Here is a 53,681-nt window from a genome sequence, read left to right as displayed (position 1 = left end):
CCGACGCCGAGACGCTGATGCTGATCGGCACCTCCCATTACGAACTGGACGAGCGGGGCTACACCACGCTGCTCGCCAAGGTCCGCACGCTCAACGAAGAGCACCAGGCAAAGATCGCGATCGGGCACGCCGCCAGCATGGGCTGCCACCTGCGCTTCGGGTTCGAGGCGCAATGCGGCCGCGACACGGTGGCGCTGCGCGACGACAACGTCGCCGACTATCCATGGCTGTGCTTTGCCCTGGCCGCGACCATGCGCGCGTATGATCGGCTGTCGTCCACCGGCCTCGAAGACCGGGATCGCGCCGTGATCGAAGAGGCCCTGCTGAACGGGCTGACCCCGGACGCGCGCGCTTTTGTCGGCGTGCCGCCGGCGTCGTTGTCGCAGTCCGAAGCCGACCGCGCCCAGTTCCTCGAGTTGTTCGCGAAGCACAAGGACGCACTGATGGCCGCGTTCGAGCGTCACCGGCCGACCGAAACCGCCTACTCACCCTTGTCCTTCTTTTTCAACTTCTCCCACAACGTGTTGAAGGGCACCGTGGTGGACGCGTTGCTGTGGGGCGAGGCGTGGGACCTGTCGCTGAACGACCTGCTGACCGGCGTGCCCCGTGCCGGGATCGAGGAAGGGTCGCAGCAGCTGCTGGCCGCGACGCTGATGGGTTACGCGCGCTCGAACCCGGATCGCATTCGCGGCCGCCTGATGCCGGTCATCGTCTACGACCCGCAGGCCGGACGGCGCGCCTTCACGATCGCGATGGAAAAGCTCGCGCAGTAAACGCCTAGCGTGTTGCCTTCCAGGGGATGGCACCCGCGGGCGCCGTGATCGTCCCCTCAATCTGGTTGCCGCTGACCTTGCCCCTGTAGGCCTGCCCGCCGGCAATGAAGGTGAGGTCGTCGCCCCGCAGCTTCTGGTTGGCGATCGGGTGCGTGGCGCCGTCGATGGTCACCGCGCCCTGGATCAACTGGTGATCCTGCGTCAGGGTGAGGCTGCCGTCGCTCATCCGCCAGGTCCCGGCCACCGGCGCCGGCACAATCCACAGCAGGACCTCGCACCAGCTCGAGCAGTCGGTGTCCTGGTCGAGCGTGAAGCTCTCGTCGGGATCCCAGCCACTCATGCCGAACGTGTTGGCGGCGATGCGCGTCCCCGGCGTGAGGGCCAGGAATGCCGGGGCGAGGCGATCCAGGTTGACCGGCAGCAGGAACAGCGCGAGCACTGTCGCCTTCGAGATGTCGGCCTGGTACATGTCGCCTTCGACGAACTGCGCCTTGTCGCCGACCCCGGCTTCGGCCGCCAGCTTGCGCGACAGCGCCACCATCTCGGGGTTGAACTCCACGCCCAGGCCGCGCGCGCCGAGCCTGGCCGCGGCGATGATGTTGCGGCCGTCGCCGGATCCGAGGTCCATCACGAAGTCGTCCGCTGTGACCTTGGCCATCTCGAGCATCTTGCTCACCATGGCCGGCGGCGACGGCACCCACACCACGTCCTTGCCGGCCTGGCCGCTCCTGGGCTCGAACGGCTGCTGCGGCTCCTGGGCGTGCGTAATGCCGCCGAGCGCCAATGCAATTACCAGACAGAGACTCTTCATGCGCATGCCCTCATAATCTGCCACAGAGTCACAGAGGCGCAGAGACCCGACGGCAAGTTCGCTGGCGGCGCTACGCGCCGGGTCTGATGGCGAACCGCGAAAAATGAGTCAGTGTGCAACCCGGGGACCGTGGCGCCGAGTATATTCCCGCGACTCATCCCACGGTTCACGGAAAAGCGCTGTCGAACCGGGGAACAATCGTGCACAATGTCGCGTCAACGTGCGGCCGGGGTAGTCGTCTGGACGCGTTGGAGACGCCACTTGTGTTCACGACGGAGGAGAGGCATGACGATGGTAAGGCGGATGTGCGTACTCGTTTGCATGGCGGTGTTGTCGAGCGTTCCGCTCGCACACGCCCAGACGACCGGCTCGATCACGGGCACGGTGACCGACGCCAGTGGCGCGGTCCTGCCAGGGGTGACGATCATCCTTAGCGGCGAGCGCTTGATTGGCGGCCCCCAATCGCAGGTGAGCGATACGACCGGCACTTACCGGTTCGACCGCCTCGCGCCTGGCACCTACGGCGTGAAGTTCGAACTGCAGGGCTTCCGCACCATTGACCGCCCGGACGTGCGCATCAGCGCCGCGTTCGTCGCCACCATCAACGGCAAGATGGAAGTGGGCGCGCTGTCCGAGACCATCACGGTGACCGGTGAATCGCCCACCGTGGACGTTCGCTCCAACGTGCAGCAGACGGTCATGAACCAGGAGATCCTGGAAGGCATTCCCACCGGCCGCGACCCGTGGTCGCTGGCCAAGCTGATCCCCGGCGTGCAGGTGGCGACCTACGACGTCGGCGGCACGCAGTCGATGCAGCAGAGCAGCATGTCGGCGCACGGCTCGAACACCAACGACGTCAGCTACAACATCGACGGCGCCACGGTGAACTGGCCCGGCGGCGGCGGCGGCGCGACCATGATGTATTACGACCAGGGCATGTTCGAGGAGGTCAACTACATGACCTCGGCGATCCCGGCGGAAACGCTCGCCGGCGGCGTCTCGATCAACATGGTCACCAAGGACGGCGGCAACCGCTGGAAGGGCAACGCCCGCTACAACTTTGCCAACGACGACCTGCAGGGCGAAAACTGGGCCGAGACGCAGAAGCTCAACCCGACCTTCCTGGGTAACCCGACACTCAAGACCTACGATTTCAACCTGTCGGGCGGCGGCGCGCTGGTCCAGAACCGGTTGTGGGTCAACGGCACCATCCGCAAGTGGGTGGTCAACAAGCTGGTGAGCGCTCGAAACGACGATGGCTCGCAGGCTCTCGACGACAACGACCTGAAGAACTACTCCGGCAAGCTGGTCGGCCAGCTCACCACCAACAACAAGCTGTCGGTGTCGTACCTGTGGAACGACAAAATCCGCGGCCACCGCCGCGACAGCGCCGACCTGATTCCGGACATCGCCTCGGTGGTGCAGACCAATCCCGTGCAGACCACGCAGGCCAAGTACACCGGCATTCGCGGCAGCCTGGTGTTCGAGTCGAACTTCAGCGTGATGGACGGCCAGACCAACTACACCTACCAGCCCGATACCGCCGCCGACGCGATCCGCCGCATCGACACCGGCAACACCCGCGTCTGCTGCGCCTCGACGCGCGAGGAGCACCAGCCCAACTCGCGCCATCAGTTCGACAACGTCCTCACCTTCGGCAAGAGCGGCCTGGGCGGGGAGCACCTGTTCAAGGCCGGCGTGCAGTGGGGCCGCCTCTTCTACGGCTCGGATTACTCGGTGAAGGGCGACCACTGGACGGTTTACAACAACGGTGTGCCGACCTCGGTCCGCCAGTTCAACTCGCCGGCGTTCTCGAAGAACAAAGCGATCGTGACCGGCTTCTTCATCCAGGATTCCTGGTCGATGAACCGGTTGACGCTGAACATCGGCGGCCGCTTCGATAAGTACGTGGGCACGTTGCCCGAGCAGTCGAGCCCGGGTGGCGCGTTCGCCGCCGCGCGCACGGTGGCGGAAACCGAAGCGCTCAACCAGAGCATCGCGGTGTGGCGGGCCGGCGCGTCGTACGACCTGACGGGTAGTGGCCGCACGGCGGTCAAGGCCAGCTACAGCCGCTACGGCCTGCAGGTCGGCATCGACCGCGTGACCAACGTCAACCCGCTCACCGTCGGCAACCGCGACTGCGTGTGGACCGACCCGAATGGCGACGGCAAGGTGCAGGCCTCGGAGATTGGCACCTGCCCGGCGTCGTTCAGCGGCGGCGTCCTGACCAACTACGCGCCGGGCGTGGACTGGCCGTACTCGGATGAAGCCACCGTGGGCATCGAGACCCAGCTTCCCGGCGCCGTGCGCGTCGGTGCGATGTTCTACTACCGCACCAATCGCAAGCAGATCGGCCAGGTCAACACCCTGCAGCCGGCCAGCGCCTACACCGCGCACACCATCACCATCCCCAACGGCCCCGGCGGCACGCTGGCGAGCCCGAAGCCGACCACGGCCACGGTCTACAACATCTCGGCGGCCGCCAACGCGGTGACGCTGAACGTGCGTGACAACGTCGACTACCTCGATACCACCTACAAGGGCGTCGAGTTCACCGCCACCAAGCGCTTCTCGCAGAAGTGGCAGATGCAGGCGGGCTTCACCATCGGCAAGAACGAGGGCGGCGTCTCGGGCGGCACCGACCTCAACGACCCGAACAACACGCAGTTCCCGACCGGCATCATCGGCAACGACTCCGAGACCGCGCTGCGCGTCTCGGGCAGCTACGAGCTGCCGGGCCGCATCAACCTCGCCGGATCGATGATCGCCAACAACGGCTACCCCTACGTCTCGACTTATTCGTTGAGCCGTGCCGTCGCCGCGACCCAGGGCGTCACCCTGACCCGCGCCACCCAGACCATCCAGCTGAGCGAGCGTGGCACCGAGCGCTACGACAACGTGATGATGTTCGACATTCGCCTGTCGCGCTCGTTCCGGTTCGGCAGCCGCAGCTTCCAGCCGCAGGTGGACTTCTTCAACATCGGCAACTCCGACACGGCCGTCGGCCGCACGGTCGCCGTTGGCGGCAGCTACCTCCGGCCGACCGAGATCCTGGCGCCGCGCATCATCCGCGTCGGCTTCAGCCTCAACTTCTAGAAATAGAACGGGCGCGGTGCTTTTCGGCATCGCGCCCGTGTTACGTACGGCGTCGGCCTCAATTTAGCGCAACGCCCCGATCACTTCCTGGGCTCCGACGATCGCAAAGAGGAGCAAGATCGCCCCGAGCAGCAGGTTGGTGTACCAGGCGTTGTGCGGCACTGGTTCGGTCCACTTCACCTTGTTATTGAGGTAAAGCAGCGTCGCCGCCAGGAACGGCACGAACAGGCTGCCGACGATGGTGTAGGTCACGATGATGGCGATGGGGCGGCCGGTGAAGGCGAAGGGCAGCGGCACCAGCGTGATGAACGCCAGCGCCAGGCGATACGGCGTGCTGGTCACCTTGACCACGTCGAGGCGGTCCGCCGGCGACATCTTCTTGAGGATGCCGTAGAAGTCGGCGTAGAGATACGGCACGCTCTGCCACACGCCCAGCAGCGACGCGAACACCGCGGCCCAGAAGCCGGCCGAAAACGCGAAGCGGCCGAAGTTCCCCAACAGCGCGCCCAGCGCCGCCGCCATCTTCGGCACCGCCTCGGCGTCGCGCAGCGGCACGCCGGGGACGAAGAAGGCGTCGCTGGCGATCAACATGATCGAGATGCCGAAGAGCGCCGTGAAGATGTAGGCGACGGCAATGTCGCCGCGGACGTAGCCGAGGAAGCCCGCGCCCCGCATCTTCTCCTCGCGCATCCAGTAATTGTAGGAGAGCATCGTGATCGAGCCGCCGACGCCGCCGATCAGCGACAGCACGTAGGTGCCGCTGCCGGCCGGGATGATCGGCAGCACCAGGCCCTGCACCGCGGGCAGCGGATCGTGCAGCGTCAGCGCCGCGCAGATCAGGATGCTGAAGCCCATGATGCCGACCAGCAGCTTCATCAGCTTCTCGAAGTTGCCGTAGCCGCCGAGCCACACGAAGGCGAAGCCGATCAGGCTGTGGATGACGGCGCCCCACGACTGCGGCACCGCGCCCCCGGTCAGGTTGGCAATGCCGAGGCCGGTCGCGTTGGTGAGGGCGGCGCTGACGGCGACGGTCCAGATGATCAGGTAGGCGCCGAAGTACCACTTCACCCACGGCGGGAGGTGGTCGGCCCAGCCCTCGAGCGCGGTCTTGCCGGTGGCCAGCTGCCAGCGCGCAATCCCCTCGCTCAGCACGAACTTGAAGAACGCGCCGGCCAGGATCGCCCACAGCAGCACGACGCCGTAGCGGGCGCCGCCGACCGTGGCCGAGACGACGTCGCCAGACCCGATGCCGGTGGCCGCGACCACGAGCCCGGGCCCGGCGAGTTTCAGGAAGCTGAAGGAGGCGGGCTTCGACGATTCAGACACGCCGCAGATTATGACGCAGATGGCCCATCGGAGCCGCAGATGACACAGATGACGCAGACTTTCTTATTCTGGTTCTCTGTCATCTGTGGCCCCTGATGAGGCCCATCTGCGTTATTCATCGAGATCGGGCTTGGTCGTCCTTCTGAGTTTGATCTTGGCGAGGTGATGCTTGCCGGCGAGGCGCCGCTCCTTGGCCGCTTTGGTCAGCGCCGTGGGCGTGCGCTTCTTCGGCGGGATCGAGGCGCGCTGGATCAGGTCGATCAACCGCTCGCGCGCGGCGGCGCGGTTGCGGCCCTGCGTGCGGTGAACCCGGCTGTCGATCATGAGGACGCCGTCGGTGAGGGCCTTGCGGCCCGCCAGCGCCTTGAGCCGCGACTTCATGTCGGGTGGCAGCGACGAGCTGTCGATGTCGAACCGCAACTCGACCGCGGTGGCGACCTTGTTGACGTTCTGTCCGCCGGGCCCCGACGCCCGCACGAATCGTTCGTCAACGTTCAGGGGAATGCGTAGCGGGGAGGTAAAGAGGGTAGCCATGTCTGCATTTTAGCCACAGAGGACACAGGGGACGCAGAGAAACTCTTTTTGAAATTCCCTGTGTCCGCTGTGGCCAACCTGATCAGGCGAAGGGCTTATCGATGGCCGGGCTGGGCTGCGAGAAGTACTGCGCGCCCGTCTCGGTCACGTGGAGGCAGTCCTCCAACCGGATGCCGAACTCCCCGTAGATCGCGATCATCGGCTCGTCGCTGAAGCACATGCCGGGCGCGAGCGGCGTCTTGTTGCCGCGCACGAAGTTGGTCCACTCGTGGCCGTCGAGGCCGATGCCGTGGCCGGTGCGGTGGGGGAGGCCGGGCACCTTGTAGTCGGGGCCGAAGCCGGCGTCGGTGATGACCTTGCGCGCGGCCGCGTCCACCGCTTCACACGGCACGCCAGGCTTGACCACGGCGAACGCCGCCGCCTGGGCCTTCTTCTCGAGTTCCCAGATCTCGATCTGGCGCGGGCTGGCCTTGCCGAACACCGTCGTCCGGGTGATGTCCGACTGGTAGCCGTCGATGGCGCACCCGCCGTCCACCTGGATCACGTCGCCCTCGACGAGCTGCTGCGGCTCGATGCTGCCGTGGGGGAACGCGGTGAACTTGCCGAAGCTGACCGAGGCGCTGCCGCCGGGGGCGCCGAGCGCGCGATGGGCGGCGGCGATGTTGGCGCGGAGGTCGTCCTGGGTCATGCCGGCGCGGAAGGTCGCAAACGCCGCCCGGAACGCCTCGATGGTGATGTCGCTGGCCTTCTGCATCAGCGCCAGTTCGGTGGCCGACTTGATCATCCGGCAGCCCGCGGTCACCGGTTCGGCATCCACGAAATCGGCGCCGGCCAGTTCCTTCTTCACGCCGCTGTAGATGAAGTGGCGCAGGCGCTCTTCCACGCCGACGCGCCCGGTGGCGCCGCGGTCCTTGAGGATGCCGGCAACCTGCCGGTACGGGCTCTCGTCTTCCTGCCAGACCCTCACGTCGGCCGCGCCCTTGACCAGCTCGCGCGCGCGCTGCTCTTCGAAGGCGGGGCATACCCACGCCAGGTCGCCCTTCGCCGGGATGACGCACACGAACGGCCGCTCGCTGAGGCCCCAGCGCACGCCGGTGTAATAGAACATGCTCGAGCCGCCCTCGAGGTAGATGGCGCTGATCTTGTTGTCGGTCATCAGCCGGCGCGCTCGTTCGATGCGCGCGGCGCGCTCGTCGGCGGTGATCGGCTTGACGTCGGCCGTCATCGGCTTCAACGCGGCGATCGCGGGATGAGGGCCGGCGGCGGCAGGCGCGAGCCCCGGGGCTTCCGCGATCTTAGGGGTGCTGTTGCAGCCGGTGAGCCCGACACCGAGGCCGGCGGCGGCCCCGGTTTGCAGGAATGTGCGACGTGAGCGGTTCATGCGGATCCCCTTCAAGGCGGGACCACGGGCCCGCAGGATTAGCGATGCTTGATGAAGGTCCCATTCTGCAGCTCGGCATAGGCCTGCTGCAACTCCGATCGCGAGTTCATCACGATGGGGCCGTACCACGCGACCGGCTCTTCGAGTGGCCGCCCCGACACCAGCAGGAAGCGGATGCCCTCGTCGCCGGCGGTCACGGTGATCTCGTCACCGCTGTCGAACAGGACCAGCGAGCGGTTGCCGAGCATCGACGGCCTGTCCTGAGCGAGCATGCGGTCGAATTCGACCGCTTGCGAGTCGAAGGGCGTGGCGTCGTCCGAGACGCCCACCAGCTCCGTCTGCACGGGGAGCGGCTTCGAGGCATCGCGGAACGCACCCGACCCGGCGAAGACGTAGGCAAACGCATGGCGCGAGGCTTCGACCGCGAGCCGCTTGGTGCGGCCGGGCGCCACCGAGATATCGAGGTAGCGCGGGTCCGCCGCGACGCCTTCGACCGGCCCCTTTTTCCCCCAGAACTCACCGCACACCACGCGCACGTGCGTGCCGTCATCGTCGGTGATCTCGGGGATGTCTTTCGCGGCCACGTCCTGGTAGCGCGGGTCGGTCATCTTGAGCGACTTCGGCAGGTTGGCCCACAGCTGGAAGCCGTGCATGCGCCCCTGCGGGTCGCCTTGCGGCATTTCCTGGTGGAGGATGCCGCTGCCGGCGGTCATCCACTGCACGTCGCCGGCGCCGAGCGAGCCGCGGTTGCCCAGGCTGTCGCCGTGCGCGACGGTGCCGGCGAGCACGTAGGTGATGGTCTCGATGCCGCGATGGGGATGCCACGGGAACCCGGCGAGGTAGTCGTCGGGGCGCTCGCTGCGGAAGTCATCGAAGAGGAGGAACGGGTCGAAGTCTGTGGTCTTGCCGAAGCCGAAGCCGCGGTGCAGCTTGACGCCGGCGCCTTCCATGGTGGGCTGCGCCGTGATGACCTGCTTGACGGGGCGAATAGACATGAGAAATCCTTGGTCTTACCGAGGGAGCTTTGCCAGCCACTCGGCGGGAACGTCGACGTATGAGCCGTCGAGATCTTTGATGCTCCCGCACCCAAGCAGTTTCATCGTCCGCACCACGTCCGTCCGCAGGATGTCGATGGCGCGCGCCACGCCCGGCTCGCCCGCGGCGCCCAAGCCATAGGCGTAGGCCCGGCCGATCAGCACGGCCCGGGCGCCCATGCACAGGGCCTTCACGATGTCGCTGCCGCGACGAATGCCGCCGTCCAGCAGGATTTCGGTCTGGCCGGTCACCGCGGCGACCACTTCCGGCAGCACGCGCAACGTCGGCGCCACGCCATCGAGCTGGCGGGCGCCGTGATTCGAGACCACGATCGCCTCGGCCCCTTCCCCAACCGCCCGCCGCGCATCGTCCGCGGTGTGCACACCCTTGACGACCACCGGCCCCTTCCAGGCCTCGCGGATCCAGCGGAAGTCATCCCACGAGACCATCGACTGCTCGAGCGCGGCGCCGACGTCGGCATAGCCCATGGGCGCGCCGTTGATGACGATGTTCGGGAAGCTCATGAGGCCGCCGTCGCTGAAGAAGCCGTACAGCCAGGACGGCCGGGAGATCATCTGTCCCAGGTAAGGGATCGTGGACAGGTTGCGGGCGATCAGTTCCTTGACGCCGTTCCGCGGGTCGCGCTCGCGCATGCCGGCCACCGGCGTGTCGATGGTGACGATCAGCGCCTGGTATCCCGCGGCCCTGGCGCGGTCGATCGCGCCCATTGCCACGTCCCGTCCGCCCACGAGGTAGAGCTGGTACCACGCCGGTCCGCTGGTGGCGGCCTTGACGTCTTCGAGGCGGCAGCCCGACAGCGTCGAGAGCGAATAGATCGTGCCCGCCTTGCCGGCCGCGCGCGCCGCCTGCTCTTCGCCGCGCGGGTAGAACATCCGGCTGCTGCCGACCGGGGCGAGGACGAAGGGGAGGTCGATCGCGGTGCCGAGCACCGTGGTCTTCAATTCGCAACTGGCCGTGGCCACGGCCGAGCGCGGCCGGAACAGCACGTCCTCAAAGGCGCGGCAGTTCTCGCGCAGCGTCCACTCGCGCTCGGCGCCGCCGTCGATGTAGTCGAAGGCCATGCGGGGCAGCCGCCGCCTGGCCTTGCGCCGGAGGTCCTCGATGGTGACGACGTGCGGGGAGGCAACGCTGGACATGGGCGCCGATTGTACCCCCAGCTATACTGCCTGCATGAACCGAGTCATTCGCGCACTGGTGGCGGCAGCCGTGGTCCTCGGTGGCGCGGCGCTGGCCGCCGCGCCCACGCCGGCGGTGGTCCGGGTCCGCGAATGGCGCGCCGCCCACGAGCGCCAGATTCTCGCCGAGCTGATCCAGCTCGTGTCATTGCCCAACATCGCCTCCAACAAGGCCGACATCCTCAAGAACGCCGACGCGCTGACCGTGATGTTCGAGAAACGCGGGTTCGCCGTCAGCCGGATTGCGACGCCCGGTTCCCCCGCGCTGGTCGCGCGGCGCGACACGCCGAATGCGGTCGGCACCTTGACGTTCTACATGCACTACGACGGCCAGCCCACCGAGGCGAAAGACTGGACCATGGGCGCGCCGTTCGCGCCGAAGGCGTTCCGTGGGCCGGCGCCGTTCGACGTGGCCGCGTCCACCGGTCCGATCGATCCGGACGTCCGCATCTATGCCCGCGCGGTCGCCGACGACAAGGGGCCGATCGTGGCGTTCCTGGCGGCGATGGACGGGCTGATCGAGACGCGCGCGACGCTGCCGTGGTCGTTGCGGGTGGTGCTGGATGGCGAGGAAGAAGCCGGCTCGCCGAACTTCACCGCTGCCATGACCGCGAATGCCGCCGCCGTGCGCAGCGACCTCGCCATTGTCGTTGACAGCCCGCGCCACCCCAGCGGACTGCCGACCGTGTTCTACGGCTCGCGCGGCGTCACCGGCGCTGAGATCACGATCTACGGCGCCACCGGCGACCTGCACAGCGGCAACTACGGCAATTTCGTCACCGATCCGGCGATGGCGCTGGCGAAGCTGATGGCGTCGATGAAAGACGACGCCGGCAACGTCATCATCAAGGACTTCTACGACGGCGTGGTGCCGCTGACGGCAACCGAGCGCCGCGCCATCGACGAGATTCCCAATGTCGACCAGAAGCTGCTCGAGCAGTTCGGCCTCGCGCGGGCCGAGCATCCCGACAGCCGCATCGAGCTGCAGCACAATCGCCCGACGCTGACGGTGGCCGGGCTGCAGTCAGGCACCTTGGGCGCGAACGCACGCAACGCCGTCTCGGGCTCGGCGGCCGGCCGCGTCGAGATGCGGCTGGTGAAGGGCCTGGATGAGAAGACCCAGTTCGACCGGCTGGTCGCCCACATTCGCGACCAGGGCTACTTCATCGTTGACGGGCCGCCCGATGCCGCCACCCGCCGCAAGTACCCGCGGATGGCGCGGGTCACGCAAACCGGCAAGGGCTTTCCGATTGGCAAGGGATCGATGGACGACCCGCGGACGGCGATGGCCGCCGACGCCATTCGCGCCCTCGATCAGCGGCTGGTGCAGATGCCGACCATCGGCGGCAGCCTGCCGTTCTCGACGTTTCACGATGATTTGAAGATGCCGACCATCGGCCTGGCGGTCGTCAACTTCGACAACAATCAGCACGCGGTCAACGAAAATCTCCGGGTCGGCCACCTCTGGGAGGCCGTCGATATATTCGCGGCGCTTGTGACAATGGGCCGCAGGTAGGAACAGCCACAGATTGGACGCAGATTAGCCACCGACAAAAAAGCAGAGAAAACAAGATCAGTGTTTAATCTGCGGCGTAATCTGCGGCTGTCTTTAGTGTGCGTCTAATCTGCGGCTGTCATTAGTCTGCGGCTGAGAAGGCGGCCAGCGTGTGCTCGATCACGTTGACGGCTTTCCAATACTCATCGAGTGGCAGGTGCTCCTTCGGTGTGTGATCGAGGGCGCTGTCTCCCGGCCCATAGGCGACGATCGGGCACTTCCACACCGGCGCCACCACGTTCATGTCGCTGGTGCCGGTCTTCAGCACGAATCCCAATTGCGCGGCCGGATCTTCGGTGCGGACGCCCGCCAGGAAGCTGCGGACCAGCGCGTTGTTGCGGTCGCCGCGCCACGGCCGTTCCCATCCCCGGAACCGGAAGTCGAAGGTGGTCGGCGTGCCGTGGAGGTTGCCGGTGGCCCAGGCGCGCAGCTCGTTCATGAACGGCTCGGCATCAAAGCCCACCGGCAACCGCCACGCGAACTGCGCATCCACGAGGTCGTGCATCGCGTCGTTGGTGGAGGTGATGAAGCGGCGGAGGCTGGGGCTGAGCTGATCGAAGGCCTTGGCCTTGCCCTCGTTGTGGCGCGCGGCGTGGGCGGTGACCCAGTTCCACAGATCCACCACGACGGCGGCCACGCTCGCGTCCGGCCCGGCGGTGTGGGCCATCGGCTGGTCCGCGCTCAAGTCGAGCAGCAAGCGTCCCTTGTAGCCCAGCGTCACGCGGTTCCAGTGGCTCGGCTCGCCGATGATGCAGGCCGCCGGGATCGGTTCCTTCGTGCCGTCGAAGCGTGACGCGATGAAGCGCGCGCCCTTGCTGGTGGCCGCCTCTTCCTCCACGGCGCCGGCCACCACCACCCGCAGTCCGGCTTCACGCGCGCGGGCGGCGCCGAACCTCGCCGCGCCGGCGACGAAGGTGGCGAGCGGCCCCTTGGCGTCGACGCTGCCGCGGCCGTAGAGGATGTCGCCGTCCGCGGACGGCTCGATGCGGACGGGGATGTGGCCCGGCACGGTGTCGATGTGGCCGAGCAGGACGATGGTGCGCGGCGCCAACGGGTCGCCGAGCTCGCCGACGGCATTGCCCGCGTCATCGACAAATGCGCGATCGTAGCCGAGCGCGCGCATCTGCTCGACCAGCCATGCCGCCGCCGGCGCTTCCTGCCGCGACAGCGAGGGAATGGCGACCAGGCCGCGAATCAACTCGACGGCGGCGGCGCGGTCGATCACGCCGTGAGCTCCTTGATCGCCTTGGCGATGGCCTGCACGCCGAAATCGATCTCGCTTTCCGTGATCACCAGCGGCGGCAACAGCCGCAGCACGGTGGGGCCGGCCGGCAACGCGATCACGCCGTGCTTGAGCATGAGGCTCTTGAGCACGGGCGCCACCTTGGTGCGCAGCTCGACGGCGATCATCAGGCCGAGGCCGCGGATGTCGCGCACCGCCGCCACGCCCTCGAGGGCGCTGCGCAGGGTGTTGCGCATGTGCGCGCCGAGCGTGGCGCTGCGCTTGATCAGCCCTTCGTCCTGGTAGGCCTGGATCGCGGCGAGGCCCGCCGCGCACGCGAGCGGAGAGCCGCCGAAGGTGCTGCCGTGCGCGCCCTGCGTGAGCACGTCGCGGATGGCCTTGGTGTAGGCGAAGGCGCCCATCGGGAACCCGCCGCCGAGGCCCTTGGCCAGGCACATGATGTCGGGCTCGATGCCCGCGTGCTCGACCGCGAACCACTTGCCGGTGCGGCCGAATCCGGTCTGGATCTCGTCCACGATCAGCAGGGCGCCGCGCTCACGGCATAGCCGCTGGGCCGACTGCAGGAAGTCCGGCGTGCCGACGTTGACGCCGCTTTCGCCCTGGACCACTTCGAGGATCACCGCGGCGGTCTGGTCGGTGATGGCCCGGTCGAGCGCCGCCGCGTCGTTGAACTGCACGTGCGTGGTGTCCAGCAAGGGCAGGAAGCCTTCGCGATACTTCGGCTCCCACGTCACCGAGAGCGCGCCGATGGTGCGGCCGTGGAAGCCCTTGGTGGTGGCGACAAAGGCCGGGCGCCTGGTGAAGAGGCGCGCGAACTTCAGCGCGCCGTCCACCGCTTCCGCGCCGCTGTTGGCGAGAAAGACGTGCGGCAGGTGCTTCGGCAGCACGTTCACCAGCGCCTGCGCGAACTCCGCGCGGGTGTCGTTGTAGAGATAGTTAGGGCACAGCGTCAGCGTCTCCGCCTGCCGGCAGATGGCCTCGACCACGCGGGGATGGCAATGGCCGAGCATGGCGACGCCCTGCGCCGAACCCAGGTCGAGGTACTTCTTGCCGGTCTCGTCGTAGACCCACGAGCCTGCGCCACGGGTGATGACGACATCACCACGACGGGCGGTGGTGCCGCCGAGAATGCGTTCTTCGACTTCTGCGTAGTTCATGTGTTCGAATCCAGGGCCACAGATGACACAGATGACACAGATGCAGACGAGAGACCGACCGGCGGCCGGCCGCGAAGCGGCCGGGCATGGCGCGATGAAGGCCACGGGACATGAGCCTTCGGTCGTCGGGGTTGGCTCATGTCCCGTGGCCCTCGTCGCGCCGTCGGCGCGGCTACGCCGCGCTCGCCGGTCGTGGGTCTCTGCGTCATCTGCGTCATCTGCGGCTCTGATTTAACTGATGTGCGTCCCCGCGCCGGCCAGCGCGCGCGAGATGGGTTCATCCACGCGGCCGTCGGCGAAGATCACCTTGCCGACGCCCTCGGCGATCGCCTCGACCGCGCCCATCACCTTCTTCTTCATCCGCCCCTCGGCAAACTCCATGAAGCGATCGGCCTGGGCCTTCGGGATCTCGGTGATGAGCGTGGACTCGTCCGGAAACGTCCGCAACAGCCCGACCTGGTCGGTGAGGATGACGAGGGCATCGGCGTTGAATGCGCCCGCCACCATGGCGGCGGCGCGATCGCCGTCGACGTTGATCGCCTCGCCGGCCGTTGACGAGCCCGGCGGGGTGAGGACGGGGAAGTAGCCGGCGCCGATCAGCGTCTTCAGCAGCCCGGCATTGACCTTCTCGACCGTGCCCGTCCAGTCGTCTCGCAACACCATGCGGCGGCCGTCCACGCGGATGCGCAAGGTGTCTTTGCGCGTGCCTTCGAAGATGCGGCCGTCCAGGCCCGACAGGCCGACGGCGTTGACGCCCTTCTGCTGAAGCTTCTCGACCCACATCTTGTTGAGCTGCCCGCAATAGACCATCTCGAAAATCTCGAGGGTGCGGCGATCGGTGCGCCGGCTGACGTGACCGGTCTCGCTGGTCACGAACTGCGCGGGGTGCCCCAGCGCCTCGGCCACCGCATTGGTCGTCTGCGCGCCGCCGTGCACCAACAGCAGGTCGGTGCCCTTCGCACGCAAGGCCACGATGTCGGCGACCACCGCATCGATATTGAGCGACGTCCCGCCGCCCACCTTCACAACGATCATGTTCACCTGCGAAGGGGTCAGACCCCTTCTGAAACAGCCCTCGCGGGGTCAGACCCCTAGATCGGGTGAAGGCCGGGGAAGTCGAGGCCGAGCGTCTCGTCCCACCCCATCATGATGTTGGCGCACTGCAGGGCCGTGCCTGCCGCACCCTTCATCAGGTTGTCGATCGCGCACAGTGCCACCACGCGGCCGGTGGCCGGATCCATCTCGAACCCGACATCCGCGTAATTGCTCCCCGACAGGATCTTCGGCTCGGGATACCGGTACAGCCCCGTGCGCTCCTTGACGATGCGCACGAACGGCTCGGCGTGGTAGGCCTCGCGATACGCCTTCCACACGTCTTTCTCGACCGTGCCGGGCTTCACGAACACATGCGCGGTGGCCAGCACGCCGCGGACGTTGTCCACGGCGGTGGCGCTCAGGTGCACGCCGGTGACGACGTCCTTGAGCGCGAGGGCCTGCAGCACTTCCGCGGTGTGGCGATGGCCGGTGGGCGCGAAGCTGCGCATCACGCCGGCGCGCTCGGGATGGTGCGTGGAATCGGCCGACGCGGCGCCGCCTTCGCTGCTGCCGACCTTCACCTCGCAAATGATGCCGCGCGCGGTGTCGATCAGGCCGGCCGCCGCCAACGGCCACACCGCGAGCGTCGTCGCTGTGGCGTTGCAGCCGACGCCGCTGACGTAGTGCGCCGCCTTCAACTCTTCGCGGTGCAGTTCCGGCAGGCCGTAGACGAACTTCTTCAGCCACCCCGGGTTGGTGTGCGGCTTGCCGTACCACTGGTCGTAGCTGGAGGCGTCGCGCAGGCGGAAGTCGGCGCTGAGATCGACAATGCGATCGGCCAGCGTCGACAGATGCTCGATCCGGCTCATCGCGCTGCCATGCGGGAGCCCGAGAAACAACAGGTCGCACTTCTCGACCGCCTCGGCCCGCACGAACTTCAATTGCGTGCGTCGTCTCAGGTTAGGATGCGTGAAGTGGACGAACTGCCCATCGAGCCGTTCGCTCGTGACCTGCTTGACCTCGATGTTCGGATGCGCCAGCGCGAGCCGCAGCAGTTCACCGCCGGTATAACCGGACGCGCCGATGATGGAAACCGTGAGCGGAGTAGTCACAATTACGCTGATGCGCCGTCGGCGAGGGAGATCGACGCCAGTTGCGGGCCGCCGTTCTTCCAGCCATTCGCGGCATTCCAACCATCCTTGGCGACCTGGAGGCAGAAGTCCACCATCCGCTCCGGGATGTTCACGTTGGTCGGCGCAATGCTGTTGCGGAACTCCATGGTGTAGTTCACTTCATTGACCAGCAGGCCGCGGTCCGGGTCTTCGAACAGGTCGAGAGCGACCATGCCGCCGCCGCAGGCGCGGGCCGCGCGCGTGCAGATGTCCGCCAGCTCCGGCGTAATCGGGCAGTTGCTGGATGAGCCGCCGCGGGCGGTGTTGGTGATCCAGTTCGGCGACGTGCGATAGATCGCGCAGATCGTCTCCGGCCCCACCTGGAAGGCGCGGATGTCGCGTCCCGGCTTCTTCACGTATTCCTGGATGTAGAAGATGCTGTGGTGATAGCTGCCGAGCGTTTCCTTGTGCTCGAGGATGGTTTCGGCGGCATCGCGGTCGTTGACCTTGCTCAGCAGCCGGCCCCACGAGCCCACCGTCGGCTTCAGCACGACCGGGTACCCCAGCCGCTCGATCGCCTCGATGGCGCTTTCCGCGGTGTAGGCGACCAGCGCCTTCGGCTGCGCCACGCCGGCGGCCGCCAGGGCGCTGGTGGTCATCAGCTTGTTGCCGCAAATGTCGGCGCACATCGCGGTGTTCACCGTCTTCACGCCCTGGTCGTTCAGGATCTTCAGGCTGTAAAGGGCGCGGCTGTGGTTGATGCAGCGCTCGACGATGACGTCGTAGTCCTTGAAGGGGTGATTGGTGACGTCGGTGATGTCGAAGATCAGCTTCTGATCGTCGATCAGGTCGAGCGCGATGCCGCGCCGTTCGAACGCCTCGAACAGCAGCTTCTCTTCGACCCGCACGCGGCTGTAGAGCACGCCGACCTTGACGTTACTCACCCCAGTCCTCTTCCTCCTGCGGCGCCAGCGCCAGCGTGAGGGGCTCGAGCGAGACGATCTCGAGCTCGGCTCCGCAACCGGGGCACTGGGTGATTTCGTTCTGCATCACCTTGGTCAGGGTGACGTCGGCCAAACACTCTGGGCACTGCGCCGTGCCCGTAGCAGTCTGTATCGCCATCTGTCTGTGGGTCCTTTGAAGCCGCGCCTCAATCGGTCGATCGGCAAGAAATCACTAGATCTAATCGTTGTGGTGCAATTCGTACTCGCGCTGCACCCGCGCGTTGTGGTTGGCCTGCTTCGAGTCGCGCTTCTTCGCCGCGCCCAGCGCCAGGGCGTGCGTGGACTCGGACTTCACCGCCGGAATCGACAGCAGCTTCTCCAGCTCGGTGCCCTGGCAGGCCGGGCACGCCGGCGCGCCGGAGCCGGGGCGGACCAGCGTTTCAAATTCTTTCCCGCACTTCTTGCAGGCGTATTCGAAGATCGGCATTGATGTTCTCCGTGGTCCGGCTAAAGCCGGACGCTACTTTGCGCGTCCCCTGTATCCCTCGGCCAGCAACCGGACCTTGAAGGCGGCGCCGCGCCCGACGATGAACAGCGTCTTCTTGTCGGCGCCGGCAAAGGCGATGTTCTGGCCCTGCAGCGACAGCGGAATGGTGCCGAGCAGCTCGCCCTTCGCGTTGAACACGTGGACGCCGCCGAGCGACACCACGTAGAGGCGGCCGGCCGCGTCGATGGCCAGGCCATCGGCGCCGCTGTTGAACGCGCCGGCTGGGGTCTTGTTGACGGTGGGGTACTTCGCGAAGTTGCGGCGGTTGCCGACCGTGCCGTCGGCCTTGATGTCGAACGCCAGCACGTACTCGCCGCTGGTGTCGTTGACGTAGAGCGTCTTCTCGTCCGGGCTCAACTGGATGCCGTTCGGGCGGCCAATGCCGTCGGCGATTCGCATCGACTTGCCGCCGGCGGGCACGTAGTACACCGCCGGAGTCAGGGGCGGCGCGGGCGCCGCCTGTCCCGGTGTGGCGTTGGGACCAGGCTCCGAGAAGTAGACGCCGCCCTTCTTGTCCACCACCAGGTCGTTGGGGCGGCCGTACGGCTTGCCGTCGAAGTTGTCAGACAGCGTCGCTTCCTGGCCCTTCGGGTAGATCACGCCGATCAGCGTCTTGCCGGGCGTGGTTTGCACCGAGATCAGGCGGCCCTTGCTGTCGAACGCCAGGCCGTTGGAGCCGTTGGTGTTCTCGAGGAAGGCCGTGATGTTGTTGTCGTTGTCGATCTTCGTGATGCGGTTGGCCTGGGTCTCGGTGAAGATCAGGCTGCCGTCGGGCAGGCCAATGGGGCCTTCGGTGCCGGTGAACCCGCTCTTGATTACCTCGACCCTGGTGCCCGCGGCGATCACGCCGGGAATGGCGGTGGCCGTGGTTTCCGCGGCCACCGGGGGCGCGGGCGCCTGGGCCTGGGCCGGGGTCGCAAGCAGGGACGTGAGGATGGCGACGGTCAAAGCGCGCATGCAATTACCTCTTCCGGGCTGAGCCAGAAGGACAATCTTATCCCGGGAACCGTGTAATATCTCCTGCTCAAGGGGAGGCATCTGATGGGACGTGTACTTCGAGTGGGTCTACTGATAGCGGCCGGGGTCGTGGCGGTCGGAGCACTGGGCAATGGGTTGGTCGCGCAAGCGCCGGCGGCGCAAGCGCCCTCAGGGCCGTGGGTGGCGGTGACGCCGGTCAACGATTTGCCGAACCCCTACAACACGATTGAGGGCTTTGCGAAGCTGCCCGAGGGCCGCACGTGGGGCTCGACCAGCGCCGTCGACATCGACAAGGACGGCAAGAGCTTCTGGGTCGCCGAGCGCTGCCAGGTCAACTCGTGCTGGGACGCCGCGAAGGGCGAGATGTCGCCGCTCAACACCGTGTTCAAGTTCGACTCGACCGGCAAGATGGTGGCGAGCTTCGGACAGGGCATGTTCGTCTTCCCGCACGGCATCCACGTGGACCGCGACGGCAACATCTGGGTGACCGACGGCAACGACAACCTGCCGCGCCGCCGCCCGGGCCAGCCGGCGGATGCGCCGCTGCCACCCGCGCCGGCGAAGGTCGTCGGCCACCAGGTGGTCAAGTTCAGCCCCGCGGGCAAGGTGCTGCTCACCCTCGGCAAGCCGGGCGGCAACCCGCCGGGCGCCGACGCCGCGGACCCCGCGTCGTTCTACCAGCCGAATGACGTGATCGTCTACCCCAACGGCGACATCCTCGTGGCCGAAGGGCACGGCGGCGCCAACTCGCGCCTGATCAGGTTCGACAAGACCGGCAAGTTCCTGGCGCAGTACGGCAAGAAGGGCACCGCCCTCGAAGGCGAGTTCGACCAGCCCCACAGCCTGGCGTTCGACGCCAAGGGCCGCCTGTTCGTGGCCGATCGCGCGAACAACCGCGTGCAGATCCTGGACGCGCAGACCTTCAAGACGCTCGACACCTGGTACCAGTTCAGCCGGTTGAGCGGCATCTTCATCGACAAGAACGACATGGTCTACGGCGCCGATTCGGAGTCGGGATCGGTCAACCCCGCGCACGGCAAGTGGCTGCGCGGCATCCGCATCGGCAGCGCCAAGGACGGCAAGGTGCTGTACTTCATTCCTGATCCGAGCAATACCGACGCAACTGCCAAGGGCACGCTCGCCGCGGAAGGCGTCGCGGCCGCCGCCAACGGCGTGATCTACGGCGCCGAAGTGGGCCCGCGCAAGGTTCAGCGCTACGTCAAGAAATAGAAGTTAAAAGTTAGAAGTCAAAAGGGCGGTGGCGCGACGAGCGCTGCCGCCCTTTTCTATTTGATCTCGACGGACCAGCCGGCCCCGATTTTCAACTGCGGCACGTAGCTGCCGCCGCCGACACGGAACTCGGCGAAGAAGCCGTTGTCGTTCTGGAAGCCGAACAGGTAACTGCCGCCGGCGTGGATCTCTTGCGCGGCGTCGCTGGACTCGCCCGTGAACTTCGAGATGGTGATGGTGGGGCCGCCGCCCTGGATAAGGGACCACCCGGTCTGCCCGAGCGGAAACTTGACGATGAGATCGATGTTGATGGTGCCGAGGCGGCGGCCGTCCCCGAATCCGCCGTCGATGCCGGGACGCAAGCGGAAGCGGCCACCGATGTCGGGCGACTCCCAGGCCACGCCGGCGTAGACCTGTTTCGGATCGATCGAGGCGCCGCCGCTGAAGCTTATTGAGGACTGTGCCTGTGCCGCGCCGGGCGCCAGTGCGGCGAAACACGCAACAAGCAACGCCGCCCGCACAAACCCCTGTCCTCTTGTGGTGACCATTGGTTCCCTTTCAGGGGGTGCAATCAAGTTCCATGCCTACGCTCGCTCAGTTTGCCTGCGAGCTACGGCATGGTCCCGCCGAAGCGGCCCCTGGCCGCGAAGGCGGATGCCGCTTCTTCGATCAACACCGCCGCCCGCGCCGGGCCGTCATCGTCTTTCATACGGGCGGCGAATGCCGCCGCCCTTGCCCGCAGGCCCGGGTTTGCCAACACTTCGGTGAGGCGCCGCGCCAGTTTCGCCGCCGTCAAGGTCCGGCGGGTCACCGCCGGCGGGGCGACGCCGAGCCGTTGCAGCTCCCCGGCCCACGCGAATTGATCGGAGACGTGCGGCACGGCCACCGACGGAACGCCCGCCTTCAGGGTCGTGTGCGTGGTGCCGGCGCCGCAGTGGTGCACCACCGCCGCGCATCGCGGGAAGAGCTGCGCGTGGGGCGTCCGGCTGACCACCATCAGGCGATCGCCGCGCTCGGGCGGCACCTCGGCCTGGATGATCGCGCGGCACCCGGCCATCCGCACCGCCTCTTTCATCACGGCCACCGTGTCGGTGAGGTATGACGAGCTGACCGGCATGAGGCTGCCGAACCCCATGAACACCGGCGGCGGGCCGGCGTTGATGAACGCCTCGAGCTCCGGCGCGATCTGCTCGTGGGTCGTTGACGGCAGCGCGAGGAAGCCGCACACGCGATTCCAGGCCGGCCAGTCCGGCGGCTCGGGACAGAGCGCCGGGCTGACGGCGATCAGGTTGAGCAGGTGCGAGGCCCAGCCATCGAGCAGCAGGTCCTTGACCGGCGGCACGCCGACGCGGCGGCGGAAGTCGTTCACCGGCCCGCGCATGACGCGGTTCAGCACGAAGCGCGCGAGGGCCCAGCCTATGGCGTTGGCGGTCTGGCCCAGGTGGGGCAGGCCCTGCGGATGAATGTGGCGCGAGGGCACCAGGTTGTGCGCGAAGGTCACGCTGACAGCCGGCTTGCCGGCCAGCTCCGCGGCGGCGCGCGCCTGGTTGAGCAACAAGTGGGTCACCAGTAAATCGCATCGCCCGACGAGATCGACGGCGGCATCGAAGACCGCGCCTTCGACCGGCTTGAGCAGCCGATCGAAGATGATCTTGCCCTGCGTGAGGGGATTGCGGGTGAAGATCGCCTGCAGGCCGATCTCGTAGAGCTCGGTTTCGTCGGCGATCACCGGCGTCGCCACCGCGCGCGCCGTCATCCCGAGCGACGCGGCCACCGCTTCGTAGCTCCGGTTGGCGATGTCGGTGTAGACCAGTTCGACGAGGTGCCCCCGTTGGACCAGGCCGGCGCCAATCGCGATCAGCGGACGGATGTCGCCTTCGCTGCCCCAGGCCTGAACCCCGATTCTCATTACGCTGATCCTACGGGATTACGCCGATCTCACGGCCAGGGCCGCAGATGACGCAGACGACGCGGATGGCCAAGGCCGCGTCCGGCTCCTCGATCCGACGAGCCCGGAGGAGATCGGCGCGTCCTGCCGTTGCGCCGGGTATAATCAGCGCGCCTCACATCAATGGCGCTTTCCCCGGGCTCGCGTGTCGGCACATATGAAGTGATTTCCCTCGTCGGCGCGGGTGGCATGGGAGAGGTCTACCGCGCGCGCGACATGAAGCTCCAGCGCGAGGTCGCGTTGAAGGTGCTGCCTGTCGCGCTGGCCGGCGATGCGGAGCGGCTCGCCCGGTTTCGGCGAGAGGCGCAGACGCTGGCGGCCCTCAACCACCCCCACATCGCTCAGGTTCACGGTCTCGAGTCGGCCGATGACACGCTGGCCCTCGTGATGGAGTTCGTGGAAGGCGAGGACCTGGCACAGGTCGTGTCACGCGGCCCCGTGCCGGTCGATGAAGCCCTCGCGATTGCCGACCAGATCGCCGATGGACTCGACGCCGCCCACGCGATTGGCATTGTGCATCGCGACCTCAAGCCCGCGAACCTCAAGGTGAAAGCAGACGGCACCGTGAAAGTGCTCGACTTCGGTCTCGCGAAGGCGTTCGAGACGAATCCAATGAGCACGACGGCGGATAATTCCCCCACCATCACCACACCGGCAATGACGCGCGCCGGCGTCATTCTGGGAACGGCCGCTTACATGAGCCCCGAGCAGGCACGTGTCAAGGCGGTGGACCGCCGCACCGACGTGTGGTCCTTTGGTTGCGTGCTATTCGAATTGCTCACCGGCCGGCGTGCCTTCGACGGCGAAACCATTCCCGACGTGCTCGCCGCCATCGTCCACAAGGAACCCGATTGGACGTTGCTGCCCCCATCACTTCCGGAGGCGGTTCGACGAGTACTGCAGCGATGTCTGGAGAAGGACGTTCGCAAGCGCGTCTCGCAAGTCGCGGTGGTCCGCTACGCGATCGAAGGGTCGGCTCCGCCCATCGCGTCATCCTCGCCGTCCGGCGTGAAAGTGCCGACATGGAACCGCGCATGGGTCTTGGTCGCCGGCACGGTTCTGGCCGCGACGGCGTTTGCGGCCGGGTGGAAGGTGGGGCCGATCACGAATCCTGTGGTCGCGCGCGAGACGGTTCGGTTCGACCTGAATCTGCCGCCGTCGGTCAGCCTTGCACCTGTCGGCGGTAGTGGCATCGCCGAACTGGCCCTCTCGCCGGACGGGACGATACTGGCCTTTACTGGGGTTGATGCCGCATCGAAACGGCTGTGGCTTCGTCGGTTCGATACCGGAGAATTGCGTGCGCTTCCCGGAACCGATGGAGCCGAGAATCCGATCTGGTCGCCTGACGGGCAGCGGTTGGCGTACAGGACCGGCAGCACCTTGAAGTTCGTCGGGGTGCAGGGTGACGCCATCCAACTGGCGGCCTCCATCCCGACGGAATGGGGCGTCAACATCTGGGGCGGAACATGGGGCACCAACGGTGTCATTCTGCTCGGCAATCGGACCCCGGTGGACGGCCGCGGGCTGATCCGAGTGGATGCCACGAGCGGAGCGGTTCAGGTCGAGACGACATGTGACCAGGGCTGCCAGAACCACACCCAGCCAGTGTTCCTGGACGACGGACGCCGCTACCTGTTCGTGCGGCAGGGTCATGAACGTGGCGTATGGCTTGGCACGCTTTCGTCCATGTCGGTTGAGCAGGTCCTGGCCGACCCGACCGCGGTCGCGATCGGTGGGGGCCGCCTGTTTCACGTCGATCCCAACCGCCAGGCACTGCTATCAACGGCGTTCGACAGCGCGACCGGAAGGATTACCGGATCGTCAAGCTCGATCGCGGGTCCGGTGGGTCTGTCGGCCGTGACGGGCCGGGCCTCGTTCTCGGTTTCCCGAAGTGGTTCGCTTATCTGGACGGCCATGCCAAATGCGACCAGACGACTGGTCGTGGTGGACCGGCGCGGTGAGCCTGCGGGTCGCGATCTGGCCGAGGGGCGGCTCTCAACCATGAAAGTCTCGCCAGACGGCCGGGTGGTTGTGTATGGCAACCGGGCGGACGGGGAGGTCAGCCAGAATCTCTGGCTGGCTGACATGGCGCGAGGGACCACCACGCGACTCACGTTTCTACAAGCGGGGAATGCGTCGGACGGGCGGTGGTCGCCAGACATGTCGCAGCTCGCCTTCACTTTTGACTCGGGTTCGAATCGGCTTATCAAGATCGTTTCAGCATTCGGCGGCGAACCGCGCACGCTGGCCGTCGACCAGCTGCAACCCTCGGTGGACGATTGGACTCCTGATGGGCAGTTCATCATCTATCACGCCATCTCATCGCGCGAACTCTGGGCCGCTCGCGTCGACGGCAAGGCCGCTCCGATGTTGCTGGTCAAGCCGGCGGCCGGACGCATCGATCAGCCCTCAGTCTCGCCAGACAACAAGTGGCTCGTGTTCCAGACCGAGGAAGGCGGGCGGTCTGAAGTGTACGTGTCGCCGTTTCTGAAGGCCGACCGGCGATGGCAGGTGTCTGCCGAAGGCGGGGTGCAGCCCACCTGGAGCCACGACGGGCGCGAGCTATTCTTCGCCGCGCTTGATGGCTCGCTGATGTCCGTGAGGGTCACGCCGAAGGGCGACGGGCTGGAGTTCGGGACACCCCAGGCGCTGTTCGACCTGGGCTTCGTTCCCACCTTTGGCACCGAGCAATATGACGTGCTGCCGGATGGCCGGGGTTTTCTCGTAATGAAGCCGCAAGGTGAAAGAGACTCGGACGCCTCGCGGATTCTGTCGGTGTGGCTGAACGCCGTTGGACCGACACCCTAGCAGGAGGCCGGTACGTGCTCAGGTCCGCCGGTGGGAGGACCGGTTGCAGCTGACGCCGATGAGCGCTGGGTCTGAGAACGGGCCTGACGTCCGCTACCCCGCAAGCGGCATGATCTCGCGCGCGATCTTTCGCGCGTTGGCCAGCTCCGCGAGACGCAGGTCATAAATGGCTTGAAGATTGAGCCACGAGTGGGCGTCACCACCAAAATACCGCGCCAGCCGCATCGCCGTATCTGCGGAGACCCCGCGTCGTTCGCGCACGATGTCGTTGATGCGTGGTGCCGGCACGTGCAGGATGTTGGCCAGGGCGTTCGCGGTCAGGCCAGCCGGCCGCAAGAAGTCCTCCCGCAACACTTCACCGGGGTGAACCGGCCGCATTCCGTTCTTGATCTTGATCTTGGTCTTCATCGCCATGCTCCGTCAGTGATAATCCACAATCTCGACATCTTCAGGTCCGGCCGCCGTCCAACGAAAACAAATGCGCCACTGGTCGTTGATCCGGATACTGTGCTGACCCTTCCGGTCGCCTTTCAGTGCTTCCAGATGATTGCCTGGGGGCGACCGCAGGAACTCCAGCGTGGCTGCCGCCTCGAGTTGTGTGAGCTTGCGCGTGGCGACCGCCACGATGGCTCCGAAACGCTTCGACTTTCCCGTTTCGAACAACGCCCGCGTGTCGGCAGAGCGAAAGCTCTTGATCACCGGCCAAGAATATAACGGTTAACGTTATACGGCAAGCGACGGCACGGTTCGGACTGGAGGCACGGCACCGGGCGCCGGTCACGACGGAGCGCCAGCCGCCTCCGACAAGACTTCGATGAGCCCAGGGGCCAGAACCGTTACCCTAGAGAACGTGATTCTGCGTTATCGGTGTCATCCGCCTTCGCGCCGGGCGCTACGGCGGACAGGTCTGTGGCCCTGGTACGGGCTGGTGTCATCTGCGTGAGCGACGCCTACGCCGCGCTCCGCCATCCCTTCGTCCGGTCGTTCGCCATCGGCCGCTTCGCCGCGATTGCCGGCTGGCAGATGATCAACGTCGCGGTCGGGTGGCTGCTCTACGAGCGCACCGGCGATCCCTGGGCGCTGGGCCTGGTCGGCGCCGTCGAACTGGCGCCGGTGCTGGTGCTGATGATCGTCGCCGGCAATGCCGCCGATCGGTATCCGCGCCGGAACATCGGCATCTTCGCGCATGGCCTGCTCACGCTGGTGGCGATCGGGCTCGCGCTGGTGGCGGCGGCCAACGGCCCGATCTGGGCCATCTACTCGCTGCTCGCGCTGATCGGCACGGCGCGCGCGTTTGCGTCGCCGTCGGTCAACACCATCCTGCCGCAGTTGCTCGCGCCCGGCGAGTTTGCCAACGCCAACGCGTGGCTGTCGTCCACGTTCCAGCTGGCGGCGATCAGCGGGCCGGCGATCGGCGGGCTGCTGATCGCGGCGACGGGCGGCGCGGCGGTGCCCTTTGCGGTCGCGGCGGTGGGGCAGGTGATCTTCGTGGCGATGCTGTTCACCATGCCGGTGCGCGTGCCGCCGCCGGCCAGCGGCCGCCGCAGCGCCGGCGACGTGTTCGCCGGCTTCCGGTTCGTGCGCAACAACCCGCTGTTCCTGTCGGCCATCACGCTGGATCTGTTCGCCGTCCTCTTTGGCGGCGCCGTGGCGCTGCTGCCGATGTTCGCCAAGGACATCCTCGCCGTCGGCCCGGCCGGGCTCGGCTGGCTGCGCGCCGCGCCCGGCGCCGGCGCGCTCGTCATGGCGCTGGTCACCACGCGGCTGCGGCCGTGGCGACGCCCGGGCCGCGTCCTGCTGGTAGTGGTGGCGGGGTTCGGGCTGGCGACCATTGGCTTCGGCCTGTCGCGCTCGTTCGCGCTCTCGATGGCGTGCCTGTTCCTGACCGGGGTGTTCGACAACGTCAGCGTGGTGATCCGGCTCACGCTCGAACAGACCATCACGCCGGACCACCTCCGGGGCCGCGTCTCGGCCATCAACTACGTGTTCGTGGGCTTCTCGAACGAGTTCGGGGCGTTCGAGAGCGGCGCCACGGCGGCGCTGTTCGGGCCGACATTGTCGGTGGTGGGCGGCGGCTTCGCCACGCTCCTCGTCGTCGCCATCGTCGGGGCGGCGTTTCCGCAGCTGGCGCGCATCGGCCCGCTGCATACGCTCGCTCCGCGCGAAAGCCTGTCGGCCATAGCTTCAGCGAAGGCGGACCTGTCCCCCGTAGCTTCAGCGAAGGGGGAAGGATAGGATGTTGGCGACATGAGCGTTGCCCGCACCCTCTTTCTGAAGGCTTCCGAAAGCAAGTGGCTCCGTGACAACGGCACCAGGGCGCCGTTCGTGCGCCGCGCCGTATCCCGGTTCATGCCCGGGGAGTCGTTCGACGACATGGTGGTGGCGGCGCGGGCCATGGCCAAGCAAGGCGTCACCGCGGTGTTCACGCGGCTTGGCGAGAACGTCAAGGACCTGGCCGAGGCCGACGCCGTGGCCGAGCACTACCTCGAGGGGATCGACCAGATTCGCGCCCTCAACCTGTTGTGCGAGCCGTCGATCAAGCTGACGCAGCTCGGACTCGACATCGACCGCGAGCTGGCCTACGGCCACCTCCGCGACCTGGCGGCGCGCACCCACGCCGCCGGCAACTACCTCTGGGTCGACATGGAGCAGTCGAGCTACGTCGAGGTCACGCTCGACCTGACCCGCCGCCTGCGCGCCGAGTTCCCGCGCGTCGGCGTGTGCCTCCAGGCCTACCTGTTTCGCACGCGCGAAGACCTGGTCGAGCTGATGGGCCGCGGCATCGGGATCCGGCTCGTGAAGGGCGCCTACAACGAGCCGGCGACGGTGGCCTTTCCGAAGAAGAGCGAGGTGGACGCGAACTACTACGCGCTGGCCCAGGTGATGCTGGACGCCGGCTCGCGCGCGGCCGGCGGCCGCGCGGTGTTCGGCACCCACGACGTGCCGCTGATCGACGCCATCCGCCGCCACGCCGCCGCCACCGGCGCCAAGCCCGCGGAGTTCGAGTTCCACATGCTCTACGGCATCCAGAAGCCCACGCAGCTCCGCCTCGCCGAAGACGGCGCCTCGGTGCGCGTTCTGATTGCCTACGGCGATTACTGGTTCCCCTGGTACATGCGCCGCCTCGCCGAACGGCCCGCGAACGTCTGGTTCGTGGCGAAGTCGCTGTTCGGGTAGGCGTATCATCGTCTGATGAACGACGAACCGAAGAGCGCGCTCGAGCTGGCCATGGCGCGCCTCAAGAAGCAGGACGCCGACGCCGGCGTCACCGAACACCCGCTCACCGGCGAACAGAAGGCCGCGATCACCGAGATTCGCAAGACCTACGCGGCCAAGCTGGCGCAGGAAGAGATTCTCTACAAGACCAAGCTGATGTCGTCGGCCGATCACGACGCGCGGCAGACGATCGAGGAGCACTACCGCCGCGACGTCGAGCGGCTGAACCACGATCGCGATCGCAAGGTCGAGAAGATCCGCACGCCCGATGCTGTCTGAAGGCGACCTCTACGCCCGCATCGGCGAAGACGGGTTCGCGCGGCTGGTCGCCGCGTTCTACGCGCAGGTGCCGCACGACGACCTCCTTGGGCCCATGTATCCGCCGGACGACATGGCGGGCGCCGAGTTGCGGCTGCGCGACTTCCTGGTCGGGCGCTTCGGTGGCCCGCCGCGTTACGAGGAGAGCCGCGGGCACCCGCGCCTGCGCATGCGGCACCATCCCTACAAACTGGATCAGCGCGCCCGGGATCGGTGGGTCGAGCTCATGGATCGAGCCCTGGATCAGGCGGCACTACCCGCCGACGCAGACGTTGTGCTGCGCGCGTTCTTTCATCAGATCGCAACGTTCCTGATGAATTCCCGAGACTGATCACGAATTTGCCACGGAGACACAGAGACACAGAGAAGACCTTTTGTTCTTGTATTTCAAGAAAAGGAAATTCTCTGTGTCTCTGTGGCCGTCTATTCGGACCGTAACGCGACCAGCGGATCCACGCGCGACGCGCGTAACGCGGGGGCGAGGCACGCCACCCCGACGATCGCGCACTGGAGCAGTACCACCCCGAGGTAGGTCGCGGGGTTCAGGACGTTCACGCCGATGAACGCCGCCTGCGCGACGCGGGCGAGCGCGGCCGACAGCATCACCCCCACGATCAGACCGGGCACCAACAGGTGGCCGGCGCCGCGCAGCACGTCGGCGATCAAATCGCGCGGCGTGGCGCCCACCGACACGCGCACCCCGAATTCGCGGCGCCGGCGATTCACGGCGTGAATCACCACGCTGACCAGGCCCACGGTGCCGAGAATCAACGCCAGGCCTCCGCACATCGAGAACAGCCAGCTCACCGTGCGGAACGGCCAGAGCTGCACCGCCATCCGCTGCGCCATGGTCTTCACCGCGAACATCGACACCTTCGGGTCCACGGTGCGCGCCGCTGCCGCGAAGGCCCGCACGATCGGCGCCGGCGCGTCGGCGGTGCGCGCCACCACGGTCAGCGCGCCCTCGAACTGCTCGCGGCCCACCGGGAGATACAGCGTGGGCCGTTCCCGATCCAGGCCGCGCGTCTGGTGCGTCGCCGTGATGCCGACCACGGTCACGGCGGCAGCCCGGCCGCCCAGTCGCAGCGTCTCGCCCACGCCGCGGCCGTCCGGCCATTGCTGCTTCGCGAACGCCGCGCTGACCACCGCCACCGATGCTCCGTCTGCCGGGGTGAACTCCCGCCCCGCCACCATCCCAATCCCCATCGTCTTGAAGTACGACGGCCCGGCCGCCAGCGTGGCGACCTTCGGGCAGTTGCCGGCGTCGCACTCGCCGCCGTCGGGCCACACCGGCGTCTCGCGTTCGAAGCCGATGAAGAACGGCACGCGGTCGGCGACGGCCGCATCGGTCACGCCGGGCAGCGCCCGCACGCGCGCCAGCAGCGCGGTCACGTAGCGTTCCGACGCGTCCGCGTCGAACCCGTTGGACGCCGGCTCGAACTCCGCCACCACGAGCCGATCGCGCGCGAAACCCATGGGCGCGTCGGCGAGGTAGGCGAACGACTGAATCAACAGCGCCGCCAACGCCAGGAACGCGGTGGAGCCGGCGATTTGCGCGCCCACCAGCCAGCGGCGCAGCGAAGAGGGCCGTCCGCTCGCGGCGTTGCCGCCCTGCGACCCGAGCACGCGCAGCACGTCCACCCGCGCCGCGGCGATGGCCGGCCACAGCCCGGGCAGCACGCCGGCGATCAAGACAATGAGCGCGATGAAGGCGAGCACGGTGCGGTCGGGCGTGAAGTCGAGATGCTGCGGTTGCTCGATGGGAATGGCGAACGTGCTGACGATCGACTGCGTCCACCATGCCAGCACCAGCGCCAGCACGCCGGCCAGCGCAGCGATCACGAAGCCTTCGGTCACGACCAGCCGCAACAGGCGCGAGGGCTTCGCGCCGAGCGCGGTGCGGATGCCCATGTCGCGCTCGCGCTCCACCGCCCGGGCCAGCAGCAGGTTGGCGACGTTGAAGCAGGCGAGCAGCAGCACCAGGCCGATCAGCCCCATGCCGATGGCGGCGCCGGCGGCCACGCCGCGCAGCTCGCTGTTGCCGTCGCGCAGCATCCGGAACCGCGCGCCGCGCTCGCGATGCGAGCCGGGCCAGTCGCGGGCCATGCCGGCGACGGCGGCGTCGAGTTGTCCCTGGACGACCGCGAGGCTCGCGCCGGCGTCGAGCCGGCCCAGCAGGAACAGCCATCGCGTGTCGCGCGCCAGCAACTTCGGCGACAAGCCGAACAGCACCACGTCGTCCAGTGGCAGCCACACGTCGGGCGAGTAGATCCCGGCCGGGCCGGTGTAGTCGCCCGACATCACGCCCGCCACGCTGACGTCGATGTCGTTGAGGCGAAGAGTGAGGCCGGCCAGGGACGCGGCGGCCAGCTTCTCGCGCCAGAAGCGTTCACCGATCACCACCGCGGGCGGCCCGCCGTTGGCCTTCGAGACGACCTGCTGGCCGGCGATCATCGGCGCGTCGATCATCGAGAAGTAGTTGGGCGACACGAACAGGACCCATGCCGTGTCGGATGAGCCGTCGTGCCGCCAGGCCAGCGAGGCGCGGCCTTCGGCCGCCAGGTCGAGCGAGCCGCGCGTCGCGTCCGCGAAGCGTTGGTAGTCCGGCAGCGACCCGTAGCCGCCTTCGTCGCCGCCCGGCGTGGTAACGATGCGGCCCACGTCGGGGTGGCCGCTGGTGGCCGAGCCCTTGAAGAGCAGGGCGTTGACCACGGTGAAGGCCACCGTGTTCACGCCCATTCCGATCGCCAGCGTCAGCACGGCCGTGGCGGTGAATGCCGGCCGCCGGGTGAGCTGCCTGAAGGCGATCCGGAGGTCGTTGAACAGGGTGGCCATCCTAGTAAGAGGACGAATCACCGCTTGAGAGGTTCCGGCATGGATTGGGAAGATTGGGGGATGATTGGGGGGGATGATTGGGGTCAGGTCAAGAAAATCACACTAAGGGATAGTCGGGGACGGAGCATGCCTTGTCCCCAATCCCCCCCGAGTGTGATTTTCTTGACCTGACCCCAATCATCCCAGACCTGACCCCAATCATCCGTGTGACCCCAATCGTCCGTGTGGGCGGACGAAGGTTCCTCGAAGTAGTATCCGTGCATGCGTGACGTAGAGGTCGTTTCGGACGCCAGCAAGCTGGGCCAGGACATCACCATCGGCGCCTTCCGGCTGCGGGCCGACGAGGAAACCGGGAAAGGCGGCGCCGACACCGGGCCCGAACCGCACGAGTTCATGCTGGCCGCCCTCGGCGCCTGCACCTCCATGACCCTGCGCCTGTATGCGGACCGCAAGGGCTGGCCGCTGCGCGAAGTGCGCGTGACGCTGAACGGCGGGCCTGCTGACGGCAAGTACGCCATCACCCGGAAGATCGTGATGGTCGGGGAGCTGGATGCGGAGCAGCGCCAGCGGCTGCTCGAGATCGCCAACAAGTGCCCGGTCCACCGCACGCTGACCGGGGAGGTGGTGATCCAGACCTCGGAGGCGCCGCAATGACCAGGGACGTCATCAAGCGCTACACCAACGGCGAGGTCACGGTGATCTGGCAGCCGTCGCTCTGCGTGCACTCGGCGATTTGCTTCCACGGCATGCCGGAAGTGTTCGATCCGCGGCGGCGGCCGTGGGTGGTCCTGGTCGGCCATGCCACCGACGCCATCATCCGGCAGGTCGAGGAATGCCCGTCTGGCGCGCTGTCGTGCGAGCGGGTCGGCGGGGCCGTCTAGGCCTCGCGTGCACGCGGCCTGCCCCATATATGGTGGATAGGGCCTCAACCGACCCCATTTCGCCGTATACTCTCCTACCGATGCACACTAAGGCACGCCTTTTCCTGGCCATCGGGCTGGTTGCCGGATGGGTCAGCATCGGGCAGCTTCACGCCCAGATTCCTTCCGACCTGGCCATTGAGCTCGATCGCATGCTGGCGCAAGTGGCCGATGCGCCGGCCGAGCGCAATCCTGGCGAGCGGGCGCGGCGGCTCGAACTGCTCGGCGACATCGAAGTGCGAGCCAACATGCTTGGCGCCGCGCGATCGGCGTTCGAGGAAGCCACCGGGCTCCGCACCCAGAACGGCCCTGAGGATCGGGACCTGGGCCGGCTGGCCTTCAAGATGGCCAACGTCGCCCGTCTCGACAAGCGCCCCGCGGACGCCGACCGCTGGATCGAAGTGGCGGTCACCCGCCTTCGCACCGGCGCTCCGGCCAGCCCCGAATATGCCGACGCACTGATGGAAGTCGCGCGGGCCGCCACCGCGCGCAACGATGCCGCGCGCGCCGAACAGGCCTACGCCAGCGCCCTCGAAGTGGTGTCGAAGATCCAGCCCGGCTCGCCGCGCGAAGCGCAGTTGAGCGAGATCATGGGCGACGCCGCGGTCCGCCGGAAGGACCTGGAAGGCGCCGATCGCTTCTATTCGCGCAGCCTCGCCGTGCTCGAAACCTCGCAGCGCAACACCGTGGACTACGCCCGCGTCTCGAACGCGCTGGCCGTGGTCGCGGCCTCGCGCAACCAGGCGCCGCGGGCGCAAGGGCTCTACGAAGTCGCGCTCAAGCTTTACGAAGCGCAGCGGCCCGACAGCCTCGAGGTCTCGCAGATCCTCACCAACCTCGGCATCCTGCAGATGAACCGCGGCGACCTGACGGGCGCGGAAGCGATGTTCCGGCGCTCGCTCACCATCAAGACGTCGCGCAAGGGCGCACCCGAGGACCTCGGGACCACCCACGCCAACCTCGGCCTGGTGCTGCTCGAGCAGGGCCGCATGGCCGACGCCGGCGCCGAGCTCAAGACCGCCGTTGACCTGCGCCGCTCGCAGGCGCCGCCGCTCGAGATGGCGTCGCTGCTGACGAGCCTGGCCCGCATCGAGCGGATGCGCGGACGCCCCGACGCCGCCACGGCCGCGGCGCGTGAAGCCCTCGAGCTGCGCCGCGCGCAAGTGCCGCAGAGCCTGCTGGTCGCGGCCACCGCCACCGAACTGGGCCTGGCCCGCGAAGCGGCCCGCGCCTACGACGAAGCGCTGGTGCTGCACCGCGAGGCGCTGGGCATTCGGGAGAAGCTCGCCGCCAACTCCACCGACGTCGCCGAATCGCTCGAGCGGATCGCGATGGTCACCTCGATGGGGAGCGATCCGATTGCGGCGCGTAACGCGTTCGAGCGATCGGTCGAGGCGTGGAGCCGGGTGTCGCCCGGCTCGCTCGATCACGTCAACGTGATCCACGAGCTCGGCAACTTCCTGGTGGCGCGCGGGGATCCCGAGGAAGGCCTTCGCCGCCTGCGCGAGGCGGTGACCCTGCTCGAACAATCGCGCACGGCGCGCCCGCAGGGCACGCTCGAGGCGCGCGCGCAGCTGGTGTCGCGCGTGCAGGCGTATTACGGCAGCCCCCTTCGCATTCTCGCCGAGCGCGGCGATGCCGGCGAGGCGTTCACGCTGCTCGATCGCATGCACGAACGCCTGCGCCGCGCCCGCGGCACGGTTGAAGAAGGCCCGCCCGCGATGGCGCCGCTCGAGGCGCTGAAGCGCGGCGTCGAGCCCGGCACGCTGATGGTGTCGTTCAGCGTGCAGCCGGCGGGGGCCTATGCCTTCGTGGCGACGCGCGACACGCCGATCCGCGTGTATCGGCTCGACGAGAAGGGCGAGGCGCTGGCCGATCGCATCCAGAAGTTCGGCGAGCGCGTCCAGACGCGGTCGAGCGCCGCGGCCTACGAAGCGCCGCTGGTGGCCGACGGCCGGGCGCTGTTCGCGTTGCTGTTCGGGCAGTTCGAAGACGCGGCCATCAAGGCCGATCGCCTGTTGATCATTCCCGACGGCCCGCTCGAAGACCTGCCGTTCAGCGCGCTGGTGCGGAACCCCTCGGGCCGAACCACCTGGCAATACCTCGTGGACTGGAAGCCGATGGTGTTCGCGCCGTCGGTGACCGCCGCCGCGGCGTGGACCGGCAGCACGGGCACCCCGGGCAGCGTCGGCCAGTTGTTCCCGACCACCGCCGACCCGGGTCCGGCCAACGCCAAGCTGGTGGGCGCGGCGATGCCGGGCGGCGCCATCGTCTCGCTGTGGACGCCGGCGGAACGCGCCACGGACGAGCTCGCCGACCTCTTCAAGTTGAGCCTGACGCAGGGCCGCGCCCGCGAAGCAGCCCTCGCCCGCGCGCAGCGCGTGATGCGCGACGAGCGCGGCCATATGCACCCGTCATACTGGGCGGCGTTCCGCTACTACGGCGCCCGCGGCGTTCGCTAGCCGGCACTCAAGCACCCTAGGCACCTTAGGCACCCTGGCACCTAAGCACCTAAGCACCCACCTTAGGCACCCCAGGCACCCTTCGCACCCCTAGGCCCCCTATTTTCCCGGCATCCCGTTTGCTCTCTCTCGCATCGAGAGAAATGTGCAAATCATGATGTCGTGCCTGTCGCCGCGCAACGTCGCGCGGATCCTCGGCCTCGTCCTCAGCATTGCGGCGGGTTTCACCGCGTACACGATCTGGCAGATCAAGGCCGACGTGGACCGCGCCACTGCACGCCTGACCTTGGACCCCGGTCCCGCGTCCACGCTCATCTACGACTCGAAGGACCGGCCCTTGTCGGCGCTCTACCGTGAGCACCGCCTTCCGGTGGCCCTGGAAGAGATGGCGGATGACCTGGTTCGCGCCGTGCTGGTCGCCGAAGACCGTCACTTCTACGAGCACGACGGCCTGGACCGGCCGCGCATCCTGGCGTCGATGATCAAGAACCTCCGTGCAGGGCGCATCTCGCAGGGAGCGAGCACCATCACGCAGCAGTTCGCGCGCGCCGCCGTGCAGGATCGGTCGCGGACCTACGGCCGCAAGCTTCGCGAGGTCTGGCTGGCCCATCGTCTCGAGGCGAAGTACAGCAAGCAGGCGATCCTGCAGGCGTACCTCAATCACGTCTATTTCGGTGACGGCTACTACGGCGTCGAGGCGGCGGCGCGCGGCTACTTCGCAAAGCCGGCATCCAGGCTCAACGCCGCCGAGTCGGCGACGCTGGCGGCGCTGATCAGCCGGCCGTCCGGCTTCGGCCTGCGCCGGACGCCGGGGCGCGTCCGCGATCGCCGCGACTGGGTGCTCCGGCAAATGCTGGCGGTGCGGCACATCGACGCCACGGCTTTCGGCACGGCCATCGCCACGCCCATGACCACCATGCTCGCCACCGCGGCGCAGCGCGCCGCGATCGATCCCACGAGCGTCACGCCGGGCCCGTATTTCGTGAGCCTGGTGACCGAACAGCTCTATCACCAGTTCGGGATCGAGAAGACGCTGGCCGGCGGCCTCCGGGTCTACACCACCCTCGACACCAACGTGCAGCGCTTCGCCGAAGACGCGGTGATGAAGCGGTTGAAGGAAATCGACAAGAAGCAGAAGGCCGGCGAGCCGCTGCAGGCGGCGCTGGTGGCCATGGAGCCGGCGACCGGCTACGTGCGCGCCCTGGTCGGCGGCCGCAACTTCGCCGAGAGCTCGTACAACCGCGCGACCAGCGCCAAGCGCCAGCCGGGTTCCGCCTTCAAGCCATTCGTGTTCGCCGCCGCGCTCGAAGCGGGCTTCTCGCCGGGCACCACCATCGAGGGGCTGGATGAGTCCGTTGATTCCGCGCAGGGCGCCTATCTGCCCGCCGGCGAGCACGAACTGCAATCCACCACGCTGCGCTCGGCGCTGGTGCACTCCAGCAACCGCGCCGCGGTGCACCTGATGCAGCGCGTCGGGCTGCGGCCCACCATCGATCTGGCCACGCGAATGGGTCTGAGCGAGATGCCGGCGGTGCCGTCGCTGGCGCTCGGCACCGGCGAGGTCAGCCTGCTGGATCTGACGTCGGCCTACACCGCGTTTGCCAACGCCGGCGTGTTGCAGCCGCCCGTGATCATCCGCCGGATCGAAGACGCGGATGGACACGTGCTCTTCCGCGCCAACGAGCAGGGCCGGCGCGTGTTCAGCGAGTCGACGGCGTTCCTGATGGCGTCGATGCTCTCCGACGTGATCAGCCACGGCACCGGCTACAACGCGCGGCAGAACGGGTTCAGCCTGCCCGCCGGCGGCAAGACCGGCAGCACCGACGACCATGCGGACGCGTGGTTCGTGGGCTTCACGCCGCGGCTGGCCGCGGGCGTCTGGATGGGCTACGACCGTCCGCAGCCGATCATGCGCCGCGGCTTTGCGAGCGTGGTCGCGGTGCCGGCATGGGCCGGCTTCATGAAGGCGGCGACCACCGGCAACAAGGCGGAGTGGATGGCGGCGCCCGCGGGCATCAGCCGCATTCGGCGATGCAAGGGGTCAGGCGGACTCGCCACCGAGTATTGCGAGCTGACCGGCGAGGTCTATGACGATCTGGTGGCCGTCGGCCGCGCACCCGACTTGTGTCCGTTGCACTCGGCCCCCTTGGGCGACGTGCGTTGAGCGAATCGAGAGTTCGGCGTCATCGGTGGCTCTGATTAGTTGATATCTCCGGCGTCTGCGGCTAGGCTTAGGCCGTTCTTCATACGTCGATCGGGTCCGGCTGAAGCCGGACGCTACATCGACACTCGGAGGCGGCCTCATGCAGGTGATTCCGGTAACGGCCGTCCACCGTGGCTTCGGGCAAACGTCCCGCAAAGACACGTGGTGGGCAGCACCGCTCGGCGTTTTCCTCGGACTCTCGGCCTTCGTCGTCTACGCCACTTGGGCGGCTTTCCAGGGTGAGCATTACCACTTTGGCCCATACCTCTCGCCGTTCTACGCGCCGGAGTTGTGGGGCAGCTCGCCGCATGCGTGGTTCGGCCCCAAGCCGGCCTGGTGGCCGGCGGTGATGCCGTTCTCACCGGCGCTGCTGATCCTGCCGTTTCCCGGCGGCTTCCGCTTCACCTGCTATTACTACCGCGGCGCCTACTACAAGGCGTTCTGGGCCGACCCGGTGTCGTGCGCCGTGGGCGAGCCGCGCCAGAGCTATCGCGGCGAGAACTCCTTCCCGCTGATCCTCCAGAACGTCCACCGCTTCTTCATGTGGGTGGCCATCGTCTTTATCGTGCTCCTGGCGTGGGACGTGTGGAAGGCGCTGTGGTTCACCAACCCGGCCACCGGCGCCGTGGAATTCGGCATCGGCGTCGGCACCATCGTGCTGGCCGTGAACGTCTGCCTGCTCGCCAGCTACACCTGGGGCTGCCACGTGCTGCGCCACGTCGTCGGCGGACGCAAGGATGAGATCTCGAAGTCGCCGGTCTGCGACATGGCCTACTCGTGCGTGAGCGGCCTGAACGTGCGGCACCAGCTGTTCGCGTGGTGCAGCCTGTTCTCGGTGATGGGCGCGGATGTGTATGTGCGCCTCTGCTCGATGGGCATCATCACCGATCTGAGGCTCTTTTAATGGTGCGACTCAACGCATCCCGGTGCGGCCGTTCCGTTGTCGCGACCGCGGTCCTTAGTGTGAGGTCCCTGTAATGGCGGCGCACGCCACTTACTCCTACGACGTCCTGGTGATTGGGGCGGGCGGCGCGGGACTGCGCGCGGCCATCGAAGCCGCCAACGCCGGCGTCTCGGTCGGGCTGATCTGCAAGTCGCTGCTCGGCAAGGCGCACACGGTGATGGCCGAAGGCGGCATGGCCGCGGCCATGGCCAACGTCGATGACCGCGACAACTGGATGGTCCATTTCGCCGACACCATGCGCGGCGGCCAGTACGTGAACAACTGGCGCATGGCGGAACTCCACGCCAAGGAGGCGCCGGACCGCGTTCGCGAGCTCGAAGCCTGGGGCGCGGTGTTCGACCGCACGCCCGACGGCAAGATCCTCCAGCGCAACTTCGGCGGCCACCGCTATCCGCGCCTCGCCCACGTCGGCGATCGCACCGGCCTCGAGTTGATCCGCACGCTGCAGGATCACACCACCTACCTCGGCGTCACCGTGCACATGGAGCACACGGTGATCGAGCTGATCCTCGACAACGGACGCGCCGCCGGCGTGCTCGCCTACGACCGCGAGCGCGGGCGCTTCCACGTCTTCAGCGCCAAGGCCATTGTGCTGGCGACCGGCGGCATCGGCCGCGCTTACAAGATCACCAGCAACAGTTGGGAAGGCACCGGCGACGGTCACGCACTGGCGTATCGCGCCGGCGCCCAGCTGATCGACATGGAGTTCGTGCAGTTCCATCCCACCGGCATGGTCTGGCCGCCGAGCGTTCGCGGCCTGCTGGTCACCGAGGGCGTCCGCGGCGAAGGCGGCGTGCTGCGCAACAGCGAAGGCCGCCGCTTCATGTTCGACGACATCCCCGACAACTACAAACCGCAGACGGCGTCGGATCCGGAAGAAGGCTGGCGCTACGTGATGCAGGACAAGACCGCCCGGCGGCCGCCGGAGCTGCTGACCCGCGACCACGTGGCCCGCTGCATCAACCGCGAGGTGAAGGCCGGCCGCGGCTCACCCCACGGCGGCGTGTTCCTCGACATCGCCTGGATCAAGGAGCGGATCCCCAACGCCGAGGAGCACATCAAGCGCAAGCTCCCGAGCATGTACCACCAGTTCAAGGAGCTGGCCGACCTCGACATCACCAAGGAGCCGATGGAGATCGGCCCGACGACGCACTACATCATGGGCGGGATCAAGGTGGATGGGGACTCGCAGGAGTCCACCATCCCCGGCCTGTTCGCTGCGGGGGAGTGCGCGGCCGGCATCAACGGCGCCAACCGTCTCGGCGGCAACTCGCTGTCGGACCTGATCGTGTTCGGCAAGCGGGCGGGCGAGTACGCCGCGCAGCACGCCCGCAAGGGCTCGGCGCCGAAGGTGGACGATGGGGCGGTGGAGAAAGCGATGAAGGCGTCGCTGGCGCCGTTCGAGCGCGGCGCCGCCGGCGAGAACCCGTACAAGGTGCAACAGGATCTGCAGGAGGCCATGCAGGCCCTGGTTGGCATTGTCCGCAACGAAGCGGAGATGCAAGAGGCCGTGCAGAAGCTGGCCGGCTTCAACGAGCGGGCCTCGCGGGCCGGCATCGACGGTCACCGCGAGTACAACTCCGGCTGGCACACCTGCATCGACTTGCGGAACCTGCTGGATGTTTCCGAGGCCATCGCGCGCTCGGCGATCGAGCGCAAAGAAAGCCGCGGCGGCCACTTCCGCGAAGACTACCCGGACAAGGTCGCGGAGTTCGGCACCTTCAACATCTCGACCAAGCGGTCGGCGGACGGCTCGATGCAGGTCGCGCGCATCCCGATCGCGGACATGCCGGCGGAGCTCAAGCAGGTCATCGAGGAGCAGAAGCAGTGAGCCAGGCCACCTTTCGGATTTGGCGAAGCGAGCCCGGCGGCGGCTCCGGCGCGTTCACCGACTACACGACCGAGATCTCCGAAGGCATGGTCGTGCTCGACGCGGTCCATAAGATCCAGGCGGAGCAGGCCCCCGACCTGGCCTGCCGCTGGAACTGCAAGGCCGGCAAGTGCGGGTCGTGCTCGGCGGAAATCAACGGCAAGCCGCGCCTGATGTGCATGAGCCGCCTCAACTCGATCAACCTGGACCAGCCGGTGACCGTCGAGCCGATGCGCACGTTCCCCCTGATCAAGGACCTGGTCACCGACGTGTCGTGGAACTTCCGGGTGAAGAAGGGGCTGAAGAAGTTCAAGCCCCGACAGGCCGACGCCCCGGACGGCACCTGGCGCATGGCGCAGCGCGACATCGACCGCGTGCAGGAGTTCCGCAAGTGCATCGAGTGCTTCCTGTGCCAGGACGTCTGCCACGTGCTGCGCGACCACGACAAGCACGAGGAGTTCATCGGCCCGCGGTTCTTGGTCTACTCCGCGGCGCTGGAGATGCACCCGCTCGACACCGACGACCGGCTGGGTGACCTCAAGGACAAGAACAACATCGGCTACTGCAACATCACCAAGTGCTGCACCAAGGTGTGCCCGGAGCACATCCACATCACCGACAACGCCATCATCCCGCTCAAGGAGCGCGTGGTGGATCGGTTCTACGATCCGGTGACGCGGTTACTGCGAATGATCACGGGGTAAGGCCATGTTCGAGTTCAAACGGTTATCGACGTCCGCCATTCCGTCGGCGCTGGCGAAGGCCGAACGGTATCGCCTGCTCAACGAGCCGGACGAGGCCCAAAGCATTTGCGAAGACGTGCTCCACGCCGACCCGACCAACGTCGAGGCGGTGCGGATGCTGATCCTCGCCCTCACTGACTCGTTCCCGCACCAGGACGGCAAGGCCGTGAGCCGGGCGCGGGACCTGGTGGCGAAGCTGCCGTCGGAGTACGAGCGCGCCTACTTCGGCGGCCTGGTGGCCGAGCGGCGGGCGCGGGCGCTGCTGGGCAAGGGCAGTCCGGGCCGGGCGTTGCCGGCGGGCGACTGGCTGCGCGAAGCGATGAAATCCTTCGAGCGCGCCGAGGCGGTGAAGCCGGCCGACAACGACGACGCGGTGTTGCGGTGGAATGCGTGCGCGCGGTTGTTCCAGCGGCATCCGGAGTTGATGAACACCGACGAGGAACGCACCGCGCCGGTGATGCTGGAATAGGCGCACAGCACACGTCCCATCCGAAAGACAAATGATTACAACCGTTTGGATGGGAATTTCGTATTCTCTCGTCACAACGACAGAGGGGAAGCACCGGGTGGGGCAATGTCGGTAAGCCGTCATGTCCTCACCCGGTTTTTTTCTGTCGCGTTATACTGTTGAAAGTCCGGGCTTTAGCCCGATGGCCGTAGGCAATACGACTTCAGGGAGACCAGCGTCCATGTTCGATAATCTGAACGGTTCGGGCCTCGATCGCCGCAGCTTCCTGCGCGGCTCCGCGATGTTTGCGGCCGCCATCGGTGTGTCCGTGCTTCCTGCGCTCGCGCAGCAGGCGCCGCAGAAGCCCGAAGACGAGAAGAAGAAGGACGAGCCCAAGGATCCGTTCGCGGACGACGACAAGAAGGACGGCGAGAAGAAGCTGGTGGACGCCGAGGGCCGCGAATACCGGGTCTGCCCGCAGTGCGCCTACAACATGTATAAGCAGGGCCGCATGTGGGTGTGCGAGAACTGCGGTTACAGCTACGTAGAATAACTTCCGTAGCGCCACGATTCCGCTGACGCCCGGTTCCCGAAAAAGGGGGCCGGGCGTTTTGCTTTTGGTGGATGGCTGGATGTCGTAATCTGCGGACAAAAGAAGATCAGGCGCTGGCAACCGTCTTTTCAACCAGCCGCAGGAACGCCGCAATCGTCTTCTCCAGGTGCGGCTCCGGGGTGTCCTCTTCCCGGCAGTGCGACAGGCCGTTCGACGAGTAGGCGAACATCATCACCACCGGCATGTGCGGCACCATCTCGGCGGCGTCGTGCAGCGGCCCCGACGGCAGTTGGGGCGCGTCGCCGGTCACCTCTCGCACGGCCTCGGTGCAGAGCTGAATCAACCGCGGATCGAACGGTCGCGGCTCAATGCGCCACACGGCTTTCCAGTCCACGCTGACGTTGTTGCGCGTCGCGGCCTGCGCCGCCGCGTCCCGCGCCTCGGCCAGCATCCGCGCCAGCACCGGGGCGTCGAGCGCGCGTTGATCCAGCGAGATCTCGCACACGCCGGGTACGGCGGTGACAATGCCCGGTTCCACCTTGACGGTGCCCACCGTGCACACCACCCGCGCCTCCGGCGTGGTGTGTCGCGTCGCAATCTCACGGAACGCCAGCGCGCTTTCGGCCGCCGCCAGGAACGCATCCCGCCGCATCGGGATCGGTGTGGAGCCCGAATGCGCCGCCTGGCCTGTGAACCGCAGCAGGTGCCGCTCGACGCCGAAGGTGCCGAGCACCACGCCCGTGGGCCTGTTCAAGGCCTCGAGCACCGGGCCTTGTTCGATGTGCAGCTCCAGGTACGCCTTGGCGTCAATCGCCTTCAGGTAGGCCCGCGACTCGTGCATCCGCGTCAGCTCGACGCCGTTCTCGCGCAGCGCGTCAGCCAGCCGCGTGCCGGTCTTGTCCACCAGGTGCTCGACCTCGCTGACCGTCAGGCTGCCGCTTGCCGCCGATGATCCCAGCAGGCTGCGTCCGAAGCGCGCGCCTTCTTCGTCGGCCCAGTCCACCACCTTGAGGGTGACCGGCGGCCGCTGGTCCTTGAACATCCGCAGCGCCTCGAACCCGGTCATCACCCCGAGCGCGCCGTCGAGCCAGCCGCCGTTGGGCACCGAATCCAGGTGGCTGCCGACGATCACGGTGCGGTCGCTCGCGCCCTTCAGCGTCGCCCAGCTGTTGCCGGCGGCGTCGATTTCCGGCTCGATGCCGAGCGTGGCCAGCTTGCCGTTGAACCACTGCCTGGCCTCCCGCCACACCGGCCCCCACGCGAGGCGCTGCGCGCCGGCGGGCGTGGAGGTGAGGGCGGCCAGTTCGCGAAGGTTGGCGATGACGTCTCGTGCGCTCATGACGGCGAGAGTATAACGAAAGGGCCGCTAGAATGAGCCCAGCCATGACCTTACGCAACCGCACGCTCTTCATCACCGGCGCCTCCCGCGGCATTGGCCACGCCATTGCCCTCCGCGCCGCCGCCGACGGCGCCAACGTCGTGATTGCCGCCAAGACGACGGCGCCGCATCCGAAGTTGCCGGGAACGATCCACACCGCCGCCGCGGATGTGGAGCGGGCCGGCGGCCACGCCCTGGCGGTGGCGGTGGACATCCGCGACGAGGCGCAGGTGGAGGCCGCGATCGCGGCGGCCGTCGAGCGATTCGGCGGCATCGACATCCTGGTGAACAACGCCTCGGCCATCAGCCTCACGGCCACGCTCGACACGCCGATGAAGCGCTTCGACCTGATGCACCAGGTCAACACCCGTGGCACGTTCATGTGCACGCAAAAGGCGCTGCCGCACCTGGCGAAATCGTCGAACCCGCACGTGCTCAACCTCGCGCCGCCGCTGCAGTCCACGCTGCAGGCCAAGTGGTTCGCCCCGCACGTGGCCTACACCATGGCGAAGTACGGCATGACGCTGTGCGTGCTCGGCATGGCCGAGGAGTTCCGCGCGCAGGGCATTGCCGTGAACGCGCTCTGGCCCAGGACCACCATCGACACCGAGGCAATCCGCCTGATCGCCGGGCAGGCGGCGCGCAAGCACGCGCGCTCGCCGCAGATCATGGCCGACGCGGCGCACTGGGTGCTCACGCAGCCCAGCCGCGCGCTCACCGGCCAGTTCCTGATCGATGAAGAGGTGCTGCGCGGTGCGGGTGTGACCGACCTGTCGCGCTACCGCGGCGCGGACGTCCGCGACGAGGACTTGATGCCGGACTTCTTCGTGTAGAAAGAAAAAGGGCAGGCCCGAAGACCTGCCCCTCTTGAATTGACGAACGACCGAACGACCGCTTGAGTGATCGGTTCTACTGGAAGCGGCCGGCGCCGGTCCAGCGGCCGGGCTCTTCACCCGTGAACACGCGCCAGCCCACCGTGGGGGTGCCGCAGTGCTGCACGAGCATGTCAACCAGGTGGACCTGCGTCGTGCCCTGGTCGGTATCCGAACTGTAGTTGTAGGCGGCCTCGTCGCCGGCCGCCACCACCGCGACGCCGTTGTTGTCGGCGGCCGTCTTGGTCGGCTTGGCGTTGTAGCCCCACCGCGTGTCGAACGTGCGGAAGTGGTCGATCACGCGGTCCTGCCACGGGTTGTTCACGTACTTGAGGCCGCGCGGGCAAGACTCGCTCGCGTTGTTGAACTTCGCCAGCTCGCCGCGCATGTCGGGCAGCGGCAAGCGCTGGCCGGCCGCCGGGTTCGGCGTGCGCTTCTCGCCGGGGACGTCGGGGCGGACGGTCGGCGCCACCGTGCCGGTGGTGGTGAAGGCCCGCGTGGCCGACCACGAACCGGGCTGGTCATCGACCTCGACGCGGAGGCGCCAGTAGTACTTGGTCCCGGTGGTGAGCGCGGTGGGCACGACGAAGCGCATGATGCCCTGGCTGTCGAGGGCGCCGATGCCCGACTGCGTGATCGGGTCGAAGGTGTCCGACGTGCTGATCTGGAAGCGATGCGCCAGCGACCGCGTCTGGAACCGCCCGACGCCCGGCTGCGCGACGAGGGTCGGCGTCAGGCTGACGCCGGTGGCGTCGGCGGTGGGAGCGAGGCCGGCCGGGGTCGTGGCCTTGACGATGGTGCCGTCAGCATTCGCGGCGCCGCCGGAGCCAACCACCGCGCTCGGAGACGTGGGCGCAGGCATCCCACCTTCGCAGGCGACGAGAGTGACCGCACAGACCGCGGCCAGTGCCGCGCCCTTCAAGTGAGTGTTGTAAGTCATATTCGTTTCCGATTATTTATCGGGCCGGCCTCCCGGACTCAATATATTTCTTCACAGTTCGGCAACAGGCCGGAAATCCCGAATATTGTAGGACATGCCTGCTGTCCAGCTGTCAGCCGCCCAATTGCACGAGCCCATACTCCCGCTGGCTCGGCCACCGCAGGTCGTGCTGTCGCCGGACCAGACCATCGATGAGACGCTGCGGGCCATTCGGACGGCGGGGTCCGCCACCTCGATCCACTACTTCTACGTCGTCGATGCCGACCAGCGGTTGGTGGGCGTGGTGAACACGCGGCGGTTGCTCACGGCCGAGCCGGATCGGAAGGTATCGGAGATCATGGCCGAGAACGTCGTCGCCATCCCGGATTGGGCGACGGTGCTGATTGCCAGCGAGTACTTCGCGACGCGGCGGCTGCTGGCCTTCCCGGTGGTTGACCCGAAGGGCCAGCTCCTGGGCGTGGTCGACGTGAGCCTGTTCACGGACGAAGTGATCGATCTCGCGAAGCAGACCTACGACGATATCTTCCAGCTGATTGGCGTGCACGGCACGGCGCAGCGATCCACCTGGGATGCCTTCAAGGATCGGTTTCCGTGGCTGCTGTGCAACATCGGCGGCGGGCTGATCGCCGCCTTCATTGCGAGCCAGTTCGAACAGCTGCTCCGGAACGTCGTGGTGCTGGCCCTGTTCATCCCGATCGTGCTGGCCCTCGGAGAAAGCGTGAGCATGCAGGCCCTGACGCTCACCTTGCAGAGCTTCACTGACGGCCCCCTCGTGCCAAAGCGGTTGCTGGCGGCGCTCTGGAAAGAGTTCCGCACCGCGACCCTGCTCGCGCTCGCGTGCGGCGGCGTGGTCGGCGGCGTCGTCATCGTGTGGCGAGGCGAGACGGCGGTGGCGGCGGCGATCTTCGCGGCCATCGCGCTGTCGATGGTGGTGGCGTGCCTGCTGGGCGTGGCGTTCCCCGCCATCCTGCGCGCCGTCAAGGCCGACCCGCGCATTGCGGCGGGTCCCGTCGTGCTGGCCGCGGCCGACGTCGCCACGCTGCTGTTCTACTTCGGGCTCGGCTCGCGCTTTCTCGGCTGAGGCCGGCCGGGGAAGGCGCGGCGCAATTCGTCGGGGCCGACCTCGCGCCACGCGCCCGGCGCGAGCGTGCCGAGTTCGAGTCCGCCGAACTGGACGCGCCGCAGGCGCGTGACCGGATGTCCAATGGCGGCGAGCATCCGCCGGACCTCGCGATTCCTGCCTTCGGTCAGCGTCAGCACCAGGTGACTCTCGCGTGACGACGCCTTCCTGACTTCCGCGGCATCCGCCGCCAGCCGCTCGCCATCGTCGGTGACCCCGCGCACGAGGCGCTGCGCGGTGGCGTCATCCACCCGGCCCTTCACCGTGACCAGGTAGACGCGCGTCACCGCCGAGCGGGGGTCGGTGAGCCAGTCGGCCAATCGCGTGTCGTTGGTGAGGATCAGGAGTCCGCTCGTGGCCAGGTCGAGGCGGCCCACCGGCATGACCCGGGCGGGGACCTCCGCCAGCAGGTGGAACACGGTCTTCCGGCCCTCGGGATCCGATCGCGTGGTCACCACGCCGCGCGGCTTGTGCAGGACGATGGTGAGGGGGCGGGCAGGGCGCGACGCGGCGCCGTCGATGGCGATTGCCACGCGTTCGGGGACCACGAGCCTGGCCGGGTTGGTGACGGCGGCTCCATCGACGGTGACGCGGCCGGCCGCGATCAAGGCCCGCGCCTCGGTCCGGCTCGCCAGCCCCAGCTTGGAGACGGCGCGCTCGAGCGGAACGTGTCCCCGCTTAACGGTAGTTGCCAAACTGGAGGGCCACGCCGAAGTCTTTCGCCCGCAGCGCCTGCATGGCGTCCTGGAGTTCGTCCTTGGACGCGGAGGTCACGCGGATCTGGTCGGCCTGGATCTGGGCCTGCACCTTCTTCATCTTCAGGTCCTTGAGGTGCTTGACGATCTCGCGCGCGGCGTCGCTGGGAATGCCCTGCTGCATCGTGATCACCTGTTTCACCGTGCTGCCGGCGGCGGGCAGGATCTCCTCGCGCTTCATGTTCTTCACCGCCACGTTCCGCTTGATCAGCCGGGTCTGCAGGACGTCCCAGACCGACTCGAGCTTGAAGTTGTCTTCGGCGGTGAGGGTGAGGGTGTTGGCCTTCGCGTCGACGTCGATCGCGGCGGACGATCCCTTGAAGTCGAAGCGCTGGGCAATTTCCTTGCGCGCCTGGTTGACGGCGTTGTCCACCTCGGGCAGGTCGATGGTGGACGTGACGTCGAACGAATAGGTGCTGGCCATGACTCGATCCTATCGCAACCCTTCGCTCATGCCGTCGATCGCGGACGAAAATACCTAGTTATTCGAAGCCGCGGCGGCACGTACGCTGGAAGAGTGATGCTCTTTCCGCTCGCGGAGTACTGGTGGTTCTACGCGGTCTTCGTGCTGTTCGTCCTGGCGATGCTGGCGGTGGACCTGGGCGTGTTTCACCGCAAAGACCACGAACTCACGATTCGCGAAGCCGCCAAGTTCAGCGTCATCTGGATCTCGCTGGCGCTGGTGTTCAACGTCCTCCTCTATTACTACGCGTCGTCGGCGTTCGCGAATGACCCGCGATTGATGGCCGTGCCGGGCTTCGACCCGGCGGCGTCGGCGTGGCAGGTGGCCCTCGAATTCCTCGCCGGCTACGTCGTTGAATACACGTTGTCGGTGGACAACATGTTCGTGTTCGTGGTGATCTTCACCTTCTTCAGCGTGCCGTCGGCCTACCAGCATCGCGTGCTGTTCTACGGCATTCTCGGCGCGCTGATCTTCCGCGCCGCCTTTATCGCCCTGGGCGCGGTGCTGCTCACCTACCACTGGGTCATCGTTCTGTTCGGCGCGATCCTGATTTTCACCGGCATCAAGATGCTGGGCAGCGGGTCCGACGAGATGGATCCGGCCCGGAACCCGCTGGTCCGGCTGACGCATCGCCTGATGCCGGTGAGCAAGGACTTCGACGGCCACAACTTCTTCTCGCGCATCGACGGGCGCTGGCACGCCACGCCGCTGTTTCTCGCGCTGATGGCGATCGAGATGAGCGACATCGTGTTCGCCATCGACTCGGTCCCCGCCATTTTCGCGCTGACCCGGGAGCCGTTGGTCGTGTTCACGTCGAACGTGTTCGCGATCCTGGGCCTGCGGTCGCTCTATTTCGTGCTGGCCGGCGCCGTCGCCCGGTTCACGCTGCTGCGCTTCGGGCTGGCCGGCGTGCTGATGTTCATTGGCCTCAAGATGATCTGGCTGAACCAGGCCTTTGACGGGCATTTCCCGATCGGCTGGTCGCTCGCGATTATCGGCTCGCTGGTCGGCGGCTCGATTGTGGCGTCGCTGATCGTCGATCGGCGCAAGGCCGTAGACTAGGGCCAGAGTGCCTAACCAACCCGGGATCCGGGACGTCGTCATCCATCGCGCGGGCCAATCCGAGCCGGTGACCGATCGCGTCGCGGTCGAGGAGCCGATGGCGGTTCGGGTCAACGGGTCGCCGTTCGCCGTGATCATGCGCACGCCCGGCGCCGACCGCGACCTGGCCGCCGGTTTCCTCCTCGCCGAAGACGTGATTCGCACCGTCGACGAGATTGGCGCCATCGAGTACTGCGCGGATGCCGACGATGAGGGGCGCGGCAACACCATCAACGTGACCGTGCTGGGTGACGCCGTGGAGCGGCTCGGCGCGCGGCTTGGGGATCGGCGCCAGGTGATGGTGACGGCGTCGTGCGGCCTGTGCGGCCGCCGCACCATCGAGTCGTTGCAGGCGCGAGTCTCGGCGGTGGCGGGGAAGTGGACGGTGGCCGCCGGGGTCATCGCCTCGCTGCCGGACCGGTTGCGGCCGGCGCAGGCGGTGTTCGATTCAACCGGCGGGCTGCACGCGGCCGGCCTGTTCGATCGGTCGGGCGCGCTGCAACTGTCGGCGGAGGACGTTGGCCGTCACAACGCGGTGGACAAGATCGTGGGCCGCACGCTGCTGGCCGGCCACCACCCGCTCGACGAGCGGATGTTGCTGGTGTCGGGCCGCACGTCGTTCGAGCTGGTGCAAAAAGCGCTGCTCGCCGGCGTGCCGTTGATTGCCGCGGTGTCGGCGCCGTCGAGCCTCGCCATCGACCTGGCGGACCAGGCCGGCATCACGCTCTGCGGCTTCGTCCGCGGCGCCACCTTTAATATCTACACGCATCCGCAGCGAATCGGCTGACCACGGCCTGACCCCAATCATCCCTTTTGGCAGGTCGGACACCAGTGGATGGCGCGCGCCGTCCGGAAGATGGTGTCGCCATCAGGCATCCGGCGACTCGTCGTCCGGGTCCTGCCCGGCCGGGCGCTTGGCGACGCGCAGTTGCAACCCCATGCCTGTCGCGGTGAACGCCGCTTCGAGCAGGAACCGACTCGCCGGGTCGGTGGCCGCGGGTTGCCCGTTGATCTCCTCGATCAGCCAGCCGCGCCGGCCTTCGGGCGCGTGCCGGGCGAGACGCACGAGCTCGCGCGCCAGCGCGCGGCCGGTCCGCGATCGCTCCGGTTCATCGGCGGGGAGCGAGACCAGCAGTAGGCGATCGCCGCGTCCAATCCAGCCGGCCAGCAGGCCGTTGACCAGCACGACGCGCGCGCCGGCCCTTCGACTCCGCCCCGTCTTCGAATCGGCGTCGCTCAGGGCAGGCCGCTGGGTGGTCTGCTCAGGCCATGGGATCAGCACGCCATACGGATTCGCGGGGTCCGTTGACGACAGCGTGACGGTGACGTCCTCGTCACCGGCATCCCGCGCGTCGCGCAGCAGATCGATGGCGCCCGGTTGCGCGAACTGGGCCGCGCCCAATCCGGCCACGAAGTAGCCGCGGCGGATGCGGCCGGTTTCCTCGAGCCGGCGGAGGACCGGATAGATCGCGGAGAAGCCGCCCGGCAGTTGTTCGAGGGCGGCGCTGTCGCGCGTCACCACGCCGTGGCGCGACAGCAGTTGGCTGGCCATGGCGGTGGCCCACGACGTCGGCGTGCTGGTTGCCGAGGGGACCAGCGTCCATCGCCCTTCCGCGGATGGCGGCACCAGCCGGCGCGATCGAAACGGCGGCCGGCCGTGGCGCCGCGCGCGTTCCGGCGGCGCCGCATAGGCCCGCAGCGCGTGGAGCGTGTCGTTGGTGACCAGGCCCTTCCAGACGAGGTCCCACAGGGCATCCAGCGTCTCTTGCGGAAAGCCGCCGCCGGCCGCCTCGTGCAGCGGCCCGAAGAACGACGCGCCATGCCGTCGCAGGAACGCGATCATGTGCGCGTCGCGTTCAGCGAGCCCTTGCTGGCGCGCGGCGTCGAGCCCTTCCGGCGGCCGCAGCGTGGCCACGTGATCCGTCAGGTACAACGCGATGCGCCCGTCGCGTTCGCCCAACGGCTCGACGCCGACCCACGTCACCTCGCCGGCGCCCATCAGCGTGTCGAGCATGGCCGGTGTGTAATCGCGCACGCGCGCGGCCAGCACCTCGCGATCGAGGAGGGACGCCACCAGCGGCACGCCCTGCAGTTGCTCGATCACGTCGAGCAGGCCATCCAGGCCGGCCCGCGGCCGCGACAGGCCGTGCCAGCGGACCAGGAAGCGCCCGAGCGCGCCGGCATCGACGGGCTCCACTTGCTGGCGGAGCTTGGCGAGCGAGCGCTGGCGCACGCTGCGCAGCACCTCGGCGTCACACCATTCGCGGCCGCGGCCGCCGGGGCGGAACTCGCCATCAACGACGCGGCCGGCGGCGCGCAGGCGCGCGAGCGTGCCATCGACCACCGCGATGCCCAGTCCGAGGCGCGCGCTGACGTCCTGGCCAACGAACGGCCCATGGGTGCGGGCATAGCGCCGGACGAGGTCGCTGACCGGATCGTCGACGGGTTCCAGCAACGCGTCGGGCAGGCCGGGCGGGAGCGGCGTGCCGACGGCGTCGCGATACCGCGCCGCGTCCTCGACGGCAATCAGCCGCGGCTCACTGGCGACACCGACCTCGATGGCGCGGCGGGTGGCGACGAGGTCGGCGATGGCCGTGCCGGCAATGCCGGGCGCGCTCCGCTCGCCGATCTCGGCGGGCGACAAGTCGCCGAGGCGCAGCAGCAGGTCGTGCACCGCATCCGTCGATCGCGCGTGGAAGCGCTCCGGCAGGTGCTGCAGGTCGGCCTCGAGCGACTCGAGCGCGCCGGCGTCGAGCAGGTCTCGCAGCCCGGTGTCGCCGATCAGCTCCCGCAGTTGCGACTGGTCCACCGACAGCGCCTGGGCGCGCCGCTCGGCCAGCGGCGCGTCGCCGTCGTAGATGTAGTTGGCGACGTAGCCGAAGAGCAGCGAGGTGGAGAATGGCGACGGCGTCGCCGACTCGACGTGCACGACCCGGATGGCGCGGCTGCGCACGCGCGCCAGGATGTCGGTGAGCGCCGGCAGGTCGAAGATGTCGCGCAGGCACTCGCGATAGGTCTCGAGGATGATCGGAAACGATCCGAAGCGCGCCGCCACGGCCAGCAAATCCGCGGCGCGCTTGCGCAACTGCCACAGTGGCGCGCGGGCGCCGGGGCGCCGGCGCGGCAGCAGCAAGGCGCGGCCGGCCGCCTCGCGAAACCGCGCCGAGAACATCGCCGTGGACCCGAGCTGCCGCACCACCAGGCGCTCGACCTCGTCCGGGTCGGGCAGCAGCAACGACGGATGCGGCAACCGTTCGCCATCCGGATAGCGGACCACGAACCCGTCGTCGGACCACATCACCTCGACATCGACGCCGGCCTCATCGCGGATGCGCGCGGTGGCGGCCATCGCCCACGGCGCATGCACGCGGCTGCCGAGCGGCGACAGCACCGCCACCCGCCAGTCGCCGAGGTCGTCGCGCGACTGCTCGATCACGATCGTGCGGTCGTCGGGCACGGCTCCGGCGGCCGCCTGCTGATCGTCGAGGTACTGCATCAGGTTGGCGCTGGCCAACGGATCGAGTCCGTGGTCCCGGTGCAGCGAGGCGAGCGCCTCGGCGCGCGGGCGCCGGCGCAGCTCGCGCACCAGCTTGCCGATGGCCAGGCCCAGCTCCACGGGCCGCCCCGGCCCTTCGCCCTTCCAGAACGGCATCTTGCCCGGCTGGCCCGGCGCCGGTGAGACCAGCACGCGATCGTGCGTGATCTGATCGATGCGCCAGGTCGAGGCGCCGAGCAGGAACGTTTCACCGGCCCGCGCCTCGAACACCATTTCTTCGTCCAGCTCGCCGACGCGGGCCTTGTCTTTCTCCGCGCCGGACAGGAAGACGCCGTACAGCCCGCGGTCGGGAATGGTGCCGGCGTTGGCAATCGCCACCCGCTTGGCGCCCTGCCGCCCCGTGACGACGCCGTTGACGCGGTCCCACGTGAGCCGCGGCCGCAGCTCGGCGAAGTCGTCCGACGGATAGCGGCCCGAGAGCATGTCGAGCACGCCGTCGAAGATGGTGCGGCTCAACTCCGCAAACGGCGCCGCCGCGCGCACGGCGCGGAACAGGTCGTCCACCACCCACGGCTCCATCGACACCATGGCCACCAGCTGCTGGGCCAGCACGTCGAGCGGGTTGCGCGGGTAGCGGGAAGACTCGACCTTGCCGCCGCGCATCGCCGCGGTGACCGCGGCGCACGCCACCAGGTCGCCGCGAAACTTCGGGAAGATGATCCCTTCGCTGACTTCGTCAATGGAGTGGCCGGCGCGGCCAATGCGCTGCAGGCCGCTCGCCACCGACGGCGGCGCCTCGATCTGGATCACCAGGTCGATGGCGCCCATGTCGATGCCGAGTTCGAGCGACGAGGTCGCCACCAGCGCCCGCAGGTGCCCGCCCTTGAGCAGGTCTTCGATCTCGGTCCGTTGCGCCCGCGCCAGCGAGCCGTGATGCGCGCGCACCAGCGCTTCGCCCGCCAGCTCATTGAGCGCGCCCGCCAGCCGCTCGGCGAGGCGGCGGCTGTTGACGAACAGCAGGGTCGACCGGTGCGATCGAATCAAATCGATGAGCGCGGGGTGAATCGAACTCCAGATCGATTGCGCCACCGGGCCCCGCGACGCCGGGCCGCTCCGCGGTTCGGCCGGCTTCCCCATGGCGGCCATGTCTTCCACCGGCGTCTGCACGGTGATGGCCAGCTTCTTCGGCGCGCTGGCGTCGACGATGGTGACCGGCCGATAGGTGACGGCGTGATCGTCTTCAAATTCGTCGTGCACGGAATCTGCGTAATCTGTCTTTGATGAAGAGGTCTGCTTCGTGTCCTTCCTTGTGACCTTCCCGCCTTCGCCCGCTCGCTTTGCACTGCGGGCTACGGCGCGGTCTCGCCGTAGCGGGCCAGCGCCCGCGGAGGCGGACGTGGTGGCCCTTTTCGGGGAGGCGCCACCGAGGAACTTCGCCACCTCCTCCAGCGGCCGCTGCGTCGCCGACAGCCCGATGCGCTGCAGCGGCCGGCCGGCGATCCGTTCCAGCCGTTCGAGCGACAGCGCCAGGTGCGCGCCGCGCTTGGTGGCCACCAGCGCGTGAATCTCGTCGATGATCACGGTCTCGACCGACCGCAGGCTCGCGTGCGCGTTCGAGGTGAGCAGGAGGAACAACGACTCCGGCGTCGTGATCAGGATGTCGGCCGGCGTCCGCTGGAACCTCGCCCGCTCGGCGGCGGGCGTGTCGCCCGTGCGCACGGCAATCGCCGGCGGATGGAACGCCTCGCCGCGCCCGGCGGCCACGTTCGAAATGCCGGCCAGCGGCGCCCGCAAGTTGCGCTCGACGTCCACGGCCAGGGCCTTGAGCGGCGAAATGTACAGGACCCGGCACCGCGCCGCCGCGTCCGGCACCGGCTCGAACATCAGGCGATTGAGCGACCACAGGAACGCCGCCAGCGTCTTGCCGCTGCCCGTGGGCGCCAGGATCAGCGTGGATTCCCCGCGGGCAATCGCCGGCCACCCGCGCTTCTGCGGCGTCGTCGCGTCGGAAAACGCGGTGCGAAACCACTCCGCAACGGCCGGATGAAAGTGGGATTGGAGTGTGTCGGCCACCAGGTTAATTCTGTGTCATCTGCGTCACTTGTGGCCCTGGTATTGGCTCCGCCATCGGTGTTTGAGGATATAATGAGCGGCTACATGGGTGACGCTGGCGAAGGCCTTATTGACGCTGAAGCGCGCTTGCAAGAGCGCATGGACGAACTCGAGGAAAGCCGCAAGGTCGCGAAAGACAAGGGCCCCAAGGTCGACCCCGAACTGGTGCGGCAGATCGAATCACTCAAACTGGCGCGGACCGA

46 protein-coding genes are annotated in these 53,681 nt (G+C 67.7%); 22 read left to right on the top strand and 24 right to left on the bottom strand.

Annotation, left to right across the window (positions count from 1 at the left end; translation table 11 throughout):
- A partial coding sequence (locus tag WC815_23270) for a hypothetical protein (protein ID MFA5911710.1) occupies window positions 1-773 on the top strand: 773 nt, incomplete at its 5' end.
- Between the two features lie 4 nt (window positions 774-777).
- On the opposite strand, the gene WC815_23265 is transcribed toward WC815_23270, so the two are convergent.
- Window positions 778-1,584 (bottom strand): class I SAM-dependent methyltransferase, encoded by an 807-nt coding sequence (locus WC815_23265; GenBank protein MFA5911709.1) that lies wholly within the window; start codon window positions 1,582-1,584, stop codon window positions 778-780.
- 303 nt (window positions 1,585-1,887) lie between these two features.
- Between WC815_23265 and WC815_23260 the strand changes: the two genes are divergently transcribed.
- Window positions 1,888-4,680, top strand: coding sequence for a TonB-dependent receptor (locus WC815_23260; GenBank protein ID MFA5911708.1), 2,793 nt, complete (start codon window positions 1,888-1,890; stop codon window positions 4,678-4,680).
- Window positions 4,681-4,743: 63 nt separating this feature from the next.
- On the opposite strand, the gene WC815_23255 is transcribed toward WC815_23260, so the two are convergent.
- From WC815_23255 to WC815_23235, 5 genes are all read right to left on the bottom strand, one after another.
- A complete protein-coding gene (locus tag WC815_23255; GenBank protein MFA5911707.1) occupies window positions 4,744-6,006 on the bottom strand; it encodes an Nramp family divalent metal transporter in 1,263 nt (420 codons plus the stop codon).
- A gap of 111 nt (window positions 6,007-6,117) precedes the next feature.
- Complete coding sequence (arfB, locus tag WC815_23250; protein ID MFA5911706.1) at window positions 6,118-6,540, bottom strand: alternative ribosome rescue aminoacyl-tRNA hydrolase ArfB; 423 nt, start codon at window positions 6,538-6,540, stop codon at window positions 6,118-6,120.
- Between the two features lie 82 nt (window positions 6,541-6,622).
- The gene (locus WC815_23245; GenBank protein MFA5911705.1) at window positions 6,623-7,921 is read right to left on the bottom strand and encodes a M24 family metallopeptidase; all 1,299 of its coding nucleotides are present in this window, start codon (window positions 7,919-7,921) and stop codon (window positions 6,623-6,625) included.
- Window positions 7,922-7,959: 38 nt separating this feature from the next.
- Complete coding sequence (locus WC815_23240) at window positions 7,960-8,916, bottom strand: pirin family protein (protein MFA5911704.1); 957 nt, start codon at window positions 8,914-8,916, stop codon at window positions 7,960-7,962.
- Window positions 8,917-8,931: 15 nt separating this feature from the next.
- Entirely contained in the window at window positions 8,932-10,113 is a 1,182-nt protein-coding gene (locus WC815_23235) for an alpha-hydroxy acid oxidase (GenBank protein ID MFA5911703.1), read from the bottom strand.
- Between the two features lie 34 nt (window positions 10,114-10,147).
- Here WC815_23235 and WC815_23230 point away from each other — a divergent pair, with 34 nt between their 5' ends.
- Window positions 10,148-11,668, top strand: a complete 1,521-nt coding sequence (locus WC815_23230; GenBank protein ID MFA5911702.1) for a M20/M25/M40 family metallo-hydrolase — start codon at window positions 10,148-10,150, stop codon at window positions 11,666-11,668.
- A gap of 121 nt (window positions 11,669-11,789) precedes the next feature.
- On the opposite strand, the gene WC815_23225 is transcribed toward WC815_23230, so the two are convergent.
- From WC815_23225 to WC815_23190, 8 genes are all read right to left on the bottom strand, one after another.
- Window positions 11,790-12,932, bottom strand: a complete 1,143-nt coding sequence (locus WC815_23225; GenBank protein MFA5911701.1) for a M20/M25/M40 family metallo-hydrolase — start codon at window positions 12,930-12,932, stop codon at window positions 11,790-11,792.
- Window positions 12,929-14,107 (bottom strand): acetylornithine/succinylornithine family transaminase, encoded by a 1,179-nt coding sequence (locus tag WC815_23220; GenBank protein ID MFA5911700.1) that lies wholly within the window; start codon window positions 14,105-14,107, stop codon window positions 12,929-12,931. The genes WC815_23225 and WC815_23220 overlap by 4 nt, the downstream gene beginning before the upstream one ends.
- Before the next feature lie 231 nt (window positions 14,108-14,338).
- Entirely contained in the window at window positions 14,339-15,142 is an 804-nt protein-coding gene (locus WC815_23215) for a [LysW]-aminoadipate kinase (protein MFA5911699.1), read from the bottom strand.
- Window positions 15,143-15,198: 56 nt separating this feature from the next.
- The gene (gene argC / locus WC815_23210) at window positions 15,199-16,254 is read right to left on the bottom strand and encodes an N-acetyl-gamma-glutamyl-phosphate reductase (protein MFA5911698.1); all 1,056 of its coding nucleotides are present in this window, start codon (window positions 16,252-16,254) and stop codon (window positions 15,199-15,201) included.
- A 2-nt stretch (window positions 16,255-16,256) separates the two neighbouring features.
- Window positions 16,257-17,198, bottom strand: coding sequence for a lysine biosynthesis protein LysX (gene lysX / locus WC815_23205; GenBank protein MFA5911697.1), 942 nt, complete (start codon window positions 17,196-17,198; stop codon window positions 16,257-16,259).
- Complete coding sequence (gene lysW, locus WC815_23200; protein MFA5911696.1) at window positions 17,191-17,376, bottom strand: lysine biosynthesis protein LysW; 186 nt, start codon at window positions 17,374-17,376, stop codon at window positions 17,191-17,193. Before lysW ends, lysX begins: the two co-directional genes overlap by 8 nt.
- Window positions 17,377-17,436: 60 nt before the next feature.
- A complete protein-coding gene (locus WC815_23195; protein MFA5911695.1) occupies window positions 17,437-17,685 on the bottom strand; it encodes a zinc ribbon domain-containing protein in 249 nt (82 codons plus the stop codon).
- Window positions 17,686-17,718: 33 nt separating this feature from the next.
- On the bottom strand, window positions 17,719-18,702 hold the full coding sequence (locus WC815_23190) for an SMP-30/gluconolactonase/LRE family protein (protein MFA5911694.1): 984 nt from the start codon (window positions 18,700-18,702) through the stop codon (window positions 17,719-17,721).
- A 102-nt stretch (window positions 18,703-18,804) separates the two neighbouring features.
- Here WC815_23190 and WC815_23185 point away from each other — a divergent pair, with 102 nt between their 5' ends.
- Window positions 18,805-19,953, top strand: coding sequence for a hypothetical protein (locus WC815_23185; GenBank protein ID MFA5911693.1), 1,149 nt, complete (start codon window positions 18,805-18,807; stop codon window positions 19,951-19,953).
- A 56-nt stretch (window positions 19,954-20,009) separates the two neighbouring features.
- Here the strand turns inward: WC815_23185 and WC815_23180 are convergent, their stop codons facing one another.
- Together WC815_23180 and WC815_23175 are read right to left on the bottom strand one after the other, a co-directional pair.
- Window positions 20,010-20,501 carry a hypothetical protein gene (locus WC815_23180; protein ID MFA5911692.1) on the bottom strand — a complete coding sequence of 164 codons (492 nt, stop codon included), beginning with the start codon at window positions 20,499-20,501 and terminating at the stop codon, window positions 20,010-20,012.
- 62 nt (window positions 20,502-20,563) lie between these two features.
- Complete coding sequence (locus tag WC815_23175) at window positions 20,564-21,862, bottom strand: glycosyltransferase (GenBank protein ID MFA5911691.1); 1,299 nt, start codon at window positions 21,860-21,862, stop codon at window positions 20,564-20,566.
- Window positions 21,863-22,063: 201 nt separating this feature from the next.
- On the opposite strand from WC815_23175, the gene WC815_23170 reads away from it, so the two are divergent.
- A complete protein-coding gene (locus WC815_23170) occupies window positions 22,064-24,709 on the top strand; it encodes a protein kinase (protein ID MFA5911690.1) in 2,646 nt (881 codons plus the stop codon).
- Between the two features lie 93 nt (window positions 24,710-24,802).
- Here the strand turns inward: WC815_23170 and WC815_23165 are convergent, their stop codons facing one another.
- Both WC815_23165 and WC815_23160 read right to left on the bottom strand, forming a co-directional pair.
- The gene (locus WC815_23165) at window positions 24,803-25,117 is read right to left on the bottom strand and encodes a HigA family addiction module antitoxin (protein MFA5911689.1); all 315 of its coding nucleotides are present in this window, start codon (window positions 25,115-25,117) and stop codon (window positions 24,803-24,805) included.
- 12 nt (window positions 25,118-25,129) lie between these two features.
- Window positions 25,130-25,408 carry a type II toxin-antitoxin system RelE/ParE family toxin gene (locus WC815_23160; protein MFA5911688.1) on the bottom strand — a complete coding sequence of 93 codons (279 nt, stop codon included), beginning with the start codon at window positions 25,406-25,408 and terminating at the stop codon, window positions 25,130-25,132.
- Window positions 25,409-25,648: 240 nt separating this feature from the next.
- Here WC815_23160 and WC815_23155 point away from each other — a divergent pair, with 240 nt between their 5' ends.
- From WC815_23155 to WC815_23140, 4 genes are read left to right on the top strand one after another with little or no spacing between them, the layout of a single operon-like run.
- A complete protein-coding gene (locus WC815_23155; protein MFA5911687.1) occupies window positions 25,649-26,944 on the top strand; it encodes an MFS transporter in 1,296 nt (431 codons plus the stop codon).
- Window positions 26,945-26,956: 12 nt separating this feature from the next.
- A complete protein-coding gene (locus WC815_23150; GenBank protein ID MFA5911686.1) occupies window positions 26,957-27,886 on the top strand; it encodes a proline dehydrogenase family protein in 930 nt (309 codons plus the stop codon).
- Window positions 27,887-27,901: 15 nt separating this feature from the next.
- Window positions 27,902-28,204 (top strand): hypothetical protein, encoded by a 303-nt coding sequence (locus WC815_23145; protein MFA5911685.1) that lies wholly within the window; start codon window positions 27,902-27,904, stop codon window positions 28,202-28,204.
- Complete coding sequence (locus WC815_23140; GenBank protein MFA5911684.1) at window positions 28,194-28,574, top strand: globin; 381 nt, start codon at window positions 28,194-28,196, stop codon at window positions 28,572-28,574. The genes WC815_23145 and WC815_23140 overlap by 11 nt, the downstream gene beginning before the upstream one ends.
- A gap of 92 nt (window positions 28,575-28,666) precedes the next feature.
- On the opposite strand, the gene WC815_23135 is transcribed toward WC815_23140, so the two are convergent.
- Window positions 28,667-31,078 carry an ABC transporter permease gene (locus WC815_23135; protein ID MFA5911683.1) on the bottom strand — a complete coding sequence of 804 codons (2,412 nt, stop codon included), beginning with the start codon at window positions 31,076-31,078 and terminating at the stop codon, window positions 28,667-28,669.
- A 261-nt stretch (window positions 31,079-31,339) separates the two neighbouring features.
- Between WC815_23135 and WC815_23130 the strand changes: the two genes are divergently transcribed.
- From WC815_23130 to WC815_23090, 9 genes are all read left to right on the top strand, one after another.
- Window positions 31,340-31,732, top strand: coding sequence for an OsmC family protein (locus tag WC815_23130; protein MFA5911682.1), 393 nt, complete (start codon window positions 31,340-31,342; stop codon window positions 31,730-31,732).
- Window positions 31,729-31,959: a (4Fe-4S)-binding protein gene (locus WC815_23125; protein ID MFA5911681.1), complete on the top strand. Its 231-nt coding sequence runs from the start codon at window positions 31,729-31,731 to the stop codon at window positions 31,957-31,959. The genes WC815_23130 and WC815_23125 overlap by 4 nt, the downstream gene beginning before the upstream one ends.
- Before the next feature lie 80 nt (window positions 31,960-32,039).
- Entirely contained in the window at window positions 32,040-34,460 is a 2,421-nt protein-coding gene (locus tag WC815_23120) for a tetratricopeptide repeat protein (protein ID MFA5911680.1), read from the top strand.
- Window positions 34,461-34,614: 154 nt separating this feature from the next.
- Window positions 34,615-36,624: a PBP1A family penicillin-binding protein gene (locus WC815_23115; GenBank protein ID MFA5911679.1), complete on the top strand. Its 2,010-nt coding sequence runs from the start codon at window positions 34,615-34,617 to the stop codon at window positions 36,622-36,624.
- Window positions 36,625-36,763: 139 nt separating this feature from the next.
- A complete protein-coding gene (locus tag WC815_23110) occupies window positions 36,764-37,567 on the top strand; it encodes a hypothetical protein (GenBank protein MFA5911678.1) in 804 nt (267 codons plus the stop codon).
- Window positions 37,568-37,640: 73 nt separating this feature from the next.
- Window positions 37,641-39,458: a fumarate reductase/succinate dehydrogenase flavoprotein subunit gene (locus tag WC815_23105; protein ID MFA5911677.1), complete on the top strand. Its 1,818-nt coding sequence runs from the start codon at window positions 37,641-37,643 to the stop codon at window positions 39,456-39,458.
- A complete protein-coding gene (locus tag WC815_23100) occupies window positions 39,455-40,201 on the top strand; it encodes a succinate dehydrogenase/fumarate reductase iron-sulfur subunit (protein ID MFA5911676.1) in 747 nt (248 codons plus the stop codon). The genes WC815_23105 and WC815_23100 overlap by 4 nt, the downstream gene beginning before the upstream one ends.
- A gap of 4 nt (window positions 40,202-40,205) precedes the next feature.
- Window positions 40,206-40,709: a hypothetical protein gene (locus WC815_23095; protein MFA5911675.1), complete on the top strand. Its 504-nt coding sequence runs from the start codon at window positions 40,206-40,208 to the stop codon at window positions 40,707-40,709.
- Window positions 40,710-40,929: 220 nt separating this feature from the next.
- Window positions 40,930-41,241, top strand: coding sequence for a twin-arginine translocation signal domain-containing protein (locus WC815_23090; GenBank protein MFA5911674.1), 312 nt, complete (start codon window positions 40,930-40,932; stop codon window positions 41,239-41,241).
- Window positions 41,242-41,347: 106 nt separating this feature from the next.
- On the opposite strand, the gene WC815_23085 is transcribed toward WC815_23090, so the two are convergent.
- Window positions 41,348-42,580 carry a Zn-dependent hydrolase gene (locus WC815_23085; GenBank protein ID MFA5911673.1) on the bottom strand — a complete coding sequence of 411 codons (1,233 nt, stop codon included), beginning with the start codon at window positions 42,578-42,580 and terminating at the stop codon, window positions 41,348-41,350.
- A 44-nt stretch (window positions 42,581-42,624) separates the two neighbouring features.
- Between WC815_23085 and WC815_23080 the strand changes: the two genes are divergently transcribed.
- Complete coding sequence (locus WC815_23080; GenBank protein MFA5911672.1) at window positions 42,625-43,452, top strand: NAD(P)-dependent oxidoreductase; 828 nt, start codon at window positions 42,625-42,627, stop codon at window positions 43,450-43,452.
- A 76-nt stretch (window positions 43,453-43,528) separates the two neighbouring features.
- On the opposite strand, the gene WC815_23075 is transcribed toward WC815_23080, so the two are convergent.
- A complete protein-coding gene (locus WC815_23075) occupies window positions 43,529-44,431 on the bottom strand; it encodes a hypothetical protein (protein MFA5911671.1) in 903 nt (300 codons plus the stop codon).
- Window positions 44,432-44,525: 94 nt separating this feature from the next.
- On the opposite strand from WC815_23075, the gene WC815_23070 reads away from it, so the two are divergent.
- On the top strand, window positions 44,526-45,512 hold the full coding sequence (locus tag WC815_23070; GenBank protein ID MFA5911670.1) for a magnesium transporter: 987 nt from the start codon (window positions 44,526-44,528) through the stop codon (window positions 45,510-45,512).
- Here WC815_23070 and WC815_23065 read toward each other — a convergent pair.
- Both WC815_23065 and WC815_23060 read right to left on the bottom strand, forming a co-directional pair.
- Complete coding sequence (locus WC815_23065) at window positions 45,479-46,246, bottom strand: pseudouridine synthase (GenBank protein ID MFA5911669.1); 768 nt, start codon at window positions 46,244-46,246, stop codon at window positions 45,479-45,481. The two genes, WC815_23070 and WC815_23065, sit on opposite strands and share 34 nt — an antisense overlap.
- Window positions 46,230-46,730, bottom strand: a complete 501-nt coding sequence (locus tag WC815_23060) for a YajQ family cyclic di-GMP-binding protein (protein MFA5911668.1) — start codon at window positions 46,728-46,730, stop codon at window positions 46,230-46,232. Before WC815_23060 ends, WC815_23065 begins: the two co-directional genes overlap by 17 nt.
- A gap of 96 nt (window positions 46,731-46,826) precedes the next feature.
- Here WC815_23060 and WC815_23055 point away from each other — a divergent pair, with 96 nt between their 5' ends.
- Window positions 46,827-47,831, top strand: coding sequence for a TerC family protein (locus WC815_23055; GenBank protein MFA5911667.1), 1,005 nt, complete (start codon window positions 46,827-46,829; stop codon window positions 47,829-47,831).
- A gap of 7 nt (window positions 47,832-47,838) precedes the next feature.
- Window positions 47,839-48,657, top strand: coding sequence for a formate dehydrogenase accessory sulfurtransferase FdhD (gene fdhD / locus WC815_23050; GenBank protein ID MFA5911666.1), 819 nt, complete (start codon window positions 47,839-47,841; stop codon window positions 48,655-48,657).
- A gap of 81 nt (window positions 48,658-48,738) precedes the next feature.
- Here the strand turns inward: fdhD and WC815_23045 are convergent, their stop codons facing one another.
- Window positions 48,739-53,439 carry a DEAD/DEAH box helicase gene (locus WC815_23045; GenBank protein ID MFA5911665.1) on the bottom strand — a complete coding sequence of 1,567 codons (4,701 nt, stop codon included), beginning with the start codon at window positions 53,437-53,439 and terminating at the stop codon, window positions 48,739-48,741.
- Window positions 53,440-53,681: the final 242 nt, after the last annotated feature.

This window comes from Vicinamibacterales bacterium (assembly GCA_041659285.1).
GTDB lineage: Bacteria > Acidobacteriota > Vicinamibacteria > Vicinamibacterales > UBA2999 > 12-FULL-67-14b.
This window is presented reverse-complemented; position numbering and strand designations above follow the sequence as displayed.

What these genes read in the sequence shown, in the direction of transcription:
- WC815_23265 (MFA5911709.1), bottom strand. Translation starts at nt 1,584, where the DNA reads ATGAAGAGTCTCTGTCTGGTAATTGCATTGGCGCTCGGCGGCATTACG.
- WC815_23260 (MFA5911708.1), top strand. Translation starts at nt 1,888, where the DNA reads ATGTGCGTACTCGTTTGCATGGCGGTGTTGTCGAGCGTTCCGCTCGCA.
- arfB (MFA5911706.1), bottom strand. Translation starts at nt 6,540, where the DNA reads ATGGCTACCCTCTTTACCTCCCCGCTACGCATTCCCCTGAACGTTGAC.
- WC815_23245 (MFA5911705.1), bottom strand. Translation starts at nt 7,921, where the DNA reads ATGAACCGCTCACGTCGCACATTCCTGCAAACCGGGGCCGCCGCCGGC.
- WC815_23240 (MFA5911704.1), bottom strand. Translation starts at nt 8,916, where the DNA reads ATGTCTATTCGCCCCGTCAAGCAGGTCATCACGGCGCAGCCCACCATG.
- WC815_23235 (MFA5911703.1), bottom strand. Translation starts at nt 10,113, where the DNA reads ATGTCCAGCGTTGCCTCCCCGCACGTCGTCACCATCGAGGACCTCCGG.
- WC815_23230 (MFA5911702.1), top strand. Translation starts at nt 10,148, where the DNA reads ATGAACCGAGTCATTCGCGCACTGGTGGCGGCAGCCGTGGTCCTCGGT.
- WC815_23220 (MFA5911700.1), bottom strand. Translation starts at nt 14,107, where the DNA reads ATGAACTACGCAGAAGTCGAAGAACGCATTCTCGGCGGCACCACCGCC.
- WC815_23215 (MFA5911699.1), bottom strand. Translation starts at nt 15,142, where the DNA reads ATGATCGTTGTGAAGGTGGGCGGCGGGACGTCGCTCAATATCGATGCG.
- lysW (MFA5911696.1), bottom strand. Translation starts at nt 17,376, where the DNA reads ATGGCGATACAGACTGCTACGGGCACGGCGCAGTGCCCAGAGTGTTTG.
- WC815_23195 (MFA5911695.1), bottom strand. Translation starts at nt 17,685, where the DNA reads ATGCCGATCTTCGAATACGCCTGCAAGAAGTGCGGGAAAGAATTTGAA.
- WC815_23190 (MFA5911694.1), bottom strand. Translation starts at nt 18,702, where the DNA reads ATGCGCGCTTTGACCGTCGCCATCCTCACGTCCCTGCTTGCGACCCCG.
- WC815_23180 (MFA5911692.1), bottom strand. Translation starts at nt 20,501, where the DNA reads ATGGTCACCACAAGAGGACAGGGGTTTGTGCGGGCGGCGTTGCTTGTT.
- WC815_23175 (MFA5911691.1), bottom strand. Translation starts at nt 21,862, where the DNA reads ATGAGAATCGGGGTTCAGGCCTGGGGCAGCGAAGGCGACATCCGTCCG.
- WC815_23165 (MFA5911689.1), bottom strand. Translation starts at nt 25,117, where the DNA reads ATGAAGACCAAGATCAAGATCAAGAACGGAATGCGGCCGGTTCACCCC.
- WC815_23150 (MFA5911686.1), top strand. Translation starts at nt 26,957, where the DNA reads ATGAGCGTTGCCCGCACCCTCTTTCTGAAGGCTTCCGAAAGCAAGTGG.
- WC815_23145 (MFA5911685.1), top strand. Translation starts at nt 27,902, where the DNA reads ATGAACGACGAACCGAAGAGCGCGCTCGAGCTGGCCATGGCGCGCCTC.
- WC815_23140 (MFA5911684.1), top strand. Translation starts at nt 28,194, where the DNA reads ATGCTGTCTGAAGGCGACCTCTACGCCCGCATCGGCGAAGACGGGTTC.
- WC815_23135 (MFA5911683.1), bottom strand. Translation starts at nt 31,078, where the DNA reads ATGGCCACCCTGTTCAACGACCTCCGGATCGCCTTCAGGCAGCTCACC.
- WC815_23130 (MFA5911682.1), top strand. Translation starts at nt 31,340, where the DNA reads ATGCGTGACGTAGAGGTCGTTTCGGACGCCAGCAAGCTGGGCCAGGAC.
- WC815_23125 (MFA5911681.1), top strand. Translation starts at nt 31,729, where the DNA reads ATGACCAGGGACGTCATCAAGCGCTACACCAACGGCGAGGTCACGGTG.
- WC815_23120 (MFA5911680.1), top strand. Translation starts at nt 32,040, where the DNA reads ATGCACACTAAGGCACGCCTTTTCCTGGCCATCGGGCTGGTTGCCGGA.
- WC815_23115 (MFA5911679.1), top strand. Translation starts at nt 34,615, where the DNA reads ATGATGTCGTGCCTGTCGCCGCGCAACGTCGCGCGGATCCTCGGCCTC.
- WC815_23110 (MFA5911678.1), top strand. Translation starts at nt 36,764, where the DNA reads ATGCAGGTGATTCCGGTAACGGCCGTCCACCGTGGCTTCGGGCAAACG.
- WC815_23105 (MFA5911677.1), top strand. Translation starts at nt 37,641, where the DNA reads ATGGCGGCGCACGCCACTTACTCCTACGACGTCCTGGTGATTGGGGCG.
- WC815_23095 (MFA5911675.1), top strand. Translation starts at nt 40,206, where the DNA reads ATGTTCGAGTTCAAACGGTTATCGACGTCCGCCATTCCGTCGGCGCTG.
- WC815_23090 (MFA5911674.1), top strand. Translation starts at nt 40,930, where the DNA reads ATGTTCGATAATCTGAACGGTTCGGGCCTCGATCGCCGCAGCTTCCTG.
- WC815_23085 (MFA5911673.1), bottom strand. Translation starts at nt 42,580, where the DNA reads ATGAGCGCACGAGACGTCATCGCCAACCTTCGCGAACTGGCCGCCCTC.
- WC815_23080 (MFA5911672.1), top strand. Translation starts at nt 42,625, where the DNA reads ATGACCTTACGCAACCGCACGCTCTTCATCACCGGCGCCTCCCGCGGC.
- WC815_23075 (MFA5911671.1), bottom strand. Translation starts at nt 44,431, where the DNA reads ATGACTTACAACACTCACTTGAAGGGCGCGGCACTGGCCGCGGTCTGT.
- WC815_23070 (MFA5911670.1), top strand. Translation starts at nt 44,526, where the DNA reads ATGCCTGCTGTCCAGCTGTCAGCCGCCCAATTGCACGAGCCCATACTC.
- WC815_23060 (MFA5911668.1), bottom strand. Translation starts at nt 46,730, where the DNA reads ATGGCCAGCACCTATTCGTTCGACGTCACGTCCACCATCGACCTGCCC.
- WC815_23055 (MFA5911667.1), top strand. Translation starts at nt 46,827, where the DNA reads ATGCTCTTTCCGCTCGCGGAGTACTGGTGGTTCTACGCGGTCTTCGTG.